Source organism: Mesorhizobium sp. B2-4-3, from assembly GCF_006442815.1.
Taxonomy (GTDB): domain Bacteria; phylum Pseudomonadota; class Alphaproteobacteria; order Rhizobiales; family Rhizobiaceae; genus Mesorhizobium.
Window position 1 is genome coordinate 1 of sequence record NZ_VFVL01000009.1, and the last position, 54650, is coordinate 54650.

General features: G+C 63.3%; 60 protein-coding genes (1 of these 60 running past the window's edge). 28 read left to right on the top strand and 32 right to left on the bottom strand.

The window, feature by feature from the left end:
• A partial coding sequence (locus FJ956_RS30995) for a TerB N-terminal domain-containing protein (protein WP_348642440.1) occupies positions 1 to 750 on the bottom strand: 750 nt, incomplete at its 3' end.
• A gap of 246 nt (positions 751 to 996) precedes the next feature.
• Between FJ956_RS30995 and FJ956_RS11450 the strand changes: the two genes are divergently transcribed.
• Positions 997 to 4395, top strand: coding sequence for a TM0106 family RecB-like putative nuclease (locus FJ956_RS11450; RefSeq protein WP_140677518.1), 3399 nt, complete (start codon positions 997 to 999; stop codon positions 4393 to 4395).
• A 185-nt stretch (positions 4396 to 4580) separates the two neighbouring features.
• Here FJ956_RS11450 and FJ956_RS11455 read toward each other — a convergent pair whose 3' ends face one another.
• Positions 4581 to 5282, bottom strand: a complete 702-nt coding sequence (locus FJ956_RS11455) for a DUF4336 domain-containing protein (RefSeq protein WP_140677516.1) — start codon at positions 5280 to 5282, stop codon at positions 4581 to 4583.
• 1272 nt (positions 5283 to 6554) lie between these two features.
• On the opposite strand from FJ956_RS11455, the gene FJ956_RS11465 reads away from it, so the two are divergent.
• On the top strand, positions 6555 to 6926 hold the full coding sequence (locus FJ956_RS11465; RefSeq protein WP_140677514.1) for a VOC family protein: 372 nt from the start codon (positions 6555 to 6557) through the stop codon (positions 6924 to 6926).
• Positions 6927 to 7328: 402 nt separating this feature from the next.
• Here the strand turns inward: FJ956_RS11465 and FJ956_RS11470 are convergent, their stop codons facing one another.
• The 3 genes from FJ956_RS11470 to FJ956_RS11480 all read right to left on the bottom strand — a co-directional run bounded on the left by FJ956_RS11470 (position 7329) and on the right by FJ956_RS11480 (position 10429).
• Entirely contained in the window at positions 7329 to 8447 is a 1119-nt protein-coding gene (locus FJ956_RS11470) for a GH25 family lysozyme (RefSeq protein ID WP_140677510.1), read from the bottom strand.
• Positions 8448 to 8722: 275 nt separating this feature from the next.
• A complete protein-coding gene (locus FJ956_RS11475; RefSeq protein WP_140677508.1) occupies positions 8723 to 9508 on the bottom strand; it encodes a phosphodiester glycosidase family protein in 786 nt (261 codons plus the stop codon).
• Between the two features lie 48 nt (positions 9509 to 9556).
• Positions 9557 to 10429 carry an undecaprenyl-diphosphate phosphatase gene (locus FJ956_RS11480; RefSeq protein WP_140677506.1) on the bottom strand — a complete coding sequence of 291 codons (873 nt, stop codon included), beginning with the start codon at positions 10427 to 10429 and terminating at the stop codon, positions 9557 to 9559.
• A gap of 204 nt (positions 10430 to 10633) precedes the next feature.
• Here FJ956_RS11480 and FJ956_RS11485 point away from each other — a divergent pair, with 204 nt between their 5' ends.
• Positions 10634 to 11563, top strand: coding sequence for a hypothetical protein (locus FJ956_RS11485; protein WP_140677504.1), 930 nt, complete (start codon positions 10634 to 10636; stop codon positions 11561 to 11563).
• Between the two features lie 21 nt (positions 11564 to 11584).
• Here FJ956_RS11485 and FJ956_RS11490 read toward each other — a convergent pair whose 3' ends face one another.
• The 3 genes from FJ956_RS11490 to FJ956_RS11500 form a co-directional block, all read right to left on the bottom strand.
• A complete protein-coding gene (locus tag FJ956_RS11490; protein WP_140647475.1) occupies positions 11585 to 11797 on the bottom strand; it encodes a hypothetical protein in 213 nt (70 codons plus the stop codon).
• Between the two features lie 129 nt (positions 11798 to 11926).
• Complete coding sequence (locus FJ956_RS11495) at positions 11927 to 12322, bottom strand: GFA family protein (protein ID WP_140677502.1); 396 nt, start codon at positions 12320 to 12322, stop codon at positions 11927 to 11929.
• A 111-nt stretch (positions 12323 to 12433) separates the two neighbouring features.
• Positions 12434 to 12682 carry a ParB N-terminal domain-containing protein gene (locus FJ956_RS11500; protein ID WP_140647477.1) on the bottom strand — a complete coding sequence of 83 codons (249 nt, stop codon included), beginning with the start codon at positions 12680 to 12682 and terminating at the stop codon, positions 12434 to 12436.
• A 149-nt stretch (positions 12683 to 12831) separates the two neighbouring features.
• Between FJ956_RS11500 and FJ956_RS11505 the strand changes: the two genes are divergently transcribed.
• The 4 genes from FJ956_RS11505 (at position 12832) to FJ956_RS11520 (ending at position 17594) form a co-directional block, all read left to right on the top strand.
• A complete protein-coding gene (locus FJ956_RS11505) occupies positions 12832 to 14484 on the top strand; it encodes a N,N-dimethylformamidase beta subunit family domain-containing protein (protein WP_140677500.1) in 1653 nt (550 codons plus the stop codon).
• A complete protein-coding gene (locus FJ956_RS11510) occupies positions 14481 to 15866 on the top strand; it encodes an aspartate aminotransferase family protein (RefSeq protein WP_140677498.1) in 1386 nt (461 codons plus the stop codon). The genes FJ956_RS11505 and FJ956_RS11510 overlap by 4 nt, the downstream gene beginning before the upstream one ends.
• Before the next feature lie 205 nt (positions 15867 to 16071).
• Entirely contained in the window at positions 16072 to 16563 is a 492-nt protein-coding gene (locus FJ956_RS11515) for a GNAT family N-acetyltransferase (protein WP_181170197.1), read from the top strand.
• 2 nt (positions 16564 to 16565) lie between these two features.
• Positions 16566 to 17594: a histone deacetylase family protein gene (locus FJ956_RS11520; protein ID WP_140677494.1), complete on the top strand. Its 1029-nt coding sequence runs from the start codon at positions 16566 to 16568 to the stop codon at positions 17592 to 17594.
• 6 nt (positions 17595 to 17600) lie between these two features.
• On the opposite strand, the gene FJ956_RS11525 is transcribed toward FJ956_RS11520, so the two are convergent.
• From FJ956_RS11525 to FJ956_RS11535, 3 genes are all read right to left on the bottom strand, one after another.
• Positions 17601 to 18869 carry a cysteine desulfurase-like protein gene (locus tag FJ956_RS11525; protein WP_140677492.1) on the bottom strand — a complete coding sequence of 423 codons (1269 nt, stop codon included), beginning with the start codon at positions 18867 to 18869 and terminating at the stop codon, positions 17601 to 17603.
• Between the two features lie 37 nt (positions 18870 to 18906).
• Positions 18907 to 19974 (bottom strand): aldo/keto reductase, encoded by a 1068-nt coding sequence (locus tag FJ956_RS11530; protein WP_140677490.1) that lies wholly within the window; start codon positions 19972 to 19974, stop codon positions 18907 to 18909.
• Positions 19975 to 20353: 379 nt separating this feature from the next.
• Positions 20354 to 20812 (bottom strand): hypothetical protein, encoded by a 459-nt coding sequence (locus FJ956_RS11535; protein WP_140677539.1) that lies wholly within the window; start codon positions 20810 to 20812, stop codon positions 20354 to 20356.
• Positions 20813 to 21207: 395 nt separating this feature from the next.
• On the opposite strand from FJ956_RS11535, the gene FJ956_RS11540 reads away from it, so the two are divergent.
• Positions 21208 to 21372 carry a DUF1127 domain-containing protein gene (locus FJ956_RS11540; protein ID WP_095765222.1) on the top strand — a complete coding sequence of 55 codons (165 nt, stop codon included), beginning with the start codon at positions 21208 to 21210 and terminating at the stop codon, positions 21370 to 21372.
• 55 nt (positions 21373 to 21427) lie between these two features.
• Here FJ956_RS11540 and FJ956_RS11545 read toward each other — a convergent pair whose 3' ends face one another.
• On the bottom strand, positions 21428 to 21934 hold the full coding sequence (locus tag FJ956_RS11545) for a DUF1993 family protein (protein ID WP_140677488.1): 507 nt from the start codon (positions 21932 to 21934) through the stop codon (positions 21428 to 21430).
• 140 nt (positions 21935 to 22074) lie between these two features.
• Here FJ956_RS11545 and FJ956_RS11550 point away from each other — a divergent pair, with 140 nt between their 5' ends.
• The gene (locus FJ956_RS11550; protein ID WP_140677484.1) at positions 22075 to 23124 is read left to right on the top strand and encodes a DUF1176 domain-containing protein; all 1050 of its coding nucleotides are present in this window, start codon (positions 22075 to 22077) and stop codon (positions 23122 to 23124) included.
• Between the two features lie 16 nt (positions 23125 to 23140).
• Here the strand turns inward: FJ956_RS11550 and FJ956_RS11555 are convergent, their stop codons facing one another.
• The 7 genes from FJ956_RS11555 to FJ956_RS11585 form a co-directional block, all read right to left on the bottom strand.
• The gene (locus FJ956_RS11555) at positions 23141 to 24028 is read right to left on the bottom strand and encodes an alpha/beta fold hydrolase (RefSeq protein WP_140677537.1); all 888 of its coding nucleotides are present in this window, start codon (positions 24026 to 24028) and stop codon (positions 23141 to 23143) included.
• A gap of 33 nt (positions 24029 to 24061) precedes the next feature.
• On the bottom strand, positions 24062 to 25678 hold the full coding sequence (locus FJ956_RS11560; protein WP_140677481.1) for a molybdopterin-binding/glycosyltransferase family 2 protein: 1617 nt from the start codon (positions 25676 to 25678) through the stop codon (positions 24062 to 24064).
• Positions 25675 to 26379, bottom strand: a complete 705-nt coding sequence (locus FJ956_RS11565; RefSeq protein ID WP_140677478.1) for an XdhC family protein — start codon at positions 26377 to 26379, stop codon at positions 25675 to 25677. The genes FJ956_RS11560 and FJ956_RS11565 overlap by 4 nt, the downstream gene beginning before the upstream one ends.
• Positions 26380 to 26384: 5 nt before the next feature.
• Positions 26385 to 26723 carry an XdhC family protein gene (locus FJ956_RS11570; protein WP_124997656.1) on the bottom strand — a complete coding sequence of 113 codons (339 nt, stop codon included), beginning with the start codon at positions 26721 to 26723 and terminating at the stop codon, positions 26385 to 26387.
• Between the two features lie 63 nt (positions 26724 to 26786).
• A complete protein-coding gene (locus tag FJ956_RS11575; RefSeq protein WP_140677476.1) occupies positions 26787 to 28037 on the bottom strand; it encodes a VWA domain-containing protein in 1251 nt (416 codons plus the stop codon).
• A 5-nt stretch (positions 28038 to 28042) separates the two neighbouring features.
• Complete coding sequence (locus FJ956_RS11580) at positions 28043 to 28966, bottom strand: MoxR family ATPase (protein WP_140677473.1); 924 nt, start codon at positions 28964 to 28966, stop codon at positions 28043 to 28045.
• 29 nt (positions 28967 to 28995) lie between these two features.
• On the bottom strand, positions 28996 to 29490 hold the full coding sequence (locus FJ956_RS11585; protein ID WP_140677471.1) for a flavin reductase: 495 nt from the start codon (positions 29488 to 29490) through the stop codon (positions 28996 to 28998).
• A 192-nt stretch (positions 29491 to 29682) separates the two neighbouring features.
• Here FJ956_RS11585 and FJ956_RS11590 point away from each other — a divergent pair, with 192 nt between their 5' ends.
• Together FJ956_RS11590 and FJ956_RS11595 are read left to right on the top strand one after the other, a co-directional pair.
• Positions 29683 to 30753, top strand: coding sequence for a branched-chain amino acid ABC transporter substrate-binding protein (locus tag FJ956_RS11590; RefSeq protein WP_140677469.1), 1071 nt, complete (start codon positions 29683 to 29685; stop codon positions 30751 to 30753).
• Positions 30753 to 31769 (top strand): P1 family peptidase, encoded by a 1017-nt coding sequence (locus tag FJ956_RS11595; RefSeq protein WP_140677466.1) that lies wholly within the window; start codon positions 30753 to 30755, stop codon positions 31767 to 31769. The genes FJ956_RS11590 and FJ956_RS11595 overlap by 1 nt, the downstream gene beginning before the upstream one ends.
• 7 nt (positions 31770 to 31776) lie before the next feature.
• Here FJ956_RS11595 and FJ956_RS11600 read toward each other — a convergent pair whose 3' ends face one another.
• Complete coding sequence (locus FJ956_RS11600; RefSeq protein WP_073988648.1) at positions 31777 to 32034, bottom strand: DUF2171 domain-containing protein; 258 nt, start codon at positions 32032 to 32034, stop codon at positions 31777 to 31779.
• A gap of 308 nt (positions 32035 to 32342) precedes the next feature.
• On the opposite strand from FJ956_RS11600, the gene FJ956_RS11605 reads away from it, so the two are divergent.
• Together FJ956_RS11605 and purB are read left to right on the top strand one after the other, a co-directional pair.
• Positions 32343 to 32756, top strand: coding sequence for a hypothetical protein (locus FJ956_RS11605; protein WP_140677464.1), 414 nt, complete (start codon positions 32343 to 32345; stop codon positions 32754 to 32756).
• Positions 32757 to 32819: 63 nt separating this feature from the next.
• Complete coding sequence (gene purB / locus FJ956_RS11610; protein WP_140677462.1) at positions 32820 to 34121, top strand: adenylosuccinate lyase; 1302 nt, start codon at positions 32820 to 32822, stop codon at positions 34119 to 34121.
• A 37-nt stretch (positions 34122 to 34158) separates the two neighbouring features.
• Here the strand turns inward: purB and FJ956_RS11615 are convergent, their stop codons facing one another.
• Entirely contained in the window at positions 34159 to 34653 is a 495-nt protein-coding gene (locus FJ956_RS11615; protein WP_140677460.1) for an N-acetyltransferase, read from the bottom strand.
• Position 34654: 1 nt separating this feature from the next.
• Positions 34655 to 35470 carry a VOC family protein gene (locus tag FJ956_RS11620; protein WP_140677458.1) on the bottom strand — a complete coding sequence of 272 codons (816 nt, stop codon included), beginning with the start codon at positions 35468 to 35470 and terminating at the stop codon, positions 34655 to 34657.
• A gap of 200 nt (positions 35471 to 35670) precedes the next feature.
• On the opposite strand from FJ956_RS11620, the gene FJ956_RS11625 reads away from it, so the two are divergent.
• The gene (locus tag FJ956_RS11625; protein ID WP_140677455.1) at positions 35671 to 36228 is read left to right on the top strand and encodes an alpha/beta hydrolase; all 558 of its coding nucleotides are present in this window, start codon (positions 35671 to 35673) and stop codon (positions 36226 to 36228) included.
• Between the two features lie 7 nt (positions 36229 to 36235).
• Here FJ956_RS11625 and FJ956_RS11630 read toward each other — a convergent pair whose 3' ends face one another.
• From FJ956_RS11630 to FJ956_RS11635, 3 genes are all read right to left on the bottom strand, one after another.
• Entirely contained in the window at positions 36236 to 37009 is a 774-nt protein-coding gene (locus tag FJ956_RS11630; protein ID WP_140677453.1) for an HpcH/HpaI aldolase/citrate lyase family protein, read from the bottom strand.
• A gap of 96 nt (positions 37010 to 37105) precedes the next feature.
• Positions 37106 to 37240 (bottom strand): hypothetical protein, encoded by a 135-nt coding sequence (locus FJ956_RS31000; protein ID WP_281405616.1) that lies wholly within the window; start codon positions 37238 to 37240, stop codon positions 37106 to 37108.
• Positions 37241 to 37252: 12 nt separating this feature from the next.
• Entirely contained in the window at positions 37253 to 37573 is a 321-nt protein-coding gene (locus tag FJ956_RS11635; protein WP_140647499.1) for a DUF1476 domain-containing protein, read from the bottom strand.
• A 274-nt stretch (positions 37574 to 37847) separates the two neighbouring features.
• Here FJ956_RS11635 and purC point away from each other — a divergent pair, with 274 nt between their 5' ends.
• From purC to FJ956_RS11665, 6 genes are all read left to right on the top strand, one after another.
• Positions 37848 to 38642 (top strand): phosphoribosylaminoimidazolesuccinocarboxamide synthase, encoded by a 795-nt coding sequence (gene purC, locus FJ956_RS11640; RefSeq protein WP_040995384.1) that lies wholly within the window; start codon positions 37848 to 37850, stop codon positions 38640 to 38642.
• A gap of 65 nt (positions 38643 to 38707) precedes the next feature.
• Entirely contained in the window at positions 38708 to 38947 is a 240-nt protein-coding gene (purS, locus tag FJ956_RS11645; RefSeq protein WP_140677451.1) for a phosphoribosylformylglycinamidine synthase subunit PurS, read from the top strand.
• Between the two features lie 18 nt (positions 38948 to 38965).
• On the top strand, positions 38966 to 39220 hold the full coding sequence (locus FJ956_RS11650; protein ID WP_140677448.1) for a hypothetical protein: 255 nt from the start codon (positions 38966 to 38968) through the stop codon (positions 39218 to 39220).
• 163 nt (positions 39221 to 39383) lie between these two features.
• Positions 39384 to 40052, top strand: a complete 669-nt coding sequence (purQ, locus tag FJ956_RS11655) for a phosphoribosylformylglycinamidine synthase subunit PurQ (protein ID WP_140677446.1) — start codon at positions 39384 to 39386, stop codon at positions 40050 to 40052.
• A 39-nt stretch (positions 40053 to 40091) separates the two neighbouring features.
• Complete coding sequence (locus FJ956_RS11660) at positions 40092 to 40502, top strand: hypothetical protein (RefSeq protein WP_140677444.1); 411 nt, start codon at positions 40092 to 40094, stop codon at positions 40500 to 40502.
• A gap of 7 nt (positions 40503 to 40509) precedes the next feature.
• Positions 40510 to 41172: a Pr6Pr family membrane protein gene (locus FJ956_RS11665; RefSeq protein WP_140677442.1), complete on the top strand. Its 663-nt coding sequence runs from the start codon at positions 40510 to 40512 to the stop codon at positions 41170 to 41172.
• 22 nt (positions 41173 to 41194) lie between these two features.
• On the opposite strand, the gene FJ956_RS11670 is transcribed toward FJ956_RS11665, so the two are convergent.
• On the bottom strand, positions 41195 to 41443 hold the full coding sequence (locus tag FJ956_RS11670; protein ID WP_140677535.1) for a DUF1127 domain-containing protein: 249 nt from the start codon (positions 41441 to 41443) through the stop codon (positions 41195 to 41197).
• 91 nt (positions 41444 to 41534) lie between these two features.
• Here FJ956_RS11670 and FJ956_RS11675 point away from each other — a divergent pair, with 91 nt between their 5' ends.
• The 6 genes from FJ956_RS11675 to FJ956_RS11700 all read left to right on the top strand — a co-directional run bounded on the left by FJ956_RS11675 (position 41535) and on the right by FJ956_RS11700 (position 48067).
• Positions 41535 to 42944, top strand: a complete 1410-nt coding sequence (locus tag FJ956_RS11675) for a PLP-dependent aminotransferase family protein (RefSeq protein ID WP_140677440.1) — start codon at positions 41535 to 41537, stop codon at positions 42942 to 42944.
• 149 nt (positions 42945 to 43093) lie between these two features.
• Positions 43094 to 45316: a phosphoribosylformylglycinamidine synthase subunit PurL gene (gene purL / locus FJ956_RS11680; RefSeq protein ID WP_140677438.1), complete on the top strand. Its 2223-nt coding sequence runs from the start codon at positions 43094 to 43096 to the stop codon at positions 45314 to 45316.
• Complete coding sequence (locus FJ956_RS11685) at positions 45313 to 45837, top strand: hypothetical protein (protein WP_140677436.1); 525 nt, start codon at positions 45313 to 45315, stop codon at positions 45835 to 45837. Before purL ends, FJ956_RS11685 begins: the two co-directional genes overlap by 4 nt.
• 79 nt (positions 45838 to 45916) lie before the next feature.
• Positions 45917 to 46150 carry a BolA family transcriptional regulator gene (locus tag FJ956_RS11690; RefSeq protein WP_140677434.1) on the top strand — a complete coding sequence of 78 codons (234 nt, stop codon included), beginning with the start codon at positions 45917 to 45919 and terminating at the stop codon, positions 46148 to 46150.
• A 151-nt stretch (positions 46151 to 46301) separates the two neighbouring features.
• Positions 46302 to 46637 (top strand): Grx4 family monothiol glutaredoxin, encoded by a 336-nt coding sequence (gene grxD, locus FJ956_RS11695; RefSeq protein ID WP_059185116.1) that lies wholly within the window; start codon positions 46302 to 46304, stop codon positions 46635 to 46637.
• Between the two features lie 161 nt (positions 46638 to 46798).
• Positions 46799 to 48067 (top strand): multidrug effflux MFS transporter, encoded by a 1269-nt coding sequence (locus FJ956_RS11700; RefSeq protein WP_140677432.1) that lies wholly within the window; start codon positions 46799 to 46801, stop codon positions 48065 to 48067.
• 46 nt (positions 48068 to 48113) lie between these two features.
• Here FJ956_RS11700 and FJ956_RS11705 read toward each other — a convergent pair whose 3' ends face one another.
• The 3 genes from FJ956_RS11705 to rpsD form a co-directional block, all read right to left on the bottom strand.
• Positions 48114 to 48941 (bottom strand): inositol monophosphatase family protein, encoded by an 828-nt coding sequence (locus tag FJ956_RS11705; RefSeq protein WP_140677430.1) that lies wholly within the window; start codon positions 48939 to 48941, stop codon positions 48114 to 48116.
• A complete protein-coding gene (gene ttcA / locus FJ956_RS11710; protein ID WP_181170199.1) occupies positions 48931 to 49815 on the bottom strand; it encodes a tRNA 2-thiocytidine(32) synthetase TtcA in 885 nt (294 codons plus the stop codon). Before ttcA ends, FJ956_RS11705 begins: the two co-directional genes overlap by 11 nt.
• Positions 49816 to 49926: 111 nt before the next feature.
• A complete protein-coding gene (gene rpsD, locus FJ956_RS11715) occupies positions 49927 to 50544 on the bottom strand; it encodes a 30S ribosomal protein S4 (RefSeq protein WP_140677426.1) in 618 nt (205 codons plus the stop codon).
• A 371-nt stretch (positions 50545 to 50915) separates the two neighbouring features.
• On the opposite strand from rpsD, the gene FJ956_RS11720 reads away from it, so the two are divergent.
• A complete protein-coding gene (locus tag FJ956_RS11720) occupies positions 50916 to 51119 on the top strand; it encodes a hypothetical protein (RefSeq protein ID WP_140677424.1) in 204 nt (67 codons plus the stop codon).
• Between the two features lie 106 nt (positions 51120 to 51225).
• Here the strand turns inward: FJ956_RS11720 and FJ956_RS11725 are convergent, their stop codons facing one another.
• On the bottom strand, positions 51226 to 51408 hold the full coding sequence (locus FJ956_RS11725) for a DUF3008 family protein (protein ID WP_140677533.1): 183 nt from the start codon (positions 51406 to 51408) through the stop codon (positions 51226 to 51228).
• 164 nt (positions 51409 to 51572) lie between these two features.
• Between FJ956_RS11725 and FJ956_RS11730 the strand changes: the two genes are divergently transcribed.
• On the top strand, positions 51573 to 52955 hold the full coding sequence (locus FJ956_RS11730; RefSeq protein WP_140677422.1) for an RNB domain-containing ribonuclease: 1383 nt from the start codon (positions 51573 to 51575) through the stop codon (positions 52953 to 52955).
• Positions 52956 to 53107: 152 nt separating this feature from the next.
• Here FJ956_RS11730 and murI read toward each other — a convergent pair whose 3' ends face one another.
• Together murI and FJ956_RS11740 are read right to left on the bottom strand one after the other, a co-directional pair.
• Positions 53108 to 53908: a glutamate racemase gene (gene murI, locus FJ956_RS11735; RefSeq protein ID WP_140677419.1), complete on the bottom strand. Its 801-nt coding sequence runs from the start codon at positions 53906 to 53908 to the stop codon at positions 53108 to 53110.
• A gap of 235 nt (positions 53909 to 54143) precedes the next feature.
• Positions 54144 to 54650 carry the 3' portion of a hypothetical protein gene (locus FJ956_RS11740; protein ID WP_140677416.1) on the bottom strand. The gene runs 102 nt beyond the window's last position, so the window shows 507 of its 609 coding nt (coding positions 103-609); its start codon lies beyond the right edge, outside the window; it ends in the stop codon at positions 54144 to 54146.

The following is a 54650-nucleotide window of genomic DNA, read 5'->3' on the forward strand; positions in this document are numbered from 1 at the left end:
GAACTTGGAAGCGTAGCCCTTAAAGGAGTAGTTCTCACCGTGGAGCGTTAGAAGGCGCCGGACCTCCGCGGCCATCGCCAGCGCCTCGTTCCTCGCCTCGTCGATGAAAAGACGACGTTCGAGGCCATAGTAGAATATGAAGACGTAGCCTATGCCGATCGAGGGATCGTTCCTGCCCCCTGCAAGCCATTCGAGGTAGGTTCGGCGCGCGCCGGGAGAGATCGAATGATATGATGGCCAGTAAGGCAATGTCTTGCCTTCAGGGTCGTCTCTTATGGAGCCGACCTGACAAGTTGGATCAACCAGACAGTTCTCGGTACCGGCTTTCCCAGCGAAGGACCCGCCGAGATAGAACATGCCTGACTGGATAACCACTCCGGCTACCCGGACGCTTTCTCCGGCAGGCACCCATCTTGCCGAGAGCCCCTTGGCTCGGCCGTCATCGGTTGCGGCTCTATGCTCCGTGACTGGACGCCTTTCCCATTGCTTGCTTCCATCACTGAAGCGCGGACCGGAGCGAGTGCGAGGATCCTGCCAAGACTGCTGCGGCGATGCAATCCGATCGCCTGTCGATACAGGCCGATCCCGGGCGGATCGGGGTGAGCGCTGCGGCGCCTCTTCTGCGAGACTTTGCTTGCGCCCCAGATAGATCAGCCACGCGACCAAGGCCGCGCCGATCATAAACCATTCCATGGCCGCCCCCAGACCCTTAGGATATTCCGTTGACATCATGGCATGGTCTGCGGGCATCGGACAATCTTCGAACCAAGGTTATTGCCGATCGCAAGCAACTTCGATCACAAGGCACACCGTCCTTGGTCATCACCGTCAAAGAGAAACCGGGCAACAGGCCACGATGGCGCCCAACCGAGTGCCGTGCCACCCATTTTCTTCCGGCTTCAAGGTGCCGCTACACGGAGAAAGTTCTCCCGCTAGGGTTTATTAACGGCAGCGAGTGGAAATAGGCTGCGGCAGCAGAAATGGGGGGACACTGGTATGCAGGTAGTTGCGGGCGAACTGCGCCTTAGTGCGAGCGACTTGGTAGGGCATCTAAGTTGCCATCACCTCAGCGTTCTTGACCGGGCTGTCGCACAGGGACAGCTCGTAAAGCCAACCTACTGGGACCCGCAGTTGGAGGTCCTCCGGGAGCGCGGAGCCGTCCATGAACGGAACTTCGTGCAGCATTTGAGCGACAGCGGGTTGAAGACTACACGGATTGACGGCGTCGACATCTCTGACGCAGCCGTTGCAGCAACACTCCAGTCGATGGCGACCGGCACCGACGTCATTGTGCAAGGCGCATTGCGCCACGGCCGTTGGGGCGGCCGCGCCGATATCCTGCGACGAGTCGAGAAACCCAGCAACCTGGGCGCCTGGTCGTATGAGGTGCTCGATACCAAGCTTGCACGGGAAACGAAGGCTGGAACGGTGCTCCAGCTCTGCCTTTATTCGGATCTGCTGGATCACGCGCAAGGCCTTGCGCCGGATCATATGCATGTAGTCGCCCCTTGGTCCGACTTCATGCCGCAGACGTTCCGCTTCGCCGACTACGCAGCCTACTATCGACAGGTGAAGCGTCGCTTCAAGCAGTCGCTGGAACAAGAAAATGCTCCGGCCACGTATCCCGACCCGACCGCGCACTGCGACGTTTGCCGCTGGCATGACACTTGCGATCGCAAGAGGCGGGAGGACGACCACCCCTGCCTGATTGCCGGCGTAACGAAAGTCCAGATCAACGAATTCGCACAGCACGGTGCCTCGACGATGGCCGGCATTGCAGCGGCCCCCCTTCCCTTGCCCTGGCGTCCGGAACGCGGGTCGGTCGGCTCTTACCATCGCGCGCGGGAGCAGGCGCGCATACAGGTCGAGGCACGGGAAACCGGGGCGCGAAGATTCGAGATGCTTGAGATCGAACCCGGGTTCGGGCTCGCACGTCTGCCCGAACCTTCCGTCGGCGACATCTTCCTGGACCTCGAAGGTGATCCATTCGTGGGAGAGCACGGCCTCGAATATCTCTTCGGCTACCTGTTCAATGACGGTCAGGAACAAAGCGTTTACCGCGGCGAATGGGCGTTAAGCCGCCCCGAAGAAAGGCAAGCGTTCGAGCGTTTCGTCGATTTCGTTATGGCGCGCTGGGAGACGTATCCGGACCTGCACATCTACCATTACGCACCCTATGAGCCGGCAGCCCTCAAGCGCCTTATGGGAAGGTACGGTACGCGAGAAGACGAAATCGACCGAATGTTGCGGGCCGAGCTCTTCGTCGACCTTTACTCGGTAGTCCGCCACGGCGTACGCGCCAGCGTCGAGAGCTATTCCATCAAGCGCCTGGAACCCTTCTACGGCTTCGTAAGGCAGGTGCCGCTTCCGGAAGCGAACAGCGCGCTGTCGAACTTTCAGGCCAATCTCGAACTTGGCGACGTTGCGTCAATCGACGAGGAGACCCGCACGACCGTGCGCGGCTACAACGAGGATGACTGCCTCTCGACGGCCGCCCTCCGTGCATGGCTGGAAGATCGGCGCGCTGAAGCCATCGCCGCCGGATTGGAAGTCCCGCGGCCTGAAGGTGGCGATGACGGTGCGCCGAACGAGAACGTCGCCGCCTGGCTTGCGCGTATCGCTCCCGTAATCGAGCAGCTTCTGCAAGGGATCCCCGACGATCCCGCCGGTCGCTCGGAAGAGCAGCAGGCCCGTTGGCTGCTTGCCAACCTGCTGGACTGGCATCGGCGGGAACTCAAGGCGGCTTGGTGGGAGCTCTTCCGCCTTGCTGCGGTATCAGCTGAAGAGTTGCTTGATGAACGGGCGGGACTGTCAGGCCTTGTGTTCGTCGGCGGAGCCGGCGGAACGGCTCGAGCGCCCATTCATCGCTATAGTTACCCAAAGCAGGAGACCTCCCTCCGCGGCGGCGAAGACCTTCGCAATTGCGGCGGCGACAAGTTCGGAAAGGTGGAAGCGATCTCGCTCGACGAGCGAACCATCGATATCAAGAAACGTCAGGACAGCGCCACCCTTCATCCCGAAGCCGTTTTCGCCCACAAAGTCGTCGGTGCTGAGGTCATCGCGGAAGCGCTCCTGCGCATCGGCGAGCACGTCGCGGTGAACGGGATCGAAGGCTCCGGTCCCTACCAGGCTGCACGGGATCTTCTGTTAAGGCGTCCGCCCCCCATTGGCGAGCATCCGGTCAGAGAGGCTGGCGAGAGCACGCTGGATGCCGCGCTACGGCTGGCGGAACATCTCGGCGAAGGCGTTCTACCCGTGCAGGGACCGCCGGGCGCTGGAAAGACCTTTACGGCGGCGCAGATGATCTGCGCCCTTGTCCGGCAAGGCAAGACGGTCGGGATCACCGCAAACAGCCACAAGGTCATCCGAAACCTCATCGACAAGGTCATCGAGGAAGCCGACAGCCTAGGCGTCGATCTCCAATGCTGTCACAAGGCTGACGAGGAAGAGGAAGGACAACATCGGCTGACGTTTGCCCGCCGGAGCGAAGACCTCATCGCGGCCATGGGTCAGGGCGTGGACGTCGGCGGCGGAACGGCCTGGCTCTGGTCGCGTCCTGACGCCTTTGAGGCGATCGATGTACTGTTCGTCGATGAGGCGGCCCAGATGGCCCTCCCGAACGTGCTCGCAGTCTCCCAGGCGGCGAAGACTCTTGTCCTCGTGGGCGATCCCCAGCAGCTCGACCAGCCAATCCAGGGTAGCCACCCTGACGGCTGCGATATGTCCGCCCTTCACCATATCCTTGACGGCGCCCAAACGATCCCGCCGGATCGCGGCCTGTTCCTCGACGAAACATGGCGGCTGCACCCCGACATTTGCAGGTTCACGTCAGAGCTATTCTACGCGGGGGAACTCCATCCCCGCCAAGGGCTGGCAGGCCAGTTGATTGGTGGCAAGACACGTTTGTCCGGCGCAGGTCTGCGGTGGCTGCCCGTCGCGCATAGCGGCAACCAGAGCAATTCGCCGGAAGAGGCAGAGGCCATCGCGGACCTCGTCAGGGAAGTCACCGCCGCCGGCATTAGCTGGACCAATCGCCTCGGGGACGTTCGTCCGTTGACGCTCGACGACATCCTCATAATCGCACCCTTCAATGCTCAGGTGTTCGAAATCCAGAAGCGCCTGCCCGGCGCGCGGGTCGGTACGGTGGATAAGTTTCAGGGGCAAGAGGCGCCGATCGCCATCTATTCCACGGCAACCTCAAGTCCCGCCGATGCACCGCGCGGCATGGAGTTCCTTTATAGCCTCAATCGCTTGAATGTGGCGACATCCCGGGCGAAATGCGTGTGCGTCCTAGTGACGTCTCCGATACTTTTTCAAGCTGAGTGCCGAACCCCGCGCCAGATGCAGCTTGCGAATGCCCTGTGCCGATATCTGGAGCTCGCCAGGCTAATTTGACACTGCCGCAGCCACGCTCAGAAGGCCGGGAAAATATTTCCCAATCCCGGCAAGTCCGCCTCAGGGCGAACGTCTATCTCCAATCACCTAACGACGGAGATGGGGCACGGAGGACGACCGTCTACTATTGTGTAAGATCAGCGGATAGCTGCTATTCGGCGACCGTCCAATTGCCGACGTTGGGATTACCGGAGCAGCCATGAAAAGGCACGCCGCAAAAAGGCTTCGCCACCCGTCCTGACAACCTCACCATGCGCCACGACGACGTGCTCGGGATGTTTTCCGATCAACTCACGAATCTTTGGGCGCGCGGTTGCGCGGTTGCGGAAACTGATCCGATAGTCGATCGGCGGGTAGCCCCATCCTTCGACCATTTTCGAAAGTTTTGCGATTGGCCGCATCCACCAAGGCCAATGGCGTTTCAAGAACGTCTCGCTGAAGGTCTGTGAGAGATCGGCGATGATGGCGGTGCGCGATGCGCGGTGAAAGAAGATCAGTTCGTCCATGAATGGCGAATTGGTGAAATAGAACTGGTCGATCTGCCCTTTCCATTCGGCTGGCGGCTCGTCAGTCAGAGCTCCGGAAAAATGGAGTTCCTTGCACTTGGCGATTGTCGCCGCCGTCGCCCATAAACTCGCGCCCGGAAATGCGGCCTGCCACTCGCCCAGAAACAGGTAGTGCAGCTTGTTGGGGCTGACGATATGCCGAACAGGACCTAGCGCCTGAATCTTGTCCTCAATTGCTGCCGTCCTTGCGACCGGCGACCATAACCACAGTCCGCCATCGGCAAGACGCACGACGACCATGCGTGTCGGATAATCGAAGCCTTTGAACGAGACGACTCCGCCATCCGCAATCCATAGGTTCGATCCCAGCGGTTCCAGCATGGTCGCTAAGTCTAGTCCGCCAGATGGGCGCTTTCCAAGCCTTGAAGACCGAAAACCGCCACAGAAAACCTTCCCGGCACACTCAAGGTTACAACTTTGCGTCTGGGAGAGTCACAACTTTGGGTGTGGAATATCTTCCTAAAAAATCACCCAATGATTTCAACGGCTTCCAGAGGGGCAGAGTCACAACTTTGAGTGTGGTATCAAATGAATACTCCGCTTAGCTCGGACCCCTATCGCCTTACGCCCTTCGGACGCCTTTGCTCCGAAGGGCGCAGTGCGATGACTATGACGAGGCCCGAGCTAGCAAAGTTAGTAGGAACTTCCCCGCTTGACATATCTCGTATTGAGCGCGGAGAAAAATCGCCACCCGCCCACTATGTGCTCTTGGTCATGGACATACTTGAGCTCGACAAAACCGAAGTCGAATTAGCGCTCGCAGAGCAGGATCCGACCTACAAAATTACCCGTGTTACTCAGCCCCGATACGGTGCTTAACAATGGACGACGTATTTATTAGCAGAGGCGCTTCGGCCAACAAAATTCGTATATTGGCCGAATGGATCCGAAAAGAACTTTCAACTTCAAACAAAGGTGCGCTTGACGTAATTCGTTTTGTTGAGATTGACTTACCAAAGATATTTCCCGGACTATATATTCATATCGAGTCGGATAATAAGATGGGAAGCGCACGAGCATTCGTGTCTGAGAATCCGTTGGGGATCGTCGTCTCAGAAAGCATTTACGAAGGCGCGTCGAACGGATGCATGTTTTCGGCCGAAATAATCATGCATGAGGTTGGGCACCTTTTGCTGCACCATCGATACGCAGCGCTCGGGCTAAACAGTGCTGCAGAACCTTATCAGCAGAGAGTCGAGAGAACGGGTTTCGCTCACAGCGCTGAATGGCAAGCTACTATGTTTGCGCTCTGCTTTCTTTACCCATTCTCAGAGTTCAAGAAGTTCATCGGAGTGGGGGAACTTGCAAAAGCATCTAGGCTGACGCATGGCCAAGCAAATCGTGTCCTAAACCACATTAAGAGGCTAAGAGTTCGACAGAACTGCTCCGATACGGTGTTAGATAGGAGTTGGCTCAAGGGCGTCACGGAATCATTCCCAAAGATCCAAAAGGCTCGGCCATCCAAACTAAGGTCACAACTCTTGCTGTTTTTTGGGGACACAAGGCGGGCGCGCAATGTGTGTCGACTTGAGGTTGGCTTGCCGGCTTGAAAATCGGTGCCATCAGCCCATCTAAGCGTCCGCGATATTCGCCATGATCGACCACATCACCATCGAAGTGAGCGACCTCGACAAGAGCAAGCTCTTCTACGAAAAGGCTTTCGCGCCCTTGGACTACAGCCTCGCCTTCGGCAAGGAAGGCGTGTTCTGGGCCTTCGATGTCGGCAATGGCTGCCTGTTCGAGATCCAGCACACCGTCGAGAAGCCGCTGCTCACCCATCTGCATGTCGCCTTCCGGGTGAAGAGCAAGGCTGAGGTGGATGCGTTCTACCGCGCGGCGCTCGAAGCCGGCGCCGCGGACAACGGCGCACCCGGGCCGCGTCCGGATTATGGGGAGCATTACTACGCCTGCTTCGTGCTCGATCCCGATGGTTATAATATCGAGGCGATGATCAACAAGGCGTAATGTGGCGGCGCCCCTCCGCTTCGTCATTCCAGGGCGAAGCAAGGAGCGAAGCGACGCGCGCAGACCCTGGAATCCATGCCGTGACTTTGAAGTGTTGCAGCAATGCAGAATTCTGCTCCGTTTGCACGCTTCGCTGAGGTCACGGAATGGATTCTCGGGTCAAGCCCGAGAATGACGAACGCGCGAGGTAAGGCGTGACACGCGCCCTCACCTTCTCCCCTTGTGGGAGAAGGTGGATCGGCGCGCAGCGCCGAGACGGATGAGGGGTGTTCCAGCGGAGTGAGGGGCTGGCGATCTTGCTGCAGCGCCCCAAGCCGGCGAAGGTCTCCGTCAAGCTGGAGCACCCCTCATCCGGCCGCTTCGCGGCCACCTTCTACCACAAGAGGAGAAGGGAACAGCGCTCTAATCCGCGTCCGCCATCATCTGCCCGCCGCCCAGCCAGGCGCGCCATTGGCGCTCGTCGCCATGAAAGACGTTGAGGTCGATGCGGCCGCTTACGCCGTGCGACAGGCCGGAGCCGGAATATTGCCAGAACAGCCACCTGCGGCTCGGATAAACCTTTGACGGATGCGCCGCGACCGCGCGCAGCCAGAACGGGTAGTCCTGGAAGGCGCCGCGCAGATTGTCGCGATAGAAGTCGGGGCTGGTGTAGATGATGGGCCGCTGGCCATAGTGGCGCTCCAGCCTGTCCATGAATACCTGCATCTTCTCCAGCACCTTTTCACGCGAAGGCCGCCGCTTGCAGGAGGAATCGCCATTCCACTCCACGTCGATGACCGGCGGCAGCGCGCCGTCCATCTTCGGCACGTTGCGGATGAACCAGTCGGCCTGCTCACCCGCCGTGCGGCACCAGTAGAAGAAATGATAGGCGCCGCGCTTCAGCCCGGCGGCGTCGGCGTTGCGCCAGTTCTTCATGAACATCGGGTCGAGATGGTCGCCGCCGTCGGTCGCCTTGATATAGGCGAAGTTGGCGCCCTGGGCGCGCAGCTTTCCCCAGTTGATGTTGCCCTGCCAGCGCGAGACGTCGACGCCGTGCACCGCCAGATGGCGCGGCGAAGAGCGGCCGAAATTGATCGGCTTGGCGTCGCGGAACGCATAACGGGTGACCGGACCGGCGAGCATCGCGGGCGCCGCGCGCGACAGCCGCTTCGGCGCCGAGACGAGCGCCGCCTCCTGCACTGGCGGCTCGGCGCTGTCCGGCAATTCGGTCGCCGGGAAGTTCACCGTCTCTTCCTCGGCCAGACCGAAGGGACGCGAATTTTCGTCGCCGGGGCTCGCGTTATCCTCGTCGAGCAACGGCGCCGGCGGCTTGATGCGCGCGGCGCCCGACATCGACGCGGTCTCGACGGTTCTTTCGGTGACGGCGGTCCTTACGCCCTTCGACACCGGCGCGCTCGGCCGCACGACCGAGCTCGTCGTCTCGTTGGACGGCATCTGCAACGCATCAACGCCCGACGTGGACGAGCAGCCGGCAAGGCATAGCGATGCGAGCACGAAACTGACGACGCCAAAAATCCGCATCTTTGACCTGTACGCAAAACAAAACAGACCGAAGGCAGGAACAGCGCCGCCGGAACCCCCATTCCTAATGAGAAATTACCAACAAAGTTTGAATCAAAATTTACTTTTGGCGCGACCGGATGATTCGGGGCGGCGCCGAAGGGAGCTTCTTGGCTAGCGCATGATCCCGAACCGAAGGTCAGCGTAGCAAAAAGTGGGAACCGGCTTTCGGAGAAAGATCATGCCCCAACAAAGAGCTAGATCAGGATGACGATTCAACGAAACGCCATCCTGATCTAGCGCTTGAACACGCCGATCATCGGCCCGAGATTCCAGAAATCGTCGTTGCGGCCGATCGCGGGCGCATAGAGGCTCGAGATCGAGCCGTCGAGGAAGAGCGCGTTCGGGCAGCCGAGCTGGTCGCGGAAAAGCCGCGCGAATTCGTGGAAGGTCACGACATCGTCCGAGATCGCGAAGACCGCGACCCCGTCGGCGCGCACGCCGACGCCGTCGCGAATCTTGCGCGAGGTGCCGTCGTAACGGAATTTCGGATGCAGCTTGCCGTCGATGACCAGCATCGGCCCGGACTGGGTCGCATAATCCACGCGCGGCGGACGCTTCAGGTAATCCTTGGTCGCGCGAACACCTGCCTTGCCGGCGCTGAGATAGAAGATGCCGTTGGGCTGCATGGAGAAATTGCCGGTTCCCGATCCGATCTTCGCCGGCGTGACCTGCTCGCCGCGTTCGACATAGAGCCCGACCGGCGCGAGGTTCGGGTGAAACATGCCGGCATTGATGCCGAAGAGCATGATGCGCCCCGTCGCCTGCTGCGCGCTGCGCAGGTTGTGCAGCGACCTGTAGAGATCGCCGTCCTTGTTCTTCCAGAACAGCTCGATGGAAAAATGCTTGGGATCGGTCTCGCAGACGAGGTAGGCCGCATCCTCGAAAGTCTGGTTGCGGCAGGGCGGCAGCGCCGCCAGCCATTGGCCGAGGCCCATGCCGGCGCCGATAGCCGCCGGCACCGCCGATTTCACCAGCGTCGCCAGCAACGGCACGGATTGCAGCAGAGTCACAAGATCCATCAGCGCACCCGAGCGTCGGCGTCGATACAGCGGATTGGGTCGAGACCTCTAGACAAGCCAGCCGGTCGCGACCCCGATCAGCAGCACCACGCCGAGCAGGCCGCGATAGATGACGAACGGCCAGGCGGAGAAGCGCTCGAGCACGCGCATCAGCCCCCATATCGCGAAGAAAGCCGAGATCGAGGCGACGACGAGGCCGACGGCCAGGATCGACCAGCCATGCGCGTCGAGATGCACCTTGTGCAGTTCATAGAGCTCCTTGAGGCCGGCGAGCGCAATGGCCGGCAAGCCGAGCAGGAACGACAGGCGGGCCGCCTCCGGCCGGGCAAAGCCCAGCCCCATCGCCGCCGTCAGGGTCGAGCCCGAGCGCGAGACGCCGGGAATAAGCGCGCCGACCTGGGCGACGCCCACCAGCAGCGCGTCGAGGATCGATGCCTGGCGCAGCACCAGCTTGTGGCTGGCGAAGATTTCGGCGAGCGCCAGGAGGATCGCCATGGCGATGCAGGCCCAGCCGATCACGGCCAGCCCACGCAAGGGCGAATTGCAGGCGTTGAGCACGCCGGAAAGCGCGAGACCCGCAATGACGATCGGAACCGTCGCAAGCACGATGCTGATCGCGAGGCGGAAATAGCGATCGCTGAAATCGCGGCGCGAGATCGCCGACAGCGATCCGAACAGCACGTCCCTGACGTCGCTCCAGAAATAGCTGATCACCGCCGCCAGCGCCGCCAGTTGCATGGCGGCGGAGAAGGCCGATCCGGGGTCCTGCCAGCCGAGCACGGCCGGCACGATGCGCATATGCGCCGTGGATGAGATCGGCAGCAATTCGGTGATGCCTTGCACGATGCCGAGGAACGCCACCTTGGCATAACCCAGGCCGACAAAGCCGGTATCCAGTCCTTGCGTGCAGACGTCGGTCATCCCGGTCCTTTCCCCGTGCCCCGGTCGTCATCAGGGGCAAAAAGTGAATCGTCATCGAAAGCCCATCGAGGACAGGCTTAGCCTCACGATAGCGTGATTCCAACTCACGGATTTGTAAGGTGCCGCTAATCCTGCTTGACAACAGGCGACATCATATTATCCTCTGCTAATCTTACACTGTAAGGCAAATCGGAGGAGCATCCCATGTCGACCGCCGCCCTTTCGGAACTGCAGCCAGTGGCGCCGCCGCAAACACACGTCCCGGACATCGCGATCGAGGCGGTGTCGCATGATTTCAGCCGCGCCATCGAGCGCGCGGAAGTCGCGGCATGGCTCGACCTCTACGCAGCGGCGCCGGCGGATTTCGCGGCGCGGCTAGGGCTTTCGATCGCGCGCGACGGCGACCTTGTGTGGACCACCTGCACGACGATCCCGTTCATCCATTTCAACTGCGTGAAGAATATCGGCGTCGATGAGCCGGCGACGGAAGAACAGGTCGACGCGCTGCTCGCGCATTACCGCGCGGCCGGCATCATGCGGCCTTGGTTCTATATCAACCCGCACACCGAGCCGTCGCGGCTGAGGTGCTGGCTGGAAGCGCGCGGGATGCAGCAGCAAGGCGGCTGGGAGCGCCTCTATCGCGACGCGGCGCCGCTGGCGGACGAACCGCTTTTCCCGGGCGACCCGCTGATCCCGGTCGACGATCTGCTGGTCGAGAAGGTCACGCCCGGGACAGCTTCGGAATGGGCTTCCTTCATCGATACCAAATACAGGCTCCCCACCACGCCCTGGCTGATGGCGCTTGTCGGTCGCAGGGGCTGGCATCACTATATGCTGAAACGCAGGGGCTCGGTCGCCGCCGTGCGCTCGCTCTTCATCTCAAACGGGGCCGCCTGGACCGGCATGGACGCGCCGGTGCCGGGCATCATGGCGCCGAGCTTCGATCTTGACGCCATGCTTGGCGAAAGGCTGGTCCGCGACGGCATAGCCGCCGGCGCGAAACTGTTTGTCGCCGATATCGAGGCGCCGCGCCCCGACCGCGACGGGCCGGCTTATCGCAACTACGACCGGCTCGGCTTCAGGCTCGCCTATTTGCGCAGCCACTACAGTTACCTGCCCGCGAATTCGAGCTGACCAATTTTCCCTAGAATTGCCTCAGCGGTAGAGCCACTGCTTCAGGCAGCTTCTTGCGACCACATGCGCTGGCGGCACCGAAGCCTGGTCGATGCGAGAATCCTCGCCCGCCCTGTCGCGAGCCTTTTCCAGAAGCAGGCGAAGCTCGGCCGGGCGCACACGATCGCGCGCCATCACGAGCTGGACCATCGGGTCGTTCAAAAGCTCGTCCAGGGTGTTGATGCTCTCGCTCATCCGTCGCCTCCTCGATGCCTTCCCGCATGGCGCTTAGATAGGCAGCCAAAGATGGCCCGCCAATGACGCTTTGCCGGCTATCTCGTGAATCGAAGATGAAATTTTTGTGCAGGCCTGCGTCGCAATGACTCAGGCCGGCGGCGCGCCTTCATGTTGCGGCAGGCCATCGTCGAGCATCAGCCAGGGCTGCTTCGAGGTGGTCCAGAAATGCATGTCGGGCTTGAACAGCGACGGATCGTCGAGCGAGCCGGACGTGACGCCGAGAATGCCCCTGGAGTCGCGCCGTGAGAACAAAGTCGTGCCGCAGGCCGGGCAGAAGCCGCGCTGGAGGTCGGGCGTGGAATTGATCGTCGCCACCGGCCCCTCGATGGTCACGTCGTCGATGCGGAACAGAAGCCGCGCGTTGAAGGCTGCGCCGATCGCTTTCTGGCAGATCCGGCAATGGCAGACGCGCTCGTTGATCGGCTCGGCATCGGCCCGATACCGCACCGCGCCGCACAAGCAACCGCCCTCATACTTCGCCATGATAAGCATCCTGTTTGTCGGAACGCTCTAGCCGCCGGCATCGCGGCGTCAATCAAAAAGCTTTGATGGGACACGATCGCTAACGGTGATAGGCCCGCCCCTGGCGAGAGATCAATGGCGCTTGGCCTGGACGAGATAGGCGTCGATCGTGGTCTCGCCCAGCCATTTGGCGGCTTCGAGCCGGTGCAGCCCCTCGACCAGGACGTGACGTTTGCCGTCGTGCCGCACCTGGATCGGCGTCTTCATGCCGTTTTCCAGAATATCCTCGGCGAGATGGCGCACGGTCTCGGGATGCAGCGTCTTGCGGCGCGCCGTCGGCACGTAGATGTCGTCGACCTTGACCTTTTGCACGCGCAGCATGTCGGCTCCCGGCGTTGGAACATCGCCTCAGCATGAAGTAACTCGTTTGCCAGATATCGCCAAGCGCAAGGCGCGCTGGCCCGATGCTTTCCATTTGACGCTTGGCCGGCCGATGGTCTCAATGACGGCCTCGTGATCTCAGGTGTTCCTTGACGCAACTGCCCACCGAATTCCCCGATTTCGGGCTGACGCCCGAGCAGCGCCGCGAGGCGGTGCGCGGCCATTACTATGAATGGCCGGGCATGGATGGCTCGAGCGGTGAGATCTGGTGCTACAGCGACCGCTTTTCCTATCGCCCGGGCGAGATAGTGACGCTTCACGTGAGTTCGACGGCGCCGCAATTCGGCATCGTCATCGTCCGCGACGGCGGCAGCGAGACCAAGGTCTTCGAGAAGACAGGTCTGTCGGCGCGCTGGCAGGATACGCCCGACCAATGCTCGGTCGAAGGCTGCGGCTGGGAGGCGTCGTTCGAATTCCGTGTCGGCGACGACTGGCCGTCAGGCGCCTATCGCGTGACGCTCTCGGCCGAAGGCCGTGGCGGCAAGCCGGTCCGCAGCCATCATCTCTTCATCGTCGCGCCCCTGGCCGGTCGCAAGCCCGGCCGCCTGCTGCAGGTCGCCGCCACCGGCACCTGGCTCGCCTACAACACCTGGGGCGGCTCGAACCACTATCAGGGCATCACCGGCCCGAACCGCGACCAGTACGCGACGATGGTGTCGACGCAGCGTCCCTGGTGCCGCGGCTTTGTCGTGCTGCCCAAGGATGCGCCGCGCGTGCCGCTGGAAGTCGCGGTGCCGCCGAAGACCGTGCCGCGCTATCCGCATATGGAATGGGCTTTCGCGACCGGACATTCGAAGAAATACGCCTCGTCCGGCTGGGCGAGCTATGACAGCCATTTCTTCCGCTTCGCCGAGCGCGCCGGCTATGCGGTCGACCTCGCCAGCCAGCACGAATTGCATTTCTCACCCGAAATCCTCGATGGCTATGACTGCGTCGTCTTCGTCGGCCATGACGAATACTGGACCTGGGAGATGCGCGACGCCGTCGACAATTATGTGACCGGCGGCGGGCGCGCGGCGCGCTTCGCCGGCAATTTCATGTGGCAGACGCGGCTGGAAGACGAAGGCCGCCGCCAGGTCTGCTACAAATACAAGGCACGCGCGGAGGACCCCGCCTATCGCGGCGGCGATGTCAGCCGCGCCACCAATTCCTGGGAAGCGCCCGAGATCGGTCGTCCGGGCAGCGCCACCTTCGGCCTCAATGCGACGCGGGGCGTCTATGCCGGCTGGGGCGGCTGCGCGCCGCGCGGCGTGCGCGGCTTTCCGGTCTACCGTCCCGAGCACTGGGCCTTCGCCGGCACCGGCATCTATTACGGCGACCTGCTCGGCGCCGACAGCCATGTCTATGGCTATGAGGTCGACGGTCTCGATTTCGAGATCCGCGGCGGCCTGCCCTACCCGACCGCGCAGAGCGGCGCGCCGGACAGCTTGCAGGTGCTGGCGGTAGGCATGGCGAGCCAGGTCGAGGAGAGCGCCGACATCCCGATCGAGGACCAGTTCCTCACCGACGAGGACGGCCGCTTCACCGCCGAAACCTTGTTCGGCGAGGCCAGCGACGCCAATCTCGACAAGGTCAAGCGCGGCAACGGCATGATCGTCAATTTCCCGCGCGGCAAGGGCGAGGTCTTCCATGCCGGAAGCTGCGAATGGGTCGCCGGCCTGCTAAGGCAGGACGCGATGGTCGAACGCGTGACCAAAAATGTTCTCGACCGCTATCTTGGCCGAGACGAGAAGGGTGAATGAGCGCTGTGCAGTCCATCGAAACCGGCCGCCGGCCGAACCTGTTCCATTTCACGCGGCGGCCCCAGCCGATGGTGGATCGCGCCGACGGCATCTATTTGTGGGACAAGAGCGGCCGCCGTTACATCGACGGCTCGAGCGGCGCGGTCAACGTCAATATTGGTCACGGCAACCGCAACGTCATCGATGCGATGAAGCGACAGCTCGACCGCGTTAGCTTCGCCTACATCTTTCAATTTCAGAACGAACAGGCCGTCGACCTGGCGCGAGAGCTGGCCGAGCGGCTTCCGAACGGGCTCGACCGGATCTATTTCGTATCCGGCGGTTCCGAGGCTGTCGAAGCCTGCCTCAAGCTCGCGCGCCAATGGGCGGTGGCGACAGGCCAGCACAAACGCTGGAAAATCATCGGACGCATGCCCTCCTATCATGGCATCACGCTTGGCACGCTTGCCGTCACAGGCGACGATATCCTGACCAAGACATTCGACCCGGTCGGCCGGCCGATGCCGTTGGTGCCGGCCCCGCTTGTCCATCGCGACCAGGACAATCTGTCGGTGGAAGAGCGCGGCCTCCGCTACGCGAACATGCTCGAGGAAAAAATCCTGGAGGAAGGGCCCGAAAGCGTGCTCGCCTTCATCATGGAGCCGATCGGCGGCGCAGCGACCGCGGCGCTGGTCCCGCCCGACAGCTATTTTACCCGGATCCGCGAAATCTGCGACCGTTACGGCATCCTGCTTATCCACGACGAAGTGATGACCGGCATCGGACGCACCGGCAAATTCCTGGGCGGTGACCACTGGTCCTGCCGGCCGGATATCGTCGCGCTGTCGAAAGGGCTGAGTTCAGGCTATGCGCCGCTTGGCGCGATTGCCGCCAGTGAAAGGATAGTCGGGCCAGTCGTTGAAAAGGGCGGCTTCCTGCATGGCCATACCTATGGCGGCAACCCTGTCGCCTGCGCGGCCGGGGTTGCCGTTCTTGGCGAAGTCGACCGCCTCGGCCTTGTCGAGAATTCCGCCATCATGGGTGAGCTGCTGAGGGGTGAGCTTGAAGCTCTGTCCGGCCGCTTTCCTTTCGTAGCCGACGTGCGAGGCAAGGGTCTGTTCATGGGTGCGGAACTCTACGCCGACCCCTTGGCCAGGACGCCATTGCCGCAAAATCTCAACGCAAATTTGCGGCTCATCGATCTGGCCTTCGAGCGTGGACTTATCATCTACTCGCGGCGGGTGCGCGGCGGGCCGGTGAGTGATAATTTCATGGTTTGCCCGCCGTTGATCACAACCCGCGAACAGATCGGCGAAATTATCGCGGTCCTTGGCGACACGCTGGAAGCACTTGCCGCCGAACTTGATCTGCCGGTCGATCGCTCAGGCCGAATGACGTTTTGAGACATCCTGAGATGTTGGCGATCCTTCGCACCCCCCTCTGGCCTGCCGGCCATCTCCCCCGCAAGGGGGGAGATCAGATATCGCGCCTGCCTTCGCCAATCTCCAACGTCACAAGAGGCGCGGCGCCATCAAAGCTGCCAATCTCCCCCCTTGCGGGGGAGATGTCCGGCAGGACAGAGGGGGGTGCCTGGGCGCCGTACTTATCGTGAGCGAAGTCACCCTCCGCCCCGGCCGCATCGACGATGTTGACACCATCCACGCCGCCCTGCTGCGCCTCGGCACCCATATCGGCGCCCATCAGGAAATCACCTCGACACCCGAGGACCTGCGCCGCTACGGCTTCGGCGCAAGTCCCGCCTTCTCGACGCTGATCGCCGAGATCGACGGCGAATTCGCCGGGCTTTGCCTGCATTTCCCGATTTTCTCGACCTGGATGGGCCGCCCAGGTGTCTATATTCAGGACCTCTATGTCGAGGACCGCTTTCGCGGCCAGCGGATTGGCGAAAAGCTGCTGCGGCGCGTAGCCAAGGAGTGTCGCGCGGCGGGCGGGGTCTATCTGAGGCTTTCCGTCGATACCGACAATGAAACGGCCAAGGCGTTCTACGAAAGACTGGGCATCGGCTGGTCGAGTTACGAGCAGGTGCAAAAGATCGTCGGCGACGCCTTTTTTGCCTTTGCCGACACGCCGGAGGAATGACGATGAAAGCCTTCTACGCCGAGGAGCAGAAACGCCATGATCCCAAGGCTTTCCTCTCTAGCGGCGCGCCGCAGCCCAACCCGGAAAAGCCGGAGCGAGTCGAGAGATTGTTAGCCGGCGCAAGATCGGCCGGGTTGACGGTCGAACGTCCAGGGAATCATGGGCTTGGCCCGATTGCGGCGGTGCATACACCTGAATATCTCGACTTCCTCGAGCACATTTTTGCGCGCTGGCAGCGCATCGAAGGCGCCCCGGCGGAAGTCATCCCGAACATTCACCCGATCACCCGCAACGGCTCCTATCCGGCCTCGGCTGTCGGCCAGGCCGGCTACCACATGGCCGACACCGCCTGCCCGATCTCGGCCGAGACCTGGAACAGCGCGTTGTGGAGCGCCTGGAGCGCGGTGGAGGCCGCTGAAGCTGTGATGACCGGCGCGCCCTCGGCCTATGCGCTCTGCCGTCCGCCGGGCCATCACGCCTTCGCCGATGTCGCCGGCGGTTTCTGCTTCATCAACAATTCGGCGGTCGCGGCACAGGTGCTGCGCAGACAAGCCGCGCGCGTCGCCATCCTCGATGTCGACCTGCACCACGGCAACGGCACGCAAGGCATCTTCTACGCCCGTCCCGACGTGCTGACCGTCTCGCTTCATGCCGATCCAGTGCGCTTCTATCCGTTCTTCTGGGGACACGCCGACGAGCGCGGCGAAGGCCTCGGCCTCGGCTACAATTTCAACCTGCCGCTGCCGCGCAAATCCGGCGATGCGGCCTTTCTCGAAGCGCTGGCGACAGCCTTCCAGCGCATCCGCGCCTTCGCGCCGGAAGCGCTGATCGTGGCGCTCGGCCTCGACGCTTTCGAGGGCGATCCGTTCGGCGGCCTGTCGGTGACGACGCCGGGCTTCTCGCGCATCGGCGAAGCGATAGCCGGGCTGGGCCTGCCGACGGTCATCGTCCAGGAAGGCGGCTATCTCTGCGACGCGCTCGGCGACAACCTCACCGCTTTCCTGACCGGTTTCGGCGGCAAGCAAGGTTAGACAGCCTTAAGAATGCTGCTGCCGCAGCATCGCGGTGACGCGGTGCACGCTTTCCAACGTTTCCTCGATCTCGGCCGCCGTGTTGTAATGCGCAATGCCGATCCGCACGACACCTTGCTCGGCGGGTATGCCGAGCTGGTGGACGACCTCCCACGCATAGTTGTGGCCTGACCACAGGAAGATGTTTTCGGCGTTCATCTGCCGCACGATCGTTTCCGGCTCGATGCCTTCGACGGTAAAGGAAATGGTCGGCACCCGCTCAGTAAAGCGTTGCCGATCGGTGATGCCATGGATGATCAGGCCTTCGATATCGGACAGGCCCTCGATCAGTTGCCGGGCAAGCGCGTTCTCGTAAGCGATCGACACCTCGAACGCCTTGGCGATCCGCTGCCGCCGCGAGCCGTCCTGGCCGGCGGCAGCACCGAGATCGGCGAAATAGTCGATTGCCGCCGTCAGCCCGGCCATCAGCTCGATCTGCGGCGTGCCGAGCTCGAACCGCTCGGGCAGGACGTTCGAAGAACAGCGGCATTTGTAGGGTTCGAGGCCGTCGATGACGTCGCGTCGGCCCCACAATATGCCCATATGCGGCCCGAAGAATTTATAGGCCGAGCAGATCAGGAAATCGCAGCCAAGCGCCTGCACGTCGATCAACCCGTGCGGCGCGAATTGCACGGCATCGACATAGACCAGCGCACCGGCCTGCTTGGCGATCGCCGTCAGCGCCTTCACGCGGTTGATCGAGCCGGTGAGGTTCGAAGCGTAGTTCAACGCGACAAGGCGCGTTTTGTCCGAAAGCAGCGCCTTGAGCGCCGCCTCCTCCACCTGCCAGCTTTGCTCGTCGAACGGTAGGAAGCGTATGACGAGGCCGAGATCATCGGCAAGCTGCAGCCAGGGCGAGACATTGCCCTCGTGATCCATGCGGGTGACGATGATCTCGTCGCCCGGCTTCATCGTCCGGCCAAGCGTGCGCGACATGTGGTAGGTCAGCGTCGTCATATTGGCGCCGATGACGATCTCCTCGACGCTTGCGGCGTTCAGGAAATCGGCCATCGCCGCATGCGCCCCGTCGACCACTTTTTGGGCCGCAACCGTAGTCTCAAAGAACCCGCCTAAATTGGCATTGGTCGTCAGCAGGCAGCGCGACACCGCGTCCGCCACCGTCAGCGGCACCTGCGTGCCGGCCGGATTGTCGAGATAGATGCGGCGGCGCCGGTTATCGTCCAGCGAAAGCGCCGGAAATTTGCCGCGCACGGCCTCGATCGGAAAATCCGCCATCGTCTCCATCACCTCATCTTTTCTCAACGACGCCCGGTCATGGGCACGGATTGCCGACGCGCTGGTGGATGGCGTCGACCGCCTTTTGCATCTCTTCCGTCCAGGTGACGTCGACCGAGGACAGCGCGATCTCGAGCTGCGCGATGGTTGTCGCGCCGACGATATTCGCGGTCACGAAGGGCCGACTCGCCACATAGGCGTTGGCGAAAAGCGCTGGCTCCAGGCCGAAGGAACGCGCCAGCTCGGTGTATTCAAGCAGCACTTCCGCCGCATTCGGCGTCTCGTAGCGCTGGCCGCGGTTGAAGAGCTGCGAGCGCGAACCCTGCGGTCGCGCACCATGATTGTATTTGCCGGTGAGATAGCCCTGGGCAAGCGGCGAATAGGGAAGAAACGCGATCTCCTCGCGCGCGCAGACCTCGGCAAGGTTCACCTCGAACGTGCGGTTGACGAGACTGTAGGCGTTCTGCAGCGAGGCGACGCGCGGACCCGTGCCCTTCTCGGCTTCGAACACGAAACGCATGACGCCCCAGGAGCTTTCGTTCGACAGGCCAAGATGGCGGATTTTTCCCGCCTTCACCAGTTCCTCGAAGACGGCCAGCGTTTCGGCAACCGGCGTCTCGTCTCCCGGAGCCCCTGCCGCATCCGCGCGCCGCGCCACCGCTCCGACGCGGGTCGGGTTCGAGCCCCACGGAATGTCCCGGTCCGGCCAGTGGATCTGGTAGAGGTCGATATAGTCGGTGCCGAGCTTGGCCAGCGATTTCTCGACCGCGTCGAAGATGTCGGCGCGCACCAGCTTCGACGGACGATCGCCGCGGAACCACGCGTTGGCCGTGCGGCCGACCACCTTCGAGGCGAGGATGACCTTGTCGCGGTTGCGATTGGCCTTCATCCAGCTGCCGATGGTCTTCTCGGTTCGCCCTTGCGTCTCCGCCTTGGGCGGGATCGGGTAAAGCTCGGCCGTGTCGATGAAATTCACGCCGCGCGAGAACGCCAGATCCATCTGCGCATGGCCTTCGGCCTCGCTGTTCTGCTGCCCCCAGGTCATCGAACCGAGGCAGATTTGCGAAACAAGAAGATCGGTCCGACCGAGGCGGCGTTTATGCATGAATTTCTCCGATGGGAGGTTTTGCGCGGACAGCGCGGAGGAGGAGGTTGAACATAGAGCAAAACGCTTGCGTTTTGCAAAGTCGCCCAGTTTCGAGATTGGCCGAAGCGTCAGTCAGTTCGTCATTCTAGGGCGGAGCAAGGAGCGAAGCGACGCGCGCAGACCCTAGAATCCATTCCGTTACCCTAAGGCATTGCAACGATTACAGAATTCTGCACCGTTGCACTCTACGTTGAAGGTCACGGAATGGATCCTTGGGTCTGCGCTTCGCTTCGCGTCGCTACGCCCAAGGATGACGAATATTGGAGAGGCTCCAGCCAATTTCGATGGCTTGCGATGGGTCGCCGAAGCGAACAGTTGAAGTCTCTGATGGAGGGAACTACCGCCTGGCCCCGGCCAAAGCCCGCCGCTTGGCCTCGTCGATCAGCATATTGGCCACCTGCATGCGGATCATGGCGCGCTGGCGCAGATGCGGCGCGACCCGGTCCGGATGATTGGCGAAGGCGAAGTTACGGCGGATGCGACCGAGATCGGCGTTCTTGGCGGGACGGTCGAGGCCGAGCTCGCCGGCAATCGCTTCGGGATCGATCGGCGGCAGCTTCTCCTCCGGGTACTGCTCTTCGCCGGCCAGCGCCAGTTTCGCCTGGTCGAGAAGTGCTGCGAACTCGGCCGCGAGGTCGGCGCCTTGCTCGCGATATTCGGCGGCGACGCTCTCGCCTGCGACCTTGATGCGGCCGGAATGCAGTTCATCGGCCACGGACAGATAGTCGAATGGGATAGACGGTCGAGCCCCCTCGTCCTCGCCTTTCTCCGAGGCGACGATCAGGTCGTCGAGCAACGAAGCGAAATCGAGCTTGTTCCCGGTGCCGATCTCAACCTCCCTGTCGTGACGGCATGCATTGATGCCGCCAAACATAGGGCGCTCTCGTTAAGAATGAATTCTGGCGATGTTAACAATTGGCGGCTTTTCCGCCCGGCAAGACGACATCGGAAAATAAAAAGCCGGACTGCTCTTTCGTGCAGTCCGGCAAGGTCGCCAGGAGTGGCGAGGAAAAAGCCAGCCATGTGCCGGCACGAGTGCCTACGGTCGAGCCTGCCGAAAAGTTTCACGGAAAGTCGATCGTGGCGGAAAAATTTCGCGCGGCATGGCAGCCATGCAATTGCTGCACTGCACAATTTTAACAAATCACCATATATTGTGATGTGGGGAGGACCAACAGGGGCAACTGAGTCATGGGGTTCTTCACTGAAATGTTCGCTCGGCCGCGGCCGCAGGAACACCAGCGCTACCGCTCGGCGCTCGCGCTTCTAAACGCGATGAGCAACGCCGACCGCGCCGATATCGGCATCAAGCCGGCGGATTTTCCGCGCATCGCGCGCGAGATGTCGATCCGCTGAGCCGAACCAAAGAGGTTTCCCAGGACGCCTGGGAAACCTCCAAGCCACTCCAACGTCAGCGGTTTCCCAGAAAAGTCTGCTTGCTGAGCGGCACGCCATTGTGGCGCAGGATGTCGTAGGCCGTGGTGACGTGGAAGTAGAAATTCGGCATCGCCACATGCAGCAGGTACTGCAGGCCGGGCAGCGTAGCTTCGCGCCCGCCGAGCCTTATTTCGACCGTCCTATCCTCTGAACCTTCCAGATCCGCCGCCGCGAACGTCCCCAGATGATCGAGCGTCTTGGCGATTCGGGCCTGCAGCTCGGCAAAGCTCGCTTCGTTGTCCTCGTATTTCGGCACCTCGCGGCCGGCCAGCCGCGACGGCGCGCCCTTGGCATGGTCGGTGGCGATCTGGACCTGCCTGGCCAGCGCGAACATGTCGGGCGCCAGCCGCGCGGTGAGGAACACTTGCGGATCGATCTTGCGCTCGCCGGCATTCTGCTCCGCCGCCGTCAACACGCTCGCCAGCGCCTTCAGCCTGGCGGAAAACACGCCCACCGATATGTCGTACATGGAAATGGTCACGGGTATCTCCCACGCGGCCCTAGCGCCGCGGGCCGTGAACTAGCGCCTCCCGCCACGATTCTTCAAGCGGCCGTGCCCACGGCGTCACCGCGCCGCCGCAATCGCCGTGGTAGTATTTTCGTTACCGAGCGGAGGATTCGATGAAAAGAGCCACTTTCGCAGCGACCGTCTTTTTCTCACTGGCCGGCTTCACGCATTCCGCGTCCGCGGCGGATGCGCCCTATATCGATGACCGATCAAGCGCCGATGCGGTCGTCCGCTCGCTTTATAGCGCTATCAATCGCCACGAATTCGCCCGCGCCTGGGGTTATTTCGGCGATACGAAGCCGGCAAAGGACTTCAACGCCTTCGTCAAGGGTTATGACGGCACCGACAGCGTCGAAGTCAAGACCGGCGCTGTCTCGGAGGACGGTGCCGCCGGCAGCATCTATTACAGCGTCCCGGTCGCCATCCAGGCAACCGACAAGAAGGGCGAGGCCAAGGTTTTCGCCGGCTGCTACACGGTTCGCCAGGTCAATGCGCAGATCCAGGAGCCGCCCTTTCAGCCGATCTTCATCGACAAGGGTGCCTTGAAGCCGTCGACCGAGGATTTCGACAGCGCCGTGCCGGCAAGCTGCGGCGACGGCCCGCCGCCGCCGAAGAAGGACGAAGCGTTGGAGCAGGCCAAGAAGGCCTTCCTCGCGACCTATGGCGACCAGTGCGACAAGCAGGATCCGGACGGCAAGCCGATCGGCGAGCCCGAGGCTCATTCCATCCACTACAAGGACAAGGACGCCCAGCCCAGCGACCCGGAGCGCGAGACGCGGCTGTTCCGCTTCTTCTGCTCGATGGCCGCCTACAACGAGACGGCGGTCTACTACATCGGCGACGATGTCAACGGCGTCTCACAGTTGCAGTTCACCGAGCCGGACCTCGACATCCGCTACGAGAACAACAACAGCGAAGGCAAGGTCGAATCGATCCACATCATCGGGTTCAAGACCAGCGGCTGGGCGACCAATTCGGATTATGACGACAACACCAAAACCATCACCACGTCCGACAAATGGCGTGGCGTGGGGGATGCCTCGTCATCGGGAACCTACCTGTTCCGCAACGGCGGTTTCTCGCTCGTCCAATATGACGTCGATGCATCCTATGATGGCGAGCAAAATCCGCAGACGGTCATCGACTACAACACAGCGCCCTGAGCCTCGGCAGAGGAAATCAGGGAGCCTTCGTCAGCATCCAGTTGAGCGTGCCGCGCCAGTCGACCATGCGGATCGGCGTGCCGTGCGTGCCGGTCTCAAAACGCACGAAGCGGGTCGGATAAGACTTCCTGGCGAGGATCGAGCGGAAGAAGGCTTCCTGCTTCTCCACCGGGAAGACCACGTCATGGCTACCCTGGCCGAAGAACACCGGCACGCGGCGCTTGAAAGCGGGGCTGGCGAGGAAGCTGTCGTCCCATAGCGAACCGAGCAGCAGCAGGCCGTTGACGCGGCTGCCCGTGTCCTTGCGCGCGGCGAGCTTCCAGCAGATGATGCCGCCCATCGAGCCGCAGGCGACGAAGATTTTCGCGCCCGGCGATGTCTCGGCATAGTGGTCGATGAGCGCCGCGACCTGCGCCGCGCCCTTGTCGCCGAAGTCGGGGAAATCGGGCGAAAGATAGAGACCATTGTTGGCGGCCATCAGGTTCTTGATGCGGTTGAAATTGCCACCGAAGGTGAAGTCGTCGACACCTTGCTTGCGGCTGCCACCCTGCCCGTGCAGGTAGAGCACGATAATGGAAGCGCCCTCCGTCCTGCCGACCGCGACATGCCTGATGTCGCCGGCGTCGGTCTTCAGCATCAGGTCCTGCTGCACCTTGCGCACGCCGGGGTCGGTGTATTGCGCACGCACGCGCTTTTCCGGCACCTCGTCGCGCTGGTTGATGTCGCGCGTCTCGCGATAGTCGAGGACGGTGTAGGCGCCGTTGTCGCCGGTCGACAGTGTCGGCGGATAAGCGAAGAGGTCGTCCTTGAACGATTTCAGCGAAAGCGTTTGCCCCTCGGCGGTCGAGAGGGAAAGCGCTGTTGCGGCGATCAGGGCGAAGAAAAGTCGGAAACGGAAAGACATGCCAAGAGGCATGCGAAATTCGGCTCCGCTTTGTCAATCCTGCAGAACGCCGCCCGCCCCTTCCAGCGCCTCGCGCGTGTCGACGTCGATCGAGGCGCCCTGCCCGGTCTCGACATCGATGACGTCGAGACCCTCGGCTTCGACCAGATGCCGCGCGCCCGTATCGCCCTCGAGTTGCGCGACGGCCGCGAAAAGCGATCTCGGCAAAAGCACCGGATTGCCGCGCTTGCCTTGATGCGAGGCGCGAACCACGGCGTGGCCGCCGGCGCGGCGAAACGCGTCGATCAGGCTATCGAGGTCCGTCGACGAAACGCCGGGCATGTCGCCGAGCACGATCATGGCGCCGGCCGCATCGGGCGCGACCTTCGCGATCCCCGCCTTCAACGACGAGGCAAGGCCGTCGACGAAATCGGGATTGTCCGCGAATGTCACGCCAAGACCGCCAAGCGCCGAACGCACGCGCTCGCGCTGATGGCCGGTGACGACGATGGTGCCGGCGGCCTTCGAGCCCAGCGCCCGCCCGGCGGTGCGGCGCACCAAGGGCTCGCCGTCGAACAGCGCCAGAAGCTTGTTCGGCCCGCCCATGCGGCTCGAACGGCCGGCCGCCAGAAGCACGATATCGACTTTCAGCGCCGACCTTGCCGGCTGCGGCGCCGGTTCGCGTGGCTGCGGCCTGGTCGGGATTTCCATCAAAAGCCCGCCGACGCCCATGCCGGCAATATCGCCCGCGGTCACCTCGAGCCCGGCAACCAGGCGATCGAGCACCCAGTCGAAGCCGTTCTCCTTCGGGCTGCGCGCGCATCCCGGCGCGCCGATGACGCGCTTGCCGTCGAGCGTTCCGAGCACCAGCAGATTGCCGGGGTCGACGGGCATGCCCGCGCGGACGACTGTACCGCCTGCGCGCTCGATCGCGGCCGGCACGACATCGGCGAAGTCGCTCATCGCCGAGGCCCCGAAAATCACCACCATGTCGTTGTCGCGCGCCAGCTGGGTTGCGGCCGTCGCGACGGGCGCAATCTCGTGCGGCGTGCGCCGTTCGGCCGTCAGCCGGCCGCCGAAACGCGCCAGCCGCGCCTCGGTGACGCGCAGCGTCTTGTCGAGCACGCTCGGCTTGACGCCGGCAAGCACCGTCTGGATGACGCCGACGGTGATGGGGCGATAGGCGTTGACGGCAAAGATCTCCCGGCCGGCGCAGATCCTCACCACGCTGCCTACCAGGCTTGCGGCGACGGCAAAGGGGATGATCTTTACCGTCGCCACCATCTGGCCCTTCTCGACCGGCGCGTGCTGCGCCAGCGTCGCGATGGTGATGGCCGGATCGACGGCATTGATGGCGTCGATCATTGCGGCGTCGACGGTAAAGACGCCTGAGGCTTCCGCATGCAAATTCACCCGCCCGGTCGCGGCCGGCTTGACCTCGATGTTGCGGTGCCGCATGGCGGCGGCGATCTTCGCAGCAGCGGCATCCTCGCCGAGATCGTCCTCGGCAAGAACCGCCGCGACGACTTCGCCGACGCCCGCCGCCTTGAGCGCCGCGATATCCTCGCGGCTCAGCCGGTGCGCCTTGCGGAAGCGTTTTTCGCCGGCGGTGGTCGCATGCGCCAGCACCGCCCCCTCCGCCTCGTCGATCGAAACCGGTCCGAATTTCACGCCACCGCGCCTTTCGCTTCGAGACCGCGCGAGCGGAAGGCGTGGATCGTCTGCGCAAGCACCGCGACGGCGATCTCGGCCGGACTGGCAGCACCGATATCGAGGCCGATCGGCGCGTTGATGCGGGCGATCTGGTCGGCGCCGGCGCCAAGCGCCAGCAGGCGTTCGACACGCTTGGCGTGGGTTTTGCGGCTGCCCAGCGCCCCGACATAGAAGCACCGGGCGTCGAGCGCCGCCTTCAGCGCGAAATCGTCGATCTTCGGATCGTGGGTGACGGCGGCAAGCGCGGTATAGCTGTCGAGCGGCGCGCGCTCCAGCACATCCTGCGGCCATTCGGCATGCAGCGCGACGTCGGGAAAGCGTTCCGGGGTGGCAAACGCGGTGCGCGGATCGATGATCTCGACGGGATAGCCGGCGATCCTGGCCATCGGCGCCAGCGCCTGGCTGATATGCACGGCGCCGATCACCACAAGGCGCGGGCGCGGCAGATGCGCGTTGAGAAAGAAGGTCCGCCCTTCCGCCTCCACCGACCGCGAATTGCCGGTGCGGAACGCATTGGCGATTGCCGCCCCGAGATCGCCCGCAACATGGTCGCCCTCGCGCACGATGCGGTCGCGGCCGTCGCCAAGGTCGGTGACCAGCACCGCGGCGCGGCGGCCGCGGCGTTCTTCGTTGAGTGTCTTCAGGACATACGGATCCACGATGGTCAGCCCAGCCGCTCGACATAGACCTTGATGCGGCCGCCGCAGGAAAGGCCCACCTGCCAGGCGGTTTCGTCGGCGACACCGAACTCCAGCATCCTGGCCTTGCCGCTGTCGATGACGTCGATCGCCTCGGTCACCACCGCGCCCTCGACGCAGCCGCCGGAGACCGAGCCGTGGAAATTCCCTTCGGCATCGATGACCAGATGGCTGCCGACCGGACGCGGCGCCGAACCCCAGGTCTCGACCACGGTCGCGATAGCGACATCCTTGCCGTCCTTCATCCAGCCTTCCGCGATGATCAGGGGATCGCGGGCCTCATCGAGATAAATGCTCTCATCCATCGTCGCTTCTCGCAAAGTCTGTTTTTCAAGGGAAACTTTAGTTCCCCCCTCACGAACATATGGCTACGCGGCCTGCCTGTCGCCAGCTCGCAGCCAGCGGCGCGGATCGACCGAAGCAGCCGGCCGCTGGTCGAGCGAGGCACAAAGATCGGCCAGCGCGTCGAGATTGTGCACTGCGCGGAACTCGTCGACATGCGGCAGCATCGCCTTGACGCCACGCGCGCGCGCCTCGAACCCGTCGAAGCGCAACAGCGGATTGAGCCAGATCAGCCGCCGGCAGGATTTATGCAGCCGCTCCATCTCCTGCGAAAGGCCGGTGACGTCGTCGCGCTCCAGCCCGTCGGTAATAAGGAGCACCACCGCGCCCTGCCCCAGCACGCGCCGCGACCACAACCGGTTGAATTCGGCGAGCGTGTCGCCGATGCGGGTGCCGCCCGACCAGTCCTTCACCGCCGCCGAGCAATCGGCCAGCGCCTCGTCCGGATCGCGATGGCGCATCTGACGGGTCAGGTTGGTCAGCCGCGTGCCGAAGACGAAGGCATGCGCGCGCCGGCGCTTTTCGGTCAATGCGTGCAGGAAATGCAGGAAGATGCGCGTATACTGGCTCATCGAGCCGGAAATGTCGGCCAGCACCACCAGTGGCGGGTGCACTTCACGCGGCGACCGGAATTTCGGCAGGATAAGCTCACCGCCGGTGCGGGCGGCCGAGCGCATCATGGCGCGCGGATCGATGCGGCGCCCCTGCGCGCCGGCCTTGAAGCGCCGCGTGCGGATCAGATCGAAGGGCAAGCGCAAGGCCGCGATCGCCTTTTTGGCCTCAGTCATCTCCGCCGCATCCATCTGGGCAAAATCCTTGCCGCGCAGCACCTCGTTGCCGGAAAAGGTGAGGCGCGCATCGACCTCGATCTCCGGCACTTCCCGGACCGGCTGATTTTTCTGGTGGCCTTCGAACATCGCCTGGCTGACGCGGTTTTCGGCCGTGCGCGGCTTTTGCTTCTCGCGATCGTCCGGCGCGACGGGCGAAAACATCGCCAGCAGCTTCTCGATCAGCTCTCGCGATTTCCAGAACAGGCGGAAGGCCTCGTCGAAGACCGGATGATCCTCGTGCCGCGAGACGAGCACCGCATGCAGCGTCCAGTAGAAATCGTCGCGCGAGCCGATGCCGGCGGCGAGCACCGCCTCGATGGCGTCCTTCACCGAGGCCGGGCCAACGCGCATGCCGGCCTTGCGCAAGGCGCGGGCGAAATAGACGATGTTGTCGGCGATGCGCCCGTCAGCCGTCGCTTCTCTTGGTTCCGGATGCGGCGACGGCATCGCGCCTACTCCGCCGCCGAAAGCTCGGCCTTCACCTCATTGAGGATGCGCCGGCCCTCGCCCTCGCCGATACGGGCGATGTCGTCCTGGTATTTCAAAAGCACGCCGATCGTGTCCGACACGGTCTCCGGATCCAGCGCCACCTTGTCGAGTTCGGTCAGCGCGCCGGCCCAATCGATGGTTTCGGCGACGCCGGGGGCCTTGAACAGCTCGACCTGGCGCAGCTTCTGGATGAAGGACACGACCTCCGCCGACAGCCGTCGGTTCGCCTGCGGCACCTTGCGGCGCACGATCTCCAGCTCGCGCTCGGCGTTCGGATAATCGACCCAATGATAGAGGCAGCGCCGCTTAAGCGCGTCGTGGATCTCGCGCGTCCGGTTGGTGGTGATGATGACGATCGGCGGCTCTTCCGCCTTGATCGTGCCGAGCTCCGGGACGGTCACCTGGAAGTCCGACAGGATCTCGAGCAGGAACGCCTCGAACGCTTCGTCCGTACGATCCAGCTCGTCGATCAGGAACACCGGCGCCGCACCCGCCTTGCCGGTCAGCGCATCGAGCACCGGGCGGCGGATCAGGTATTTCTCGGAAAAAACGTTCCGCTCCATATCGGAGCGCACGACCTTGCCCGCCGCCTCCTCCATGCGGATCTCGATCATCTGGGCGGCGTAATTCCATTCATAGACGGCCGAGGAGACGTCGAGCCCCTCATAGCACTGCAGCCGGATCAGCCGGCGACCGAGCGCCTCAGCCAGCACTTTGGCGATCTCGGTCTTGCCGACACCCGCCTCGCCTTCGAGGAACAAGGGCCGCTTCATGCGCAGCGATAAGAACAGCACGGTCGCCAGCGAACGGTCCGCGACATAATCCGCGCCGGTCAAAAGATCGAGCGTTTCGTCGATCGATTTCGGCGCGGGGCGCGGCGCTGTCATCTTGTCTCCGTGGATCCCGCCCGGCCGTTTCAAAGAACGTGATAGCCGCGGTTGTGGTAGATCAGCGGGCGCAAATTATCGCCGATGCGCAGGCCTGTCACCTTGCCAAAAAGCACACGGTGGGTGGCAAGGTCCTTGGCATCGATGATCTCGCAGTCGAACACCGCAAGGGCGCCTTTCAGCGTCGGCGCGCCGGTCGAGATCACGTCCCACTCGGCAAGCGCGAAGCGCTCCTCCGCCGGCAGGCCGGTGACGCCGGAAAAGCCGACCGAGACGGCTTCCTGGTCCGATGCGAGCGTGTTCAACGCGAACTTGCCGTTCTTGACGAAAGCTTCGTTCTTGGCGTTCTCCCGGTTGAGGCAGACCAGCACCGTCGGCGGCGTGTCCGAAACCGAACAGGCGGCGATTACCGTCGCGCCTCTTTTGCCACCAGGCCCGTCCGTCGTCACCACATGCACATGGCCGGCAAAATGCGCCATCGCATCGCGATAGTGCTGCGGCCCGATATCATTGATCTTCAGCACCCGATAATCCACCTGTCGGAACCAGTTCGTTATATATGGCGGCATATTGCACGCCACAAGTTGCATAGCACGGGCGAAGTGCTTGACTGCAATCCGCAAATTCGCGTGTTGCGCGGCGCTTAGCCAGCCTTTAGGCATTTCTTGGAATAGTGTCGGGACTGTATTCCCGGCATGGAGGATCTCTTAGCCCGAATGCGTCTTCTCACGACGACATCAGCCGTGCTGCTCTGGTTGTCGCTGACCGCGAGCGCCGACGCCGAGACGCTGGTCGGCGTTGCGGCACCGCTTTCCGGCCCGTCGGCGATCCTCGGCAAGCAGGTCGAGACCGGCGCGGGCCTGGCGGCCGAGGCAAACGGCGTCGCGATCAAGGCCGTGGACGACGCCTGCACCGCCGATGGTGGCGCCGCGGCGGCGAGGGAATTCGTCGACGCCAAGGTCAATGTCGCGGTCGGCTTCCTCTGCACCGAGGCGATCGAGGCCGCGCTGCCGATCCTGAAGGACGCCAACATACCGGTGATCACGGTAGGCGTGCGCACCGAAAGCCTGACCGACCGGCGCGCCAAGACCGGCTGGCCGGTCTACCGGCTCGGCCCGCGCGGCGACGATGAACGCAACGCGGTCGCCGCCAAGCTCACCCAGCTCTGGCGCGACGACCTGTTCGCCATCGTCGACGACGGCACCATCTATGGCCGCGAGATGGCCGAGACGTTTCGCGCCGCGGCCGAGCAGGCGGCGCTGAAACCTGTCTTCGTCGACACGTTCCGGCCGCAGCTCGACAACCAGATCGGACTGGTCGGCCGGCTGAAGAAGGCCGGCGCGACAAAAGTGTTCGCCGGCGGCGACGGCGACGACATCGCCATCATGGGTCGCGACACCGCGCAGCTCGGTGCCGGCATCACCTTTGCCGGCGGCGAGAACCTGCGCACGCCGCAGGGCGATGTGCCCTACACCGTCGGCACGCTGATGATCGCCCCGCCGGAATGGTCGGAGATCGCCGACCCCAAGGTGGTGCAGGCTTTCGCCGCGAAGAACATCGTGCCCGACGGCTACACCCTTCCGACCTATGCCGCGGTCGAGGTCGCCAAGGCCGCGCTGGCCGGCGCGGAAAGCACTGGACAGCCGCTCGCCGAGGCGCTGACCGGCCATGATTTCGCGACCGCTCTCGGCACCATCCGCTTCGACGACAAGGGCGATCTCAGCCAGAACCCGTTCCGTATCTTCCGCTTCGACGGGACGCATTTCGTGCCGCTGGAGGAGAAGTGATGTTCCGCACCGGACCGCGTAATCTCATTACCGACGTTGACGGCCTTCGCGTCGGCAATGCCGCCGATGCCAGGCTGAAATCCGGCGTCACGGTGGTGATATGCGATGAGCCTGCCGTGGCCGGTTTCCAGGTGCTGGGCGGTGCGCCGGGCACGCGCGAGACCGATCTGCTCGAGCCGCAGAATTCGATCGCGACGGTCCATGCCGTCGTTCTGTCCGGCGGCTCGGCCTTCGGCCTCGACGCCGCCTCGGGCGTGCAGGCGGCGCTGCGCGAGAAGAACATCGGTGTCGAGGTCGGCGGCTTCCGCGTGCCGATCGTGCCGGCCGCGATCCTGTTCGACCTGCGCAATGGCGGCGACAAGGACTGGGGCCGTTATCCGCCCTATCGCGAGCTCGGCTATGAGGCCGTGCAGGCGGCGACAGTGGATTTCGAAATCGGCACGGCTGGCGCCGGCACCGGCGCGCTGACCTCCGGGCTGAAAGGCGGGCTGGGCTCCGCCTCGACGGTGCTCGACAGCGGCGTCACCATTGGCGCGCTCGCCGCCGTCAACCCGACCGGCTCGGTGACGGTCGGCCGCAGCCGCCATTTCTGGGCGGCGCCCTTCGAGATCGGCGACGAGTTCGGTGGCCTGGGTTATCCCGCGCCGATGCCTGAAGAGGCCAGGAAGATCCTGCTGAAATACCGCGACAGGCGCGTCGGCGGGCATGGGGAAGCCGGCAGCACTACCATCGCCGTCATCGCCACGGACGCCGTCATGACCAAGGCCGCGGCCAAGCGGCTGGCGATCTCGGCGCATGACGGCTTCGCCCGCGCCATCTGGCCGACGCATACGCCGGCGGACGGCGATCTCGTCTTTGCCCTGGCGACGGGCCGAAGCGGAATAGAGCTCGGCGCCGATGCCGCGATCGGCCTGTTCGCGGCGGCAGGCGCCACCATGGCGCGCGCGATCAGCCGCGGCGTCTATGCCGCCACGCCCGCCGACGGCGACTTGTTTCCCGTCTGGTCTTCGCGTTGACGGCTAATCAGGTCGGATCGGATTTCTCTTCCTCGAAGGTGACAGCGACATCGGAATTCGCGGAGAGCCATACCTTCTGCCCGTCGATCTCCGCGACCAGCGCAAGCGAAATGTAGTGGTGATGGTCCTTGTGCGAGCCCATGCCGCTATCAGCCTTGGTCAGCTTGATCCGGTCGCCCTCGACCTTGTCGACGGTGCCGATATGGACGCCGTCGGCGCCGATCACTTCCATGTGTCCGCGTATCTTGCTGATGTCGGTGCTCATGCTGGTCCTCCGCTGGATAGCGATTTGCCCTTTCGGATGCGAGACGGCCGACAATAACAAATGAACGCCGGATTGGATGCATCGCACGGCACGTCTCATTCACCATGGCGTGATAGGCATGACGCTGATGAGACAGATGTCATGCCGATGACGCCCAGCCTGCCCGGCCACCCGACGCGCGATACGGCTTGCCGCCCATGATGCCGCTGCAGCAAGTTCCCTTGCGGCGCGGTCTCACGGATCGGTTGCGCGCCGCCGTTCCGTCGCCAAGCGAGGCTGGTGTTGGAACTTTGCTCTGGGGCGCCGCCATGGGTGCGAGCGCGCTGGCAAATCTCCTGCTGGCCGCCTGGGAGACGCCCGACAGGATCCGTTTCGTGGCGTTGCTTTATGGTCTTGGCGGCGTGCTTGCCTTTCCGGTTGGGCTGACGCTGGCTAGGCTGGTTTCTCGCGGCCGTCTTTGGGAAACAGCCTTCGCCGCGGCATTCGTGTCCCTCCTGGCGACGACACTCGCCTTCACCGGCGGCCTGTTCGCGCTGCAATATCGCTCCTACTATGCCGAATGGCACGCGTCGGCGTTCACGCTGACCTGGGCGTTCGAATTCGCCTTCACCATGCTGACCGCGCTCTATCAGTTCGTCGTGCTCGGCGTGCGGCTCTATTTTCCGCTGGGTTTTGCAGCGCTTGTCGCGGCAAGTATCTGGTTTGCACGGCAGCGGCGTTGAGCATCGGGCCCGCCTCTGTTAGGACGCGGCCAACGCTTTTTCCCATCAGGACTCAAAAAACGGATGATCCCTCGCTATTCCCGGCCGGAAATGGTCACCATCTGGTCGCCCGAAACCCGCTTCCGCATCTGGTTCGAGATCGAGGCGCATGCCTGCGATGCGCTGGCGGAGCTGGGCGTCATTCCGAAGGAAGCGGCAAGGACCATCTGGGAGAAAGGCGGCGCGGCCAAATTCGACGTCGCCAAGATCGACGAGATCGAGCGCGTCACCAAGCATGACGTCATCGCTTTCCTGACCCATCTTGCCGAATTCGTCGGACCGGATGCCCGCTTCATCCACCAGGGCATGACGTCGTCGGACGTGCTCGACACCTGTCTTGCTGTGCAGTTGACGCGGGCCAGCGACATCCTGCTTGCCGACATCGACGCCCTGCTCGCGGCGCTGAAGCGCCGTGCTTTCGAGCACAAGGACACCGTCACCATCGGCCGCAGCCACGGCATCCATGCCGAGCCGACCACCTTCGGCGTCAAGCTGGCGCAGGCCTATGCCGAATTCTCGCGCTGCCGCGAGCGGCTGGTGCACGCGCGGGAGGACATCGCAACATGTGCGATCTCCGGCGCGGTCGGCACGTTCGCCAACATCGAGCCTTATGTCGAAGAGCATGTGGCGGCAAAGCTTGGGCTGAAGCCGGAGCCGGTGTCGACCCAGGTCATCCCGCGCGACCGCCACGCCATGTTCTTTGCCACGCTCGGTGTGATCGCCTCCTCGGTCGAACGCCTCGCCGTCGAGATCCGCCATCTGCAGCGCACCGAGGTGCTGGAAGCGGAAGAGTATTTCTCGCCGGGCCAGAAGGGCTCGTCGGCGATGCCGCACAAGCGCAACCCGGTGCTGACCGAGAACCTCACCGGCCTTGCCCGCATGGTGCGTTCGATGGCGCTGCCGGCCATGGAAGACGTGGCGCTCTGGCACGAGCGCGACATTTCGCATTCCTCGGTCGAGCGCATGATCGGGCCGGACGCGACGGTGACGCTGGACTTCGCGCTGGCACGCCTGACCGGCGTCGTCGACAAGCTGCTCGTCTACCCCGAGAACATGGAGAAGAACCTCAACAAGTTCCGCGGCCTGGTGCATTCGCAGCGTGTGCTGCTGGCGCTCACGCAGGCCGGCCTGTCACGCGAGGACGCCTACCGGCTGGTGCAGCGCAACGCCATGAAAGTGTGGGAGCACGGCGCCGATTTCCTCGAAGAACTGCTTGCCGACAAGGATGTCACGGCGGCGCTGCCCGAAGCCGAGATCCGCGAGAAATTCGACCTCGGCTATCACACCAAGCATGTCGACACGATCTTCAAGCGGGTATTTGGATAACCTTCCATGCGGCTGGCGCTCAGTCGGAATCCTAGCTTCAACTTCCGAAAGCAGGGGCAAAGCTGAGCGCGCCGCGCGGCACGGGTCCGCGCAGGACCAGCCGCTGCACGTACTTCGTATCGATATTCAGATATGTCAGTTGCCCGTCGCTCACAAAGCCCGCGTGGCCGTACACCTCAGGATTTCCGATCAGCGCACATCCGCCGGCGCCCTGCTCGTCAAGCAGTTGCAGCCCGGCGGCGATCAATGCCTTGCCTATACCCTGACGCTGCCTGTCAGGCCTGACCGATATTGGACCAAGCCCAAACCATTTGTCATGGATGCCGCCGATCTTCACCGGTGAAAATGCCACGTGACCCACAATTTCCTCAGCGTCCTCGGCAACCAGCGAAATCGTCAGGTCACCGTCCGCGCGCAAGGCCCGGATAATGTCGGCCTCGGTATCGTCGCTGAAGGCCATCGGCTTGAACGCATTCCAAGTAAGTTGATGGATTGCGTCGTGATCAGCGGGCATTTCCGACCGGATCAGCATTTCAAGCAAGCGCTCCAGGCACGGTCTTGATGACGGTGCCCCACGGATCCTCGCGGCTCGTCTCGGCCTTCACATTGTCCGAGCGCATCTCGACCCAGGCGAGGCCCGAGCGGGACGGGTCGCGGCGGCCGGCGCCCGCGCTCTGCCAGGCATTGGCGCCGATATGATGGTGATAATGACCGGACGACAGGAACACCGCCTGGCCGCCATATTTCGCCACCGTGTCGAAGCCGAACTGGTCATGCCACCAGGCCTCCGCGTCTTCCGGCCGGCCGACGCGCAGATGCACATGGCCGACAATGGTGTTTTCCGGCGCGCCCTGCCAGCCACCATCGCCCGCCGGCACGCTGCCGACCACCGCCGGCAGGTTCAGCCGCTCGGTCGCCATGGCGATCCTGTCGCCATTCCATTTCCAGTCCTGCGGGCGGCGGTCGGCATAGATCTCGATGCCGTTGCCCTCCGGGTCGGTCAGGTAAAGCGCCTCGCTGACCAGATGGTCGGAGGCGCCCTCGATGCCGATGCGGTTGGCGGCGGCATTGCTGATCCAGCGGCCGAGGTCGGCCCGCGATGGCAAAAGGAAAGCTGTGTGGAAAAGGCCGGCGCTGCGCGGATCGTCCGGCTTGGCCGAAGAATCCGGTTCGAGCACCAGCAAGGGCCGGTTGGCTGCGCCGAGCGTGATCGCGCCATCGGCTCGGCTCAGTTCCTGCAAGCCGACGACAGCGCGGTAATAGGCGGCCAGGCTTTCGGCGTCGCGCGCCTTCAGCCCGACGCGTGACACGCTGACCGGGGTGGTCGCGGCAAAAGGCAGTTCGCTCATCAAACTCTCCGTTCGGGCGGCGCTTGTCCCAAGCATGGGATTTTCCTGGCCACCAGTCATTGTCCTTGTTGCCTCTTCAAATCGTCGATTGCGATCGTTCACACAAGACAGCAAGAACCGAACAAGTTGTTCACAATTGTGATCACTCCGAATTTTCCGACGGGGTTGCAGCCAAGAAAGCCGCTCGCTACATCCGCGCCATGAAAGTCAAAGACGCAGATATCCTGATCGTGCCGGGCTACACCAATTCCGGTCCCGAGCACTGGCAGACCCGCTGGCAGTCGAAACTGTCGACGGCGCGCCGGGTCGAGCAGGCGGAATGGACCAAGCCGGTGCGCGAGGACTGGACGGCGAGCGTGGCGAACGCCGTCAACGAGGCCGAGCGGCCGGTGGTGCTTGTTGCGCACTCGCTGGGCGTGACGGCGGCGGTGCAGGCCATCCCGCAATTCAAGAAGCCGGTCGCGGGCGCCTTCTTCGTCGCGCCGCCGGATGTCTCCAATCCGGAAATCAGGCCGAAACATCTGATGACCTTTGGCCCTTATTCGCGCGATCCCCTGCCCTTTCCGTCCATCGTGATCGCCAGCCGCAACGATCCGTTCTGCGCCTTCGCGGTCGCCGAGGACATTGCCGCCGCCTGGGGATCGCTCTTCATCGACGCCGGCGAATCCGGCCATCTCAACCACGATGCCGGCTTCGGCCCCTGGCCCGAGGGTTCGATGACTTTCGCCAAGTTTCTGACGGAACTGAAAGAACCCTAATCGGCGTCTAGGAGCCGATCGAATCCCGCATGCTCTTCAACAGCGTTTTCGCGCCAAGCGAAATCAGCGTGTGGTCCGAGCCCATGGCGAGCAGCCGGAAGCCCATCGACACGACGCGCCCGGCAATCGCCGGCTCGATGACGTAGATCGCGGCATGCTTGCCGGCCTTGCGCGTCCGCTCGGCGATCGACGCGACCGTCTCCATCATGCTTTCCAGCGTCGAGCTGACGGTGGTGCCGTTCGACCAGGCGATCGAGAAATCCGATGGGCCGACGAAGATGCCGTCGATGCCGGGCGTATCCAAAATGCCGTCGAGCGCATCGAGAGCCGCCCGCGTCTCGACCATGGCGAAAGCCATGGTGCGCTGGTTCGTATCGCGCAACCATTCGGCATGGTCGCCCTTGCCGTGGCGCGGGAAAGCATAGGTCGGGCCCCAGGAACGCTCGCCCAGCGGCGGATACTTCATCGCGGCGGCGAACTGCCTTGCGTCGGCCACGGAGTTCACCATCGGCGCGATCACCGCCTCGGCGCCGAAATCGAGCGCGCGGCTCGCCATGTCGAAGCGCCCGACCGGAATGCGCACCAGCGCCGGCTTGTTGGCGGCGAGCACCGGCACCAGGCCGCGCAGCACGCTGTCCTCATGGTGGCCGCCATGCTGCATGTCGAGGGTGACGGCGTCAAAACCCTGCTTGGCGATGATTTCGACCGTCAGCGCGTCCGGCACGCCCGACCAAGCGGTGAACAGCGTTTCGTCGGCGGTCAGGCGGGACTTGAGCGACATCGGAACTTTCCTTGTGAACAATCCGCAGTTTCGGTCGGAAACCACGTTAAGGCAAAGAAAAACCGCCCGGTTTGGCCGGGCGGTCGATTGGTCCAGTCAGAGCAATTCCAGGAAAAGTGTGTAACGTTTAGGTTCGGCGACTTCGCCGTAACCTTCCGTCCGGAACGGCGTAAAAACAAGGAGATCCGGCATGATGCCGAAAAGCGCGAGGCGATTTTCGGTCGACGTCATGCCCACACAGCCTCAGCTGTTCTTGATCTGCTCGATCGCCTGCGCCATCAGCTCGTCCATGGTGCGGCGGATCTGATGGTCGGACTGGGCGACGCCCGCGGCATCGAAATCCTTGCGGATCTTGCGGAAGACATCGTGGTCGCCCGCCTCCTCGATATCGGAGACCACCACTTCCTTGGCATAGGCTTCGGCATCGGCGCCTGATTTGCCGAGTTTCTCGGCGGCCCACAGGCCAAGCGCCTTGTTGCGGCGCGCCGCGGCCTTGAAGCGAAGTTCCTCGTCGAAGGCGAATTTGCGCTCAAAACCCTCTTCGCGGTCTTTCATGCTGCTCATGTCGTCCCTCCGATCAATCCGATTCGCTTGGCGATGAATATGTGTGATGGGCAAGCACAAACCAAAAGGCCGCGAGCCGGTCAATATGCTTCGTCGCATGCTGCGCTGCGGCATTTCGGTTCCGAAAGCGGTTGATTCGCGGGATTTGCCGATTGAGCAAACAAGACGATTGCGATAACACCGGCATTGAACGCCGCCTTCGCCATACTAACTTAGGCAAACGGACAGGAACTGGTCACTTGCCGCCTGCCCGCAGATCCAGAGAAAAAATCAGATGAAAAATCGCCGCCGCATCTACGAAGGCAAGGCCAAGATCCTCTATGAGGGACCTGAGCCGGGGACGCTGATCCAGTTTTTCAAGGACGATGCCACCGCCTTCAACAAGAAGAAGCATGAAGTGGTCGATGGCAAGGGCGTGCTCAACAACCGCATTTCCGAGCACATCTTCAACCATTTGAACCGCATGGGCATCCCGACCCACTTCATCCGCCGGCTCAACATGCGTGAGCAGCTGATCAAGGAAGTCGAGATCATCCCGCTCGAGGTCGTCGTGCGCAATGTCGCCGCCGGCTCGCTGTCCAAGCGCCTCGGCATCGAGGAAGGCACGGTGTTGCCGCGCTCGATCATCGAATTCTACTACAAGGCCGACGCGCTCGACGACCCGATGGTGTCGGAAGAGCACATCACCGCCTTCGGCTGGGCAAGCCCGCAGGAAATCGACGACATCATGGCCTTGGCCATCCGCGTCAACGACTTCCTGTCCGGCCTGTTCCTCGGCGTCGGCATCCAGCTCGTCGACTTCAAGATCGAATGCGGCCGCCTGTTCGAGGGCGACATGATGCGCATCGTCGTCGCCGACGAGATCTCGCCGGATTCCTGCCGGCTGTGGGACGTCGCCACCCAGGACAAGCTCGACAAGGACCGCTTCCGCCGCGACATGGGCGGCCTGGTCGAGGCGTATCAGGAAGTTGCCCGCCGTCTCGGCATCATCAACGAGAACGAGCCGCCGCGCCCCACAGGCCCGGTGCTCGTCGCTTCCTCCGAGGCGCCCAAGGGCCTGAAGCACTGAATACTGACGGGCCTGCCGGACAATGGCAGGCCTTTTCCTAAACGACGATTTGCCCAGGAGCATCGATGAAAGCCCGTATCACCGTGACCCTCAAGAACGGCGTCCTAGACCCGCAGGGCAAGGCGATCGAGCATGCGCTCTCCGGGCTGGGCTTCGACGGCGTCGGCCAGGTGCGCCAGGGCAAGGTGTTCGACATCGAGCTCACCGGAGCCGACAAGGCCAAGGCCGAGGCCGACCTCAAGGCCATGTGCGACAAGCTTCTGGCGAACACGGTGATTGAGAACTATAGTGTGACGCTTACCTGAGGTTGTGCCGGAGGCACTATGCCTGAAGTCACGAATGAGCTGATGTACGAGCTTCTCAAGAAAATCCATCTACGAATGGATCGCCTTGAGAACGGTCTCGGCGAGGTCAAGCATGAGATTGTCGCGATCAGGTTGCAGGCGTTGAGCACGCAAACGGACATCAACAACATCTACGCGATAACAGGTCGTATCGATCAACGCCTTGAACGGATTGAACAGCGCCTGGAATTGCGCGAGCTGGCCGAGGCCGAAAAGCCATTTGAGCCGAAATGACGTCCATGCGGCGGCGCCGCAAGGGAAAAGATGTTATCCTTCGGCTCGACTCGGCGGCTATGGCTGGGGTTGGTTTGACTTTCTTTCTCTCCGACAATGGCGCCTGGTTGACCGATAGCGTTCCGCCCCGGTATCTGCGTGAAATCAGCGAACGGGAACTGCCATGAAATCAGCCGTCGTCCTCTTGCCTGGCCTCAACCGCGATCGCGACATGATCGCGGCGCTGACCAAGATTTCCGGCCAGCCGCCGGCGACCGTCTGGCAGACCGACACGGAAATTCCCGATGTCGACCTGATCGCCATCCCCGGCGGCTTCTCCTTTGGCGACTATCTGCGCTGCGGCGCGATCGCGGCGCGTATGCCGGTGATGCGGGCGGTGGCCGAAAAGGCGGCCAGGGGCGTGACCGTCATCGGCGTCTGCAACGGCTTTCAGATCCTGGTCGAGGCTGGGCTGCTGCCCGGCGCCCTGATGCGCAACGCCTCGCTGAAATTCGTCTGCCGGCAGGTGAAGCTTGAGATCGCCAACGCCAACACCATGTTCACCCGCGGCTACCAGCCCGGACAGGTGATCCGCTCGCCGGTGGCGCATCATGACGGCAACTACTTCGCCGATGCAAAGACCCTTGCCCGGCTCGAAGGCGAAGGCCAGGTGGTGTTCCGCTATGCGGAAGACACCAATCCCAACGGCTCGATCAACGACATTGCCGGCATCGTCAACGACAAGGGCAATGTGCTCGGCCTGATGCCGCATCCGGAGAACCTGATCGAGGCGGCGCATGGCGGCAATGACGGACGGGCGCTGTTCGAGAGCGCGCTCGGCATCGCCGCCTGATCCTTTGACATCCTATCGGAACGCGGGGGCGGACTGACCATGAGACTGACGATTGCTCGCCTTGCTCTCCTGGCCGCCGCCGGGCTCGCCTTGGCTTCCTGCCAATCCAGCCCCAAGACAACGCCGGTTCCCTCAGGCAAGAGCGCCTCTCTGCTTGCCATGGAACAGGTCGCGATCGCTGCGCACAAATGCTGGATTGCCAGCAAGGATCCGGCCTTCAAGGCCTATCAGATGGCCAATGAGCTCAATTCCTACAGTGGCACGCCGCGCTTCCTGCTGGTGCCCGCCAAGCATTATGGCGGCAAGCCGCTGCTGGTGGTGCAGGCGCAGGGCAATTCCAGCCGCGTCGACGCGTTCGGGCCGCTGATGAATGAGCCGCTCGGCGCGCGCATCGGTTCCGACATCGCCCGCTGGCAGGCCGGCAATCCGTCCTGCGCGGCTGCCGCGTGAGGTTGCGATGGGCCGGTTCCTGCAGATGGCGGGACTGGTTGTCGGGCTGATTGCGCTTGTCCTCCAATTCGCCATCACCGTGCCGGCATCCATGGCCGCAGGCCGTGGCTTGCTCGGCTCGATCGTCTTCTATTTCAGCTTCTTCACCATCCTGACCAACATCGCGGCGGTGATGGTGCATGCTTCGCTGCTGTCACCCGCCGGCTATGCGTGGTTTCCAGCCTTTGCCGGGCCACGGATACGGACCGGCGTGGCGGTGGCCATGACTCTGGTGTTCATCGTCTACGCCACGGTCCTGGCGAGGCTCTGGCAGCCGCAGGGTTTGTTCCTGTTCTGCGATGTCCTCTTGCACTATGTGACGCCGGTGCTGTTCGTGCTGTGGTGGCTGGTGGCGGGCGCCGATGGCAGGCGGCAGTGGAGCGACATCGCCTGGTGGATGATCTACCCGGTCGCCTATCTCGCCTACGCGTTGATGCGCGCGCCCTTCGCCGGCGAAGTACCCTACCCGTTCCTCGACATCGCCAAGAACGGCGCGGCCAGCGTCGCGATTTCAGCGCTGGCCGTCACCGCCCTTTTTGTCGGGCTGAGCGTGCTCGCCGTGCTTGTCGATCACGGCATCGGTCGATCGCGGGGAAAGCCCGCAACCCGAGTTCAATCGAGCCGCCGCTAGGTCGTCAGTCGACGACAGACCGTCACTCCCAGAACGCCCGGATGCCTTCGCGATGGGCGTCGCAGCGCGAGACGCCGATATCCTTGAGCTGCTCGTCCGTCATCTCCAGCAGCGCAAGGCGGCCGCGCCGACGTTCGAGCAAGCGGTCGATCTGCCTCGCGATGGAACCGAGCACAACCGCCAGGCGACCGACGAAGCCGCGATGGGCCAAGGGCCCGGCCTGCGCGCCAAAAGCCGGGCGAGCGAAGCGAATTGTGTCGATTGTATCCATTGCCGTTCTACCTTGTTTCGATTGTACCTTTCCAATCGCCGCCTCGATATGGATTGACTCATCGCGCGGTGCAATATAGAAAATTGTCACCATGACAAATTGGCTCCCCGATCTTTCCTCTGGCTCCGGTCCGCTCTATCAGCGTCTTGCTGACAGCATTGAGTCAGATATCGACAAGGGCGTCATCGATGCTGGCGCAAAACTGCCGCCGCAGCGCGACCTCGCCTATGACATCGGCACAACCGTCGGCACCATCGGCAGGGCCTATCAGCTGCTGCGCGAGCGCGGTCTGGTGAGCGGCGAGGTCGGCCGCGGCACTTATGTGCTCGGCCAGCGCACAGAGGCCCCGAAACCCGATGTCGAACCTAGCTTGCAAGGCACGCGCCCCATCGACGCGCCGAGCGGCAAGCTGCGTTTCGACAGCACCGCCGCGCCCGATGTCGGCCAGGGCGCCGTGATTGCCGACATGCTGGCGCGCACGGCGCAGGAGCATCCGCACGACATTTCGAGCTACACGCGGGACTTTCCCGAACGCTGGTATGAGGCGGGCAGCCGCTGGCTGGCGCGCAATGCCTTCCGCCCCTCGCCCGATTCAATCGTGCCGACGCTGGGCACCCACGCCGCGGTCATGGCGGCGATCGCGGCGTTGACCATGCCCGGCGACTACGTCGTCTTCGAGCACCTCACCTATTCGCAGATCGCGCGCAGCGCGGGGCTGATCGGGCGCCGCATCGCGCTGGTTCTGACCGACGACAACGGTATCGACCCGGACGATTTCGAGCGCGTCTGCGCGCAGAAACATCCAAAGGTGATGTTCCTGATGCCGACCGCGAAGAACCCGACGCTGGTGACCCTGTCGGCGGAGCGGCGGCAGGCGATCGCGAAGATTGCGCGCGAGTACAATGTCGCGCTGATCGAGGACGATCTTTACGGCGAGCTCACCGACGACCCGACACCGCTGCTGGCCGAATATGCGCCGGAGCGCACCATCGTCGCCGGCGGCTTGTCCAAATCCGTCGCCGCCGGCGTGCGCGGCGGCTGGCTTTCCTGCCCGCCGGCCTATCGCCACCGCATCCGTGTCGCCCACAAGATGATGACCGGCGGCCTGCCTTTCCTGCTGGCCGAGGTCGGCGCAAGGCTGGTGATATCGGGCCAGGCGGGCGAGATCCGCAAGCGCTGCATCGCTGAAATCCAGGCACGCCTAGCCATCGTGCGCGACGTGCTGCCCGGGTTCGACATCAAGGCAAGGGACAACGTGCCTTTCGTCTGGCTGACCTTGCCGGACCCGTGGCTGTCCGGCACCTTCAAGAACGCCTGCCTGGCGCAAGGCGTGCTCATCGACGACGAGGACGAGTTCAAGGCCGGCCGCTCCGAGCAGGTCTTTCACGGCGTGCGCTTTGGCGTGTCGCAGCCCCGGCAAAGCAAGGATGTCGCCGGCGGCGTCGCCGTCATCCGCCGCCTGCTCGACGAAGGCCGCGCCGGCTATGACAGTTTTTCCTGATCAAGCCGGCAAGCCCCAACCCCCTGGGCATCTCCGCACAGGCAGTTTTCCGGCGTTTTTCATCATCCAGTGGGGTGTATCGCGCGAAAGCTTGCGATAAGAGGAGACTCAAGGAAGCTCCCCTCTCCCACGGACAAAAATCGCCGCTCATGACTATTTCCAATTCCGTGCCGATCACTCCCGAGCTCGTCGCCGCGCATGGGCTGAAGCCCGACGAATACCAGCGCATCCTCGATCTGGTCGGCCGCGAGCCAAGCTTCACCGAGCTCGGCATCTTCTCGGCGATGTGGAACGAGCACTGTTCCTACAAGTCCTCCAAGAAATGGCTGCGCACGCTGCCGACCAGCGGTCCGCAGGTCATCCAGGGTCCGGGCGAGAATGCCGGCGTGGTCGATATCGGCGACGGCGACTGCGTCGTCTTCAAGATGGAGAGCCACAACCACCCCTCCTACATCGAGCCTTATCAGGGTGCGGCGACCGGCGTCGGCGGCATCCTGCGCGACGTCTTCACAATGGGCGCAAGGCCGGTGGCGGCGATGAACGCGCTGCGCTTCGGCGCGCCGGATCATCCGAAAACCCGGCATCTCGTTGCCGGCGTGGTTTCGGGCGTCGGCGGCTACGGCAATTCCTTCGGCGTGCCGACCGTCGGCGGCGAGGTCAATTTCGATGCCCGCTACAACGGCAACATCCTGGTCAACGCCTTCGCGGCCGGTCTCGCTAAGACCAACGCCATCTTCCTGTCGCAGGCCAAGGGCGTCGGCCTGCCGGTCGTCTATCTCGGCGCCAAGACCGGGCGCGACGGCGTCGGCGGCGCCACCATGGCCTCGGCCGAATTCGACGACAAGATCGAGGAGAAGCGCCCGACCGTGCAGGTCGGCGATCCCTTCACCGAAAAATGCCTGCTGGAAGCTTGCCTCGAGCTGATGGCGTCGGGCGCCGTCATCGCCATCCAGGACATGGGCGCCGCGGGCCTGACCTGCTCGGCGGTCGAGATGGGCGCCAAGGGCGACCTCGGCATCGAGCTCGACCTCGACAAGGTGCCGGTGCGCGAGGAGCGCATGAGCGCCTATGAGATGATGCTGTCGGAAAGCCAGGAGCGCATGCTGATGGTGCTGCGCCCAGAGAAGGAAGAGGAAGCCGAGGCGATCTTCCGCAAATGGGGTCTCGACTTCGCCATCGTCGGCAAGACCACCGACGATCTGCGCTTCCGCGTCATTCATCAGGGCGACGAGGTCGCCAACCTGCCGATCAAGGACCTCGGCGATCAGGCGCCCGAATATGACCGCCCCTGGGTCGAGGCGAGGAAGCCGGCGCCGCTGGCCGCAAACGACACGCCGAAGGCTGATGTCGCGGACGCGCTGCTGAAAATGCTGGGTGGGCCGGACCTCTCCTCGCGCCGCTGGGTGTGGGAGCAGTACGACACGCTGATCCAGGGCAATTCGCTGCAGCTTCCCGGCGGCGATGCCGGCGTCGTGCGCGTCGAAGGCCATCCGACCAAGGCGCTGGCCTTCTCCTCCGACGTCACCCCGCGCTATTGCGAGGCCGACCCGTATGAAGGCGGCAAGCAGGCCGTGGCCGAATGCTGGCGCAACCTGACGGCGACCGGCGCCTTGCCGCTTGCCGCCACCGACAACCTCAATTTCGGCAATCCCGAGCGGCCCGAGATCATGGGCCAATTGGTAGGCGCCATCAAAGGCATCGGCGATGCCTGCCGCGCGCTCGGCTTCCCGATCGTCTCCGGCAATGTCTCGCTTTACAACGAGACGAACGGCCGCGGCATCCTGCCGACGCCGACCATCGGCGGCGTCGGCCTCATCGCCGACTGGTCGAAGATGGCGCGTATCGGCTTTGGCGCTCCAGATCAGGCAATCGTCCTGATCGGCGCGCCTGAGGCCTGGGGAACCCACCTCGGCCAGTCCGCCTACATGCGCGACATCCACGGCCGCACGGACGGCCCGCCGCCGCCGGTCGACCTCGATCACGAAAAGAAGGTTGGCGACTTCGTGCGGGGCCTGATCAATACGGGAAGAGTCACAGCCTGCCACGATGTGTCGGATGGCGGCCTTGCCGTGGCTCTCGCCGAGATGGCGATGGCATCCGGCATCGCTGCAAGGGTGAACCAGCCGAAAGGCGAGTCTCCCATCGCCGTGTTCTTCGGCGAAGACCAGGGACGCTATCTGGTTACTATGCCATTCGAAGGGGTCAATGCGCTGCTTGAGGAAAGTGCGACAGCTGGTGTTTCCGCAATATGGTTTGGCATGACGCAGACTGGCGCCATCCTAGAGCTGGGTGAGGCAGGCGAGATTCTCATCGAAGATCTGAAGAGAGCCCATGAAGGCTGGTTCCCTCGCTTCATGGATCAAGCCAGTTGACGAAGCTGGCTGCCCGGACGCTGGTCGCAGTCGTCTTCTGGCCGTCTCTCTTCTTCTTCTGGTTTCTCGGGCCGTTCGTTCTGTTCCTGTTGTCGACGACCTCGAGCGAGGTCTGCCCGCGGCTGGAAACCCGCGCCGAATTCCTTGCCGCGGCCAACGGCACGCTGCCGATGCTGATATTGCAGACCCTGATCTACGCGATCCCGATCATCTGCCTGATGCTCTGGAACAGGCTTTCTCCGGAGCCGGCGCGGGCAAAGCACGTCGCGACCTGCATCAAGCTCTTCGCCGTCGCCGCGTTGATCGGGGCCATTTGGGACTATGGCTCGTCCTTGACCTGCGACGGCTACGGTCAGCCCTTCTTCTCAACCGCATGGCGGATGACGAGCTATCTTCCGATCGTCAGCCTGTTGATCAACCTCCCGCTCTACGCCCTGGTCTTCAGCCTCGGCCACGCCTATTCGACGCGCGATGACATCACCGAAGACGGCGTGGTTCATTCGAGCCAGGATAAGCCTTAGGCTTCAATCCGGGCTGGAAAGGCTTTAGGCTCACCCGAGTCACACCATACAGCCTGCCCGCTTGAAACAGGATTTTGCCATGGCAATGGATGCCCACGACATCGAAAAACTGATCAAGGAAGGCATTCCGGACGCCAAGGTGACGATCCGCGACCTGGCCGGCGACGGCGATCATTACGCGGCCGAGGTCGTTGCGGAGAGCTTCCGGGGCAAAAGCCGTGTGCAGCAGCACCAGATGGTCTACAACGCGCTGAGGGGCAATATGGGCGGCCTGCTGCACGCGCTGGCGCTTCAGACCAGCATTCCCGACTGAGCGCCGGCGCCGCTCAGGCTTAGCCCAAAGTCGCGTTATCCCTTGCGCCATTGGGCCGGCGTCGCGGCTAACGTCTTGTTTCAGCCTACCTATGGGTTTATTTGAAGGACATGCTTCGAGCCTGACTCCCACAGGCGTGAAAGGACCCTCCATGACCGGCATCAACGACTACATCGACAATGAAGTGAAGAGCAACGACGTCGTGCTCTTCATGAAGGGCACGCCCGGCTTCCCGCAATGCGGGTTCTCCGGCCAGGTGGTGCAGATCCTCGATTACATCGGGGCGGACTACAAAGGCGTGAACGTGCTCGACTCGGCCGAACTGCGCCAGGGCATCAAGGACTATTCCAACTGGCCGACCATCCCGCAGCTCTATGTGAAGGGCGAATTCGTCGGCGGTTGCGACATCGTGCGCGAGATGTTCCAGGCCGGCGAGTTGCAGGACTTCCTGGTCGAAAAGGGCGTCAGCGTCAAAGGCGCGGCCTGATTTTCAAAGTTTTGCTCGCCGGCGCGGAGGCCAACCCTCCGGCCGGCAGCATCGCCCGGGGCCGCCCCCACCTCGGCAATTGTGATCCCGAATCTCGGGAATGAGACGAACCAGCGCGCCGGCCAGCCGGCGCTTGTTCGTTTGAAAGATCGGACTTTGCCGTGGACAAGCAGGTGGAAGCGTCGCAGCGGGCAAGCAGCTTGCCCATTCCGCGCTGGGAATTCATCGCGCTCTGCGCGGCGCTCATGGCGCTCAACTCCTTGGCCATCGACATCATGTTGCCGGCGCTGCAGCAGATCGGCGCCTCGCTCGGCGTCGAGAGCGAGAACCACCGCCAATATGTCATCACCGCCTATATGCTCGGCTTCGGCGGCGGGCAGCTTTTGTTCGGGCCTATTTCGGATCGCTTCGGGCGCCGAGCGCCACTGGTCCTTGGCCTGGTCGTCTATGTCGTGGCTGCGGCCGCCGCCGCCATAGCTCCCAGTTTCACCCTGTTGCTGACCTGGCGTCTCATACAGGGCATCGGCGCGGCCGCGACCCGCGTCATCGCCGTCTCGATCGTGCGCGACACGTTCGAAGGCCGGCGCATGGCCGAGGTGATGTCGCTGATCTTCATGGTGTTCATGGCCATCCCGGTCATCGCGCCCGGCATCGGCCAGTTCGTCATGCTTTTCGCCAGTTGGCACTGGATTTTCGTGACCATGGCTATCGGCGCGTTGATCGTTTCGACCTGGGCTCTGCTGCGCCTGCCAGAGACGCTGCATCCGGAATATCGCCGGCCGCTGACGGTAAGCTCCGTCGTCAGCGGCTTCCGCATCGTGCTCACAAACCGGCTCACGCTTTGCTACGCTTTCGCCAGCACGTTCATTTTCGCCGCCATGTTCGGCTTCATCAGTTCGGCGCAGCAGATCTATATCGACGTCTTCCATGTCGGCGAATTGTTCCCGCTGATCTTTGCCGGCGTCGCCGGCGTGCTTGCCTTCTCCAACTATCTCAATTCTCGGTTGGTCGGACAGATTGGCATGCGCCGCCTGTCGCAAGGCGCGCTGCTCATCTTCCTGTGCATCAGCCTTGCCTGGCTGGTGGTCTCGCTGGAGATACAGATGCCGCTCTGGCTCTTCGTCACCTTCTTTGCCGGGGCGATGCTGCCATTCGGCGGACTGGGCGCGAATTTCAACGCTTTAGCCATGGAGCCGCTCGGCGAGCTCGCCGGCACGGCGGCATCCATCCTTGGCTTCATGCAGACCTTCCTCGGTGCCCTCATCGGCGCGGCGATCGGCCAGGCCTATAACGGCACGGTGACCCCCTTGGCCGCCGGCTTCTGCAGCGTCTCGGTCGCGGCTTTGCTGATGATCCTGATCGCCGAGCGGGGCAGGATGTTCCAGCCTCACAATCCCCCCGTTTCGGGGCACGTCACCGATCTGCATTAAATGCTGTGTGGCCGGCAGCCTTGCCGGCCAGAGCCGGCACGGGCCTCTACTCCGCCCAGAGCTCGCGGCGCAACTCGTCCCAGCTTTGCTTGTCCGGCGCGACCAGCAGGCCACCGTCGACATGCGACGGCAGATAGGTGCTGCCGTCGACGCGCGCGACATGGCCGCCGGCTTCCTGATGGATCAGCGCGCCGGCGAGATGATCCCAGGGCATCAGCTTGTTGTAGAGCACGAAATGGGCGTGGCCGCTGGCAAGCAGCCGATATTCATGCGCCGCGCAGCGATAGGCGAATTGCGACAGCGTCTTGGTCTGATTGCGGGCAAGCCGCGAGCGCTCAGGCTCTTGGAGAAACTGCCAGGAAACGGCGCCGGTCATCTGCGCCATGGGCACCGGTGCCGCGACGCGAACCTTCTCCAGCGCGCCATGCGCGTGGCGGATGTGGCTGCCGGCACCCTTGGCGCCGATCAGCCAGTCCTTGCCGACCGGGTCGTGGATGATACCGGCCACGGTCTCGCCGTTGACGACGACGCCGGCCATGACGCCGAACAGCGGCACGCCGGACGCGAAGTTGAAGGTGCCGTCGACGGGATCGATGACGAAGGCAAGCGCGGCATCGCCAAGGCCAGATAGCAGCGCCGGGTTGTCGGAGCAGGCTTCCTCGCCGACCACCACGGCGTCGGGATAGCGTTCGAGCAGCCGGGCGGTGATCAGCCTCTCGGCATTGACGTCCGCCTCGGTCACGAGGTCGGCGGCGGACGTCTTCTGGCGCACGTCCCCCTCGCCCAGTCGGCGGAAGCGCGGCATGATTTCAGTCCTGGCGGCATCGGCGAGAAGCTCGGCCAGCCAGTCGATCGCGTTATCGTCAAATCGCATCGGAAATATCTTGTCCAGGGTTCGTATCAAGCCCCGCGAAGTCGAACAGCTTCCTGTCCAGGAGATGCGAGGGCCTTACATTGGCCATGGCGCGGATCATCGTGTCCTTGCGGCCCGGCATGCGCTTCTCGATGTCGTCGAGCATCGCCTTCATGGCGTTGCGCTGCAGCCCTTCCTGGCTGCCGCAGAGATCGCACGGAATGATCGGGAATTTCATGGCGTTGGCGAATTTTTCGAGATCGGCCTCTGCGCTATAGGCGAGCGGCCGCAACACCATGACGTCGCCCTCGTCATTGAGAAGCTTAGGCGGCATGGCGGCGAGACGCCCGCCGTGGAACAGGTTCATGAAGAAGGTCTCGAGAACGTCCTCGCGGTGATGGCCAAGCACCAGCGCCGAGCACCCCTCCTCACGCGCGATGCGGTAGAGATGGCCGCGCCGCAGCCGCGAGCAGAGCGAGCAATAGGTGCTGCCCTGCGGCAGCTTGTCGGTCACCACCGAATAGGTGTCCTGGTATTCGATGCGGTGCGCGATGCCGTTGGCATTGAGATAGTCGGGCAGGATGTGCTTCGGGAAATTCGGCTGGCCCTGGTCGAGGTTGCAGGCAAGCAGCTCCACCGGCAGCAGGCCGCGCCATTTGAGATCGAGCAGCAGCGCCAGCAGGCCGTAGGAATCCTTGCCGCCGGAGAGTGCCACCAGCCAGCGCTCGCCGGGTTTCACCATGGCGAAATCCTCGATCGCCTGGCGCGTCAGCCTCAACAGCCGCTTGCGCAGCTTGTTGAACTCGACCGAGGACGGCACGTCGGCAAACAGCGGGTGGAAGCCGCCGTCGGTCTCGTCGCCGATCGGCTCGAGCGTTTTGACGTCTGGCAGCATATTCATGGCGCCGGCCCTGCGTTCTGTTGGCGCCCGGCTTAGCGGACATAGCGGACAAAGAAAAGGCCGCCTCGAGAGGCGGCCTTGGATGCTGCGGCTGATTGATGTCGATCAGCGCGAGTAGAATTCGACGACCAGGTTCGGTTCCATCTGCACGGCGAACGGAACGTCCGACAGGCCGGGAACGCGAGCAAAGGTCGCGGTCATCTTGTTGTGGTCGGCTTCGATGTAGTCCGGCACGTCGCGCTCGGCGAGACCGACCGATTCCAGCACGATCACGAGCTGCTTCGACTTCTCGCGCACCTCGATGAGGTCGCCCGGCTTGCAGCGGTACGAGCCGATGTTCGTGCGCTTGCCGTTGACGTTGACATGGCCGTGGTTGACGAACTGACGGGCGGCGAAGATGGTCGGCACGAACTTGGCGCGGTAGACGACCGCGTCGAGACGAGACTCGAGCAGGCCGATCAGGTTCTCGGAGGTGTCGCCCTTGCGGCGGTTGGCCTCTTCATAGACCTTGCGGAACTGCTTTTCCGAAACGTCGCCATAGTGACCCTTCAGCTTCTGCTTGGCGCGCAGCTGCAGGCCGAAGTCGGAAAGCTTGCCCTTGCGGCGCTGGCCGTGCTGGCCGGGGCCGTATTCACGCTTGTTGACCGGGGACTTCGGGCGGCCCCAGATGTTTTCGCCGAGACGGCGGTCGATCTTGTATTTCGCGGATTCGCGCTTGCTCATCGCATTCCCTTTCAAAACAATATACCCGGAACCCCATGGCTCCGGGCGAAGGAAACGCGCCCTCCTCTGGCCTCCGTTTTCGAGACCTGACAGGGTTTTCCACGCAAAGCGACGGAAAACCCACGGGACACGTCAAAAGAAACCACCGGGCGTCGCCACCCGGTGTTGGTGGGCCTGTTAAACACAGATTTAACCGGTGTCAAGCTTATGGCTGGCGGCGCCAAGGGCAACCCTATACCATTCCTGCGTTGCATGCGGTGCTGGGTGTGGCGGCAAGTTGTACGCCGGCGGCATCAGGGCGGATGCGGCTACCTTGGCCGCAGGCCCGCCTGATACGATGAAGGGACTGGAGCAGAGGAGCCCGAATTCCCATGAAGAAGTTCTTCCTTACCCTGACCGGAGCCGCTGTGCTGGCGGGATCGATGGCGGTCATGACGCCAGAACCGGCAATGGCCAGGCATTGGCACGGCCACAAGCAGGCGTGCCGCGTCGTGGTAAAGAAAAGAGTCGTCTGGCGCCACGGCCACCGTCATGTCGTCCGCTACAAGACACGGCATTGCTGGTGGCGCCGCTGATTTTGCCCGCCTCGGCCCATTCCTGACCAAGCCCGCGGCTCACCCTGCGGGCTTGGTCCATCCAGTGCGGCGCTGGCCGCGGCATCGGCCGAAGAAATAGAAGGCCTTACGATTTCTTCGCCGGCAGACCCCTGCGCTTGGTCTCGGCGAACTCTTCGAGCTGCTTTTCGCTCATCGATTCATACATTTCGCGCGAAGCGCCCTTGAGCTCGCTTTTCTTGATCTCGCCGCGCTTGGCGGAAAGTGCGGCGCCGGCGGCCTTTTGCTGTGCTTGTGATGTGGAGGGCATGGCGATTTCTCCTTTGCTGTGAGAAGAAACGCCGGGCTGAAGCGGCAGTTCCAGCAGCAGCGGCTCGGCCTGCCGGCCTGCTTGAGTTGGCCATTGGGCGGCCGACCTTGGCGGTATCGCTGGCAAGCCTTCCCGCGCCCGGAATGCCAGTGTAGGACAGCGGCATGAAATCGCTGAACGATCCATCACAGGCGCTCTCCACCGGCCTCGCGAATATCCGCGGAGAATTCCACGTGCCGGATGGATTTCCGCCTGCGGTAATGGCCGCGGCTGAGGCGGCGGCAAAGCGTGTGCCCGGGCAGCATGCCGACCGGACGGCAATGCCCTTTGTCACGCTCGATCCGGCGAGTTCCACTGATCTTGACCAGGCCTTCTCGATCGAGGCAAGCGGCGGGGATCTTCTCCTGCATTATGCCATTGCCGACGTGGCCTGGTTCGTCGAGGACGGCGACGCGATCGATATCGAAGCCTGGAACCGGGGCGAGACGCTTTACTTGCCGGACGGCAAGGCCGGGCTCTACCCGCCCCTGCTCGCCGAGGCCGCAGCAAGCCTGCTGCCCGATGGACCTCGTCCGGCGGTCGTCTTCACGGTCCGGATCGCCGGCGACGGCGCGGTGAAGCTGGACGGCGCGGAGCGGGCCATCATTCAAAGCCGTGCCAAGCTCGCCTATGACAGCGTGCAGGCCTCCGACGTTCCGGCCGGCTTCGCGGAGCTGGCGCGGCGCATGGCGACGAACGAAGAGCGCCGCGGCGCTTCGCGCGTCGATCCGCCCGAACAAGAGGTGGAGAAGCTTGCCGACGGCACGTTCCGGCTTTCGTTCAGGCCGCTGCTGCAATCCGAGCAGGATAACGCCGCGCTTTCACTGGCCGCCAATATGGCGATTGCCGACGCCATGCTGGCGCACAAGACCGGGCTGTTCCGGGTGATGTCGGGGCCGGACGCCTCCAAGGTGCAAAGACTGCGCAACGCGGCGCGGGCGCTTGGGCTTTCCTGGCCCGCCTCCACCAGTCTGAGCGACTATCAGCGCACGCTCGATCCGACCGATCCGAAACAGGCCGCGCTGATGCTGGAAATCCGCCGCGCAGGCAACGGCGCGTCCTACCAACCCTATCACGAGGGCGTCGTCCCCTGGCATGAGGCGATGGCCGCGACCTATGCCCACGCCACCGCGCCGCTCAGGCGACTGGCCGACCGCTACGTCGTGCGCTGCGCGCTGGCGATCGCCAACGGCCAGCCCGTGCCGCAGGCCGTTACCGAAGCATTCGCCAGGTTGCCGAAGGTGATGGGGCGTGCGGATGCCCGCGCTTCGCAGATCAATCATGCGGCAATCGACTTTGCCGAGGCGGTCATGCTCGAGGGACGCGAGGGTGAGATGTTCAAGGCCGTCGTCACCGACTTCGTCGATCATGGCGTGCGCGTGCAGCTTGCCGACATGCCCGTCGTGGCCAACGTGAAGGCCTCCGGGCTCAGGCAGGGCGACAATCTCAACCTGAAGCTGGTCTCGGCCGATCCGGATCAGCGCAGCATCGTCTTCGAACCTGCTTAAGCGGCTGGGCGAAGGGGTGTTGAGATTCAGGTCAGGCCGAGCCGAAAATGGCGGGGTCCGAGAACCGGAGCGGAGCGTACTTAAGTACGTGAGCACCGGAAGCGCAGGAACCCGGCATTTGCAGGCCGGCCTCACCTGAATATCGACACGACTTAGCGCGCTGTCAGTCCAAAGCCCTGGATCAATCGCCTGGTGGCAAAATCCACCTTGCCGGAAGTGAAGACGGCGAGATCGGGCCCGCTCTCGCCCGATGTCTCTCCGACCGGTTCGATGAGCGACATGGCGCGCCGCGCGATCGCCTCGGCCGGATCGATCCAGTCGACCGGCCAGGGCGCGGTCTTGCGCATGCGGTTGACGAGAAACGGATAATGCGTGCAGGCGAGCACGACGATGTCGGTACGATTTCCCTCGCGCTCGATGAAGCAGGGCGCGATTTCGGCGCGCACGGCTTCCTCGTCGACGAAACCCTGGCGCATATAGATCTCGGCGAGCCCGGCCAGCCGGTCGCTGCCGACCAGGCGCACATGGCATTTCTGCGCCCATTTGCCGATCAGGTCGCGCGTGTACTGACGCTTCACCGTGCCCGGCGTCGCCAGCACCGATACCAGGCCGGTGCGGGTGCGTTCGGCGGCCGGCTTGATCGCCGGAACAGTGCCGACAAAGGGATGGCCGGGGAATTTATCGCGCAGCGCATCGATCACCAGGGTCGAGGCGGTGTTGCAGGCAATGACCGAAATCGCCGGCTGAAGCCGGTCAAGCAGTTTGCCGAACAGCGTAAGGATGTGTTCCTTGAGCGCCGGTTCCTCCCAGGCGCCATAGGGAAAAGCCGCGTCGTCGGCGACATAGACGAAGCGGCGATCGGGCATAAGCACGCGCGCCTCGCGCAGCACGGTCAGCCCGCCGACGCCGGAATCGAACATCAGGATCGGGCGCTGGCTTGATCGATCGCTCATTGTCATCCGGTTACCAGAGCAATTCCAGGAAAAGTGTGAAACGGTTTTCCGTCCGGAATTGCGTCAAAACAAAGAGAAGCGTCAGGCCCGTGGTTGGACCGACGGCGCTTCTATCGCGAATGATCGTGGTCTTGAAGAGGCGAATGCGAGCAGCTTTTGCGCAGGCGCCAGAGCATGGCGCCGAAAAGTGTGAAGCGGTTTTCGGACGACGCCATGCTCTATCTCTAAGACTTACTCAAATCCCGCGCTTGCCGAAGCCGGCGGGGCGCGGCCTGCCGAAAGGCTGCGGTGCCGGCGGAACGCGCGCAGCGGAAGCGGCGGCACGTGGGGCGGCAGGCACGCTGGCTGTTGCGGTGCGTCCGGCACGCGCCGGTGCCGGCAGCGGACCGTCGAAGTCGAAAACATCGGTCAATTCATCGATATTGCTGCCGGCAACGGGCTTCGCCCACAGGATCGTGCACCAGAGGCCGAACACCGAAAGTCCAAGCAGGTTCAGCCCGCCGGGAATGCTGTCGGGATCGCCGAATTTGACGACCAGCAGCACGCCTGCCTGCAAAAGGGCGTAGACGGCGGAAAAGGCGATGTAGGCCCACAGGATCCAGCGGCGCCCGTTGGCATCGCGGGTGCGGCGCGAGGCGATGTTGCCGCGCAGCGCGACAAAGACGAGGGAGGCGATGAGGACAGCACCCGCCATGCCCTGCCGCGCCGGGCCAGGTCCCGAATTGATCAGCCCTTCGAAGCC

Excerpts from the sequence above, each read along its gene's own strand:
- FJ956_RS11450 (WP_140677518.1), top strand. The coding sequence starts at position 997 with ATGCAGGTAGTTGCGGGCGAACTGCGCCTTAGTGCGAGCGACTTGGTA.
- FJ956_RS11455 (WP_140677516.1), bottom strand. The coding sequence starts at position 5,282 with ATGCTGGAACCGCTGGGATCGAACCTATGGATTGCGGATGGCGGAGTC.
- FJ956_RS11465 (WP_140677514.1), top strand. The coding sequence starts at position 6,555 with ATGATCGACCACATCACCATCGAAGTGAGCGACCTCGACAAGAGCAAG.
- FJ956_RS11470 (WP_140677510.1), bottom strand. The coding sequence starts at position 8,447 with ATGCGGATTTTTGGCGTCGTCAGTTTCGTGCTCGCATCGCTATGCCTT.
- FJ956_RS11475 (WP_140677508.1), bottom strand. The coding sequence starts at position 9,508 with ATGGATCTTGTGACTCTGCTGCAATCCGTGCCGTTGCTGGCGACGCTG.
- FJ956_RS11480 (WP_140677506.1), bottom strand. The coding sequence starts at position 10,429 with ATGACCGACGTCTGCACGCAAGGACTGGATACCGGCTTTGTCGGCCTG.
- FJ956_RS11485 (WP_140677504.1), top strand. The coding sequence starts at position 10,634 with ATGTCGACCGCCGCCCTTTCGGAACTGCAGCCAGTGGCGCCGCCGCAA.
- FJ956_RS11490 (WP_140647475.1), bottom strand. The coding sequence starts at position 11,797 with ATGAGCGAGAGCATCAACACCCTGGACGAGCTTTTGAACGACCCGATG.
- FJ956_RS11495 (WP_140677502.1), bottom strand. The coding sequence starts at position 12,322 with ATGGCGAAGTATGAGGGCGGTTGCTTGTGCGGCGCGGTGCGGTATCGG.
- FJ956_RS11500 (WP_140647477.1), bottom strand. The coding sequence starts at position 12,682 with ATGCTGCGCGTGCAAAAGGTCAAGGTCGACGACATCTACGTGCCGACG.
- FJ956_RS11510 (WP_140677498.1), top strand. The coding sequence starts at position 14,481 with ATGAGCGCTGTGCAGTCCATCGAAACCGGCCGCCGGCCGAACCTGTTC.
- FJ956_RS11520 (WP_140677494.1), top strand. The coding sequence starts at position 16,566 with ATGAAAGCCTTCTACGCCGAGGAGCAGAAACGCCATGATCCCAAGGCT.
- FJ956_RS11525 (WP_140677492.1), bottom strand. The coding sequence starts at position 18,869 with ATGGCGGATTTTCCGATCGAGGCCGTGCGCGGCAAATTTCCGGCGCTT.
- FJ956_RS11530 (WP_140677490.1), bottom strand. The coding sequence starts at position 19,974 with ATGCATAAACGCCGCCTCGGTCGGACCGATCTTCTTGTTTCGCAAATC.
- FJ956_RS11540 (WP_095765222.1), top strand. The coding sequence starts at position 21,208 with ATGGGGTTCTTCACTGAAATGTTCGCTCGGCCGCGGCCGCAGGAACAC.
- FJ956_RS11550 (WP_140677484.1), top strand. The coding sequence starts at position 22,075 with ATGAAAAGAGCCACTTTCGCAGCGACCGTCTTTTTCTCACTGGCCGGC.
- FJ956_RS11555 (WP_140677537.1), bottom strand. The coding sequence starts at position 24,028 with ATGTCTTTCCGTTTCCGACTTTTCTTCGCCCTGATCGCCGCAACAGCG.
- FJ956_RS11570 (WP_124997656.1), bottom strand. The coding sequence starts at position 26,723 with ATGGATGAGAGCATTTATCTCGATGAGGCCCGCGATCCCCTGATCATC.
- FJ956_RS11575 (WP_140677476.1), bottom strand. The coding sequence starts at position 28,037 with ATGCCGTCGCCGCATCCGGAACCAAGAGAAGCGACGGCTGACGGGCGC.
- FJ956_RS11580 (WP_140677473.1), bottom strand. The coding sequence starts at position 28,966 with ATGACAGCGCCGCGCCCCGCGCCGAAATCGATCGACGAAACGCTCGAT.
- FJ956_RS11590 (WP_140677469.1), top strand. The coding sequence starts at position 29,683 with ATGCGTCTTCTCACGACGACATCAGCCGTGCTGCTCTGGTTGTCGCTG.
- FJ956_RS11595 (WP_140677466.1), top strand. The coding sequence starts at position 30,753 with ATGTTCCGCACCGGACCGCGTAATCTCATTACCGACGTTGACGGCCTT.
- FJ956_RS11600 (WP_073988648.1), bottom strand. The coding sequence starts at position 32,034 with ATGAGCACCGACATCAGCAAGATACGCGGACACATGGAAGTGATCGGC.
- FJ956_RS11605 (WP_140677464.1), top strand. The coding sequence starts at position 32,343 with ATGGGTGCGAGCGCGCTGGCAAATCTCCTGCTGGCCGCCTGGGAGACG.
- purB (WP_140677462.1), top strand. The coding sequence starts at position 32,820 with ATGATCCCTCGCTATTCCCGGCCGGAAATGGTCACCATCTGGTCGCCC.
- FJ956_RS11615 (WP_140677460.1), bottom strand. The coding sequence starts at position 34,653 with ATGCTGATCCGGTCGGAAATGCCCGCTGATCACGACGCAATCCATCAA.
- FJ956_RS11620 (WP_140677458.1), bottom strand. The coding sequence starts at position 35,470 with ATGAGCGAACTGCCTTTTGCCGCGACCACCCCGGTCAGCGTGTCACGC.
- FJ956_RS11625 (WP_140677455.1), top strand. The coding sequence starts at position 35,671 with ATGAAAGTCAAAGACGCAGATATCCTGATCGTGCCGGGCTACACCAAT.
- FJ956_RS11630 (WP_140677453.1), bottom strand. The coding sequence starts at position 37,009 with ATGTCGCTCAAGTCCCGCCTGACCGCCGACGAAACGCTGTTCACCGCT.
- FJ956_RS31000 (WP_281405616.1), bottom strand. The coding sequence starts at position 37,240 with ATGACGTCGACCGAAAATCGCCTCGCGCTTTTCGGCATCATGCCGGAT.
- FJ956_RS11635 (WP_140647499.1), bottom strand. The coding sequence starts at position 37,573 with ATGAGCAGCATGAAAGACCGCGAAGAGGGTTTTGAGCGCAAATTCGCC.
- purC (WP_040995384.1), top strand. The coding sequence starts at position 37,848 with ATGAAAAATCGCCGCCGCATCTACGAAGGCAAGGCCAAGATCCTCTAT.
- purS (WP_140677451.1), top strand. The coding sequence starts at position 38,708 with ATGAAAGCCCGTATCACCGTGACCCTCAAGAACGGCGTCCTAGACCCG.
- FJ956_RS11650 (WP_140677448.1), top strand. The coding sequence starts at position 38,966 with ATGCCTGAAGTCACGAATGAGCTGATGTACGAGCTTCTCAAGAAAATC.
- purQ (WP_140677446.1), top strand. The coding sequence starts at position 39,384 with ATGAAATCAGCCGTCGTCCTCTTGCCTGGCCTCAACCGCGATCGCGAC.
- FJ956_RS11660 (WP_140677444.1), top strand. The coding sequence starts at position 40,092 with ATGAGACTGACGATTGCTCGCCTTGCTCTCCTGGCCGCCGCCGGGCTC.
- FJ956_RS11665 (WP_140677442.1), top strand. The coding sequence starts at position 40,510 with ATGGGCCGGTTCCTGCAGATGGCGGGACTGGTTGTCGGGCTGATTGCG.
- FJ956_RS11670 (WP_140677535.1), bottom strand. The coding sequence starts at position 41,443 with ATGGATACAATCGACACAATTCGCTTCGCTCGCCCGGCTTTTGGCGCG.
- FJ956_RS11675 (WP_140677440.1), top strand. The coding sequence starts at position 41,535 with ATGACAAATTGGCTCCCCGATCTTTCCTCTGGCTCCGGTCCGCTCTAT.
- purL (WP_140677438.1), top strand. The coding sequence starts at position 43,094 with ATGACTATTTCCAATTCCGTGCCGATCACTCCCGAGCTCGTCGCCGCG.
- FJ956_RS11690 (WP_140677434.1), top strand. The coding sequence starts at position 45,917 with ATGGCAATGGATGCCCACGACATCGAAAAACTGATCAAGGAAGGCATT.
- grxD (WP_059185116.1), top strand. The coding sequence starts at position 46,302 with ATGACCGGCATCAACGACTACATCGACAATGAAGTGAAGAGCAACGAC.
- FJ956_RS11705 (WP_140677430.1), bottom strand. The coding sequence starts at position 48,941 with ATGCGATTTGACGATAACGCGATCGACTGGCTGGCCGAGCTTCTCGCC.
- ttcA (WP_181170199.1), bottom strand. The coding sequence starts at position 49,815 with ATGCTGCCAGACGTCAAAACGCTCGAGCCGATCGGCGACGAGACCGAC.
- rpsD (WP_140677426.1), bottom strand. The coding sequence starts at position 50,544 with ATGAGCAAGCGCGAATCCGCGAAATACAAGATCGACCGCCGTCTCGGC.
- FJ956_RS11720 (WP_140677424.1), top strand. The coding sequence starts at position 50,916 with ATGAAGAAGTTCTTCCTTACCCTGACCGGAGCCGCTGTGCTGGCGGGA.
- FJ956_RS11725 (WP_140677533.1), bottom strand. The coding sequence starts at position 51,408 with ATGCCCTCCACATCACAAGCACAGCAAAAGGCCGCCGGCGCCGCACTT.
- FJ956_RS11730 (WP_140677422.1), top strand. The coding sequence starts at position 51,573 with ATGAAATCGCTGAACGATCCATCACAGGCGCTCTCCACCGGCCTCGCG.
- murI (WP_140677419.1), bottom strand. The coding sequence starts at position 53,908 with ATGAGCGATCGATCAAGCCAGCGCCCGATCCTGATGTTCGATTCCGGC.